The 57,671-nt window shown below is 40.9% G+C and carries 60 protein-coding genes and 1 pseudogene (2 of these 61 cut by a window edge); 49 read left to right on the top strand and 12 right to left on the bottom strand.

Going from position 1 to position 57,671, the window contains the following annotated elements:
* The 11 genes from BUB11_RS17830 to BUB11_RS17785 all read left to right on the top strand — a co-directional run.
* Window positions 1–640: the 3' end of a M56 family metallopeptidase gene (locus BUB11_RS17830; protein ID WP_073031107.1), read on the top strand. The gene continues 1,634 nt to the left of window position 1, outside the view; only the last 640 of its 2,274 coding nucleotides appear in the window; its start codon lies beyond the left edge, outside the window; it ends in the stop codon at window positions 638–640.
* Between the two features lie 254 nt (window positions 641–894).
* Window positions 895–1,131, top strand: coding sequence for a hypothetical protein (locus BUB11_RS17825; RefSeq protein ID WP_143187648.1), 237 nt, complete (start codon window positions 895–897; stop codon window positions 1,129–1,131).
* A 146-nt stretch (window positions 1,132–1,277) separates the two neighbouring features.
* Window positions 1,278–2,108: a hypothetical protein gene (locus BUB11_RS17820; RefSeq protein ID WP_073031105.1), complete on the top strand. Its 831-nt coding sequence runs from the start codon at window positions 1,278–1,280 to the stop codon at window positions 2,106–2,108.
* Window positions 2,109–2,303: 195 nt separating this feature from the next.
* Window positions 2,304–3,830, top strand: a complete 1,527-nt coding sequence (locus BUB11_RS17815; protein WP_073031104.1) for a YcdB/YcdC domain-containing protein — start codon at window positions 2,304–2,306, stop codon at window positions 3,828–3,830.
* Between the two features lie 98 nt (window positions 3,831–3,928).
* The gene (locus BUB11_RS17810; protein WP_073031146.1) at window positions 3,929–4,636 is read left to right on the top strand and encodes an ABC transporter ATP-binding protein; all 708 of its coding nucleotides are present in this window, start codon (window positions 3,929–3,931) and stop codon (window positions 4,634–4,636) included.
* Window positions 4,637–5,863: an ABC transporter permease gene (locus tag BUB11_RS17805; RefSeq protein ID WP_073031103.1), complete on the top strand. Its 1,227-nt coding sequence runs from the start codon at window positions 4,637–4,639 to the stop codon at window positions 5,861–5,863. It begins immediately after the preceding gene.
* 603 nt (window positions 5,864–6,466) lie between these two features.
* Entirely contained in the window at window positions 6,467–9,049 is a 2,583-nt protein-coding gene (locus tag BUB11_RS17800) for a RyR domain-containing protein (protein ID WP_073031102.1), read from the top strand.
* Between the two features lie 120 nt (window positions 9,050–9,169).
* On the top strand, window positions 9,170–9,565 hold the full coding sequence (locus BUB11_RS17795; RefSeq protein WP_084110379.1) for a BlaI/MecI/CopY family transcriptional regulator: 396 nt from the start codon (window positions 9,170–9,172) through the stop codon (window positions 9,563–9,565).
* Window positions 9,558–11,450 (top strand): M56 family metallopeptidase, encoded by a 1,893-nt coding sequence (locus BUB11_RS17790; RefSeq protein WP_073031101.1) that lies wholly within the window; start codon window positions 9,558–9,560, stop codon window positions 11,448–11,450. The genes BUB11_RS17795 and BUB11_RS17790 overlap by 8 nt, the downstream gene beginning before the upstream one ends.
* 112 nt (window positions 11,451–11,562) lie before the next feature.
* Window positions 11,563–11,694 carry a hypothetical protein gene (locus BUB11_RS28835; protein WP_282434021.1) on the top strand — a complete coding sequence of 44 codons (132 nt, stop codon included), beginning with the start codon at window positions 11,563–11,565 and terminating at the stop codon, window positions 11,692–11,694.
* A gap of 397 nt (window positions 11,695–12,091) precedes the next feature.
* Window positions 12,092–12,532: a hypothetical protein gene (locus BUB11_RS17785; RefSeq protein WP_073031100.1), complete on the top strand. Its 441-nt coding sequence runs from the start codon at window positions 12,092–12,094 to the stop codon at window positions 12,530–12,532.
* Between the two features lie 82 nt (window positions 12,533–12,614).
* Here the strand turns inward: BUB11_RS17785 and BUB11_RS17780 are convergent, their stop codons facing one another.
* Complete coding sequence (locus tag BUB11_RS17780; protein WP_073031099.1) at window positions 12,615–13,001, bottom strand: DUF4367 domain-containing protein; 387 nt, start codon at window positions 12,999–13,001, stop codon at window positions 12,615–12,617.
* A gap of 317 nt (window positions 13,002–13,318) precedes the next feature.
* Here BUB11_RS17780 and BUB11_RS17775 point away from each other — a divergent pair, with 317 nt between their 5' ends.
* The 7 genes from BUB11_RS17775 to BUB11_RS17745 all read left to right on the top strand — a co-directional run bounded on the left by BUB11_RS17775 (window position 13,319) and on the right by BUB11_RS17745 (window position 19,223).
* Window positions 13,319–13,870: a C39 family peptidase gene (locus tag BUB11_RS17775; protein WP_073031098.1), complete on the top strand. Its 552-nt coding sequence runs from the start codon at window positions 13,319–13,321 to the stop codon at window positions 13,868–13,870.
* A gap of 20 nt (window positions 13,871–13,890) precedes the next feature.
* Complete coding sequence (locus BUB11_RS17770) at window positions 13,891–14,640, top strand: hypothetical protein (RefSeq protein WP_073031097.1); 750 nt, start codon at window positions 13,891–13,893, stop codon at window positions 14,638–14,640.
* 766 nt (window positions 14,641–15,406) lie between these two features.
* Window positions 15,407–15,520 carry a cyclic lactone autoinducer peptide gene (locus BUB11_RS17765; protein WP_073031096.1) on the top strand — a complete coding sequence of 38 codons (114 nt, stop codon included), beginning with the start codon at window positions 15,407–15,409 and terminating at the stop codon, window positions 15,518–15,520.
* 60 nt (window positions 15,521–15,580) lie between these two features.
* On the top strand, window positions 15,581–15,805 hold the full coding sequence (locus tag BUB11_RS17760; RefSeq protein ID WP_242947594.1) for a hypothetical protein: 225 nt from the start codon (window positions 15,581–15,583) through the stop codon (window positions 15,803–15,805).
* Window positions 15,806–15,886: 81 nt separating this feature from the next.
* Window positions 15,887–16,234, top strand: coding sequence for a lactococcin 972 family bacteriocin (locus BUB11_RS17755; protein WP_073031095.1), 348 nt, complete (start codon window positions 15,887–15,889; stop codon window positions 16,232–16,234).
* A gap of 173 nt (window positions 16,235–16,407) precedes the next feature.
* Window positions 16,408–18,585 (top strand): hypothetical protein, encoded by a 2,178-nt coding sequence (locus BUB11_RS17750; protein ID WP_073031094.1) that lies wholly within the window; start codon window positions 16,408–16,410, stop codon window positions 18,583–18,585.
* 2 nt (window positions 18,586–18,587) lie between these two features.
* A complete protein-coding gene (locus tag BUB11_RS17745) occupies window positions 18,588–19,223 on the top strand; it encodes an ABC transporter ATP-binding protein (protein WP_143187646.1) in 636 nt (211 codons plus the stop codon).
* A 252-nt stretch (window positions 19,224–19,475) separates the two neighbouring features.
* Here the strand turns inward: BUB11_RS17745 and BUB11_RS17740 are convergent, their stop codons facing one another.
* Both BUB11_RS17740 and BUB11_RS17735 read right to left on the bottom strand, forming a co-directional pair.
* The gene (locus BUB11_RS17740; RefSeq protein ID WP_073031093.1) at window positions 19,476–20,216 is read right to left on the bottom strand and encodes a DUF4367 domain-containing protein; all 741 of its coding nucleotides are present in this window, start codon (window positions 20,214–20,216) and stop codon (window positions 19,476–19,478) included.
* Window positions 20,213–20,773: an RNA polymerase sigma factor gene (locus BUB11_RS17735; protein WP_242947593.1), complete on the bottom strand. Its 561-nt coding sequence runs from the start codon at window positions 20,771–20,773 to the stop codon at window positions 20,213–20,215. The genes BUB11_RS17740 and BUB11_RS17735 overlap by 4 nt, the downstream gene beginning before the upstream one ends.
* Window positions 20,774–21,360: 587 nt before the next feature.
* On the opposite strand from BUB11_RS17735, the gene BUB11_RS17730 reads away from it, so the two are divergent.
* The 4 genes from BUB11_RS17730 (at window position 21,361) to BUB11_RS17715 (ending at window position 23,172) form a co-directional block, all read left to right on the top strand.
* Window positions 21,361–21,837: a hypothetical protein gene (locus BUB11_RS17730; protein ID WP_073031091.1), complete on the top strand. Its 477-nt coding sequence runs from the start codon at window positions 21,361–21,363 to the stop codon at window positions 21,835–21,837.
* Window positions 21,838–21,842: 5 nt separating this feature from the next.
* Window positions 21,843–22,211 carry a hypothetical protein gene (locus BUB11_RS17725; RefSeq protein ID WP_073031090.1) on the top strand — a complete coding sequence of 123 codons (369 nt, stop codon included), beginning with the start codon at window positions 21,843–21,845 and terminating at the stop codon, window positions 22,209–22,211.
* Window positions 22,212–22,498: 287 nt separating this feature from the next.
* The gene (locus BUB11_RS17720; protein ID WP_073031089.1) at window positions 22,499–22,942 is read left to right on the top strand and encodes a hypothetical protein; all 444 of its coding nucleotides are present in this window, start codon (window positions 22,499–22,501) and stop codon (window positions 22,940–22,942) included.
* A gap of 86 nt (window positions 22,943–23,028) precedes the next feature.
* A complete protein-coding gene (locus tag BUB11_RS17715) occupies window positions 23,029–23,172 on the top strand; it encodes a VanZ family protein (protein WP_084110376.1) in 144 nt (47 codons plus the stop codon).
* A gap of 12 nt (window positions 23,173–23,184) precedes the next feature.
* Here BUB11_RS17715 and BUB11_RS17710 read toward each other — a convergent pair whose 3' ends face one another.
* Entirely contained in the window at window positions 23,185–23,595 is a 411-nt protein-coding gene (locus BUB11_RS17710; protein ID WP_073031088.1) for a YidH family protein, read from the bottom strand.
* A gap of 322 nt (window positions 23,596–23,917) precedes the next feature.
* Here BUB11_RS17710 and BUB11_RS17705 point away from each other — a divergent pair.
* From BUB11_RS17705 to BUB11_RS17690, 4 genes and pseudogenes are all read left to right on the top strand, one after another.
* A pseudogene (locus BUB11_RS17705) lies at window positions 23,918–24,025 on the top strand (BlaI/MecI/CopY family transcriptional regulator); the annotation flags it as partial.
* Window positions 24,026–24,282: 257 nt separating this feature from the next.
* Window positions 24,283–24,966: a vitamin B12 dependent-methionine synthase activation domain-containing protein gene (locus BUB11_RS17700; RefSeq protein WP_073031087.1), complete on the top strand. Its 684-nt coding sequence runs from the start codon at window positions 24,283–24,285 to the stop codon at window positions 24,964–24,966.
* A gap of 27 nt (window positions 24,967–24,993) precedes the next feature.
* Window positions 24,994–25,353 (top strand): cupin domain-containing protein, encoded by a 360-nt coding sequence (locus BUB11_RS17695; protein ID WP_073031086.1) that lies wholly within the window; start codon window positions 24,994–24,996, stop codon window positions 25,351–25,353.
* A 236-nt stretch (window positions 25,354–25,589) separates the two neighbouring features.
* Window positions 25,590–26,297: a hypothetical protein gene (locus BUB11_RS17690; RefSeq protein ID WP_073031085.1), complete on the top strand. Its 708-nt coding sequence runs from the start codon at window positions 25,590–25,592 to the stop codon at window positions 26,295–26,297.
* 239 nt (window positions 26,298–26,536) lie between these two features.
* Here the strand turns inward: BUB11_RS17690 and katG are convergent, their stop codons facing one another.
* The gene (gene katG / locus BUB11_RS17685) at window positions 26,537–28,732 is read right to left on the bottom strand and encodes a catalase/peroxidase HPI (RefSeq protein ID WP_073031084.1); all 2,196 of its coding nucleotides are present in this window, start codon (window positions 28,730–28,732) and stop codon (window positions 26,537–26,539) included.
* A gap of 797 nt (window positions 28,733–29,529) precedes the next feature.
* On the opposite strand from katG, the gene BUB11_RS17680 reads away from it, so the two are divergent.
* The 6 genes from BUB11_RS17680 (at window position 29,530) to BUB11_RS17655 (ending at window position 33,148) form a co-directional block, all read left to right on the top strand.
* Window positions 29,530–30,033 (top strand): GNAT family N-acetyltransferase, encoded by a 504-nt coding sequence (locus tag BUB11_RS17680; protein WP_073031083.1) that lies wholly within the window; start codon window positions 29,530–29,532, stop codon window positions 30,031–30,033.
* Window positions 30,034–30,232: 199 nt separating this feature from the next.
* Complete coding sequence (locus BUB11_RS17675; RefSeq protein ID WP_073031082.1) at window positions 30,233–30,547, top strand: ArsR/SmtB family transcription factor; 315 nt, start codon at window positions 30,233–30,235, stop codon at window positions 30,545–30,547.
* Window positions 30,548–30,563: 16 nt separating this feature from the next.
* The gene (locus BUB11_RS17670; RefSeq protein ID WP_073031081.1) at window positions 30,564–31,568 is read left to right on the top strand and encodes a permease; all 1,005 of its coding nucleotides are present in this window, start codon (window positions 30,564–30,566) and stop codon (window positions 31,566–31,568) included.
* A 157-nt stretch (window positions 31,569–31,725) separates the two neighbouring features.
* A complete protein-coding gene (locus BUB11_RS17665) occupies window positions 31,726–31,965 on the top strand; it encodes a thioredoxin family protein (protein WP_073031080.1) in 240 nt (79 codons plus the stop codon).
* 176 nt (window positions 31,966–32,141) lie between these two features.
* Window positions 32,142–32,621 carry a permease gene (locus tag BUB11_RS17660; protein ID WP_073031079.1) on the top strand — a complete coding sequence of 160 codons (480 nt, stop codon included), beginning with the start codon at window positions 32,142–32,144 and terminating at the stop codon, window positions 32,619–32,621.
* Window positions 32,618–33,148, top strand: coding sequence for a permease (locus BUB11_RS17655; RefSeq protein WP_073031078.1), 531 nt, complete (start codon window positions 32,618–32,620; stop codon window positions 33,146–33,148). Before BUB11_RS17660 ends, BUB11_RS17655 begins: the two co-directional genes overlap by 4 nt.
* A gap of 188 nt (window positions 33,149–33,336) precedes the next feature.
* Here BUB11_RS17655 and BUB11_RS17650 read toward each other — a convergent pair whose 3' ends face one another.
* From BUB11_RS17650 to BUB11_RS17640, 3 genes are all read right to left on the bottom strand, one after another.
* Entirely contained in the window at window positions 33,337–34,179 is an 843-nt protein-coding gene (locus tag BUB11_RS17650; protein WP_073031143.1) for a DUF3102 domain-containing protein, read from the bottom strand.
* Window positions 34,180–34,351: 172 nt separating this feature from the next.
* A complete protein-coding gene (locus BUB11_RS17645) occupies window positions 34,352–34,591 on the bottom strand; it encodes a DUF2922 domain-containing protein (RefSeq protein WP_073031077.1) in 240 nt (79 codons plus the stop codon).
* A gap of 143 nt (window positions 34,592–34,734) precedes the next feature.
* Complete coding sequence (locus BUB11_RS17640; protein ID WP_073031076.1) at window positions 34,735–34,959, bottom strand: DUF1659 domain-containing protein; 225 nt, start codon at window positions 34,957–34,959, stop codon at window positions 34,735–34,737.
* Window positions 34,960–35,504: 545 nt separating this feature from the next.
* Here BUB11_RS17640 and BUB11_RS17635 point away from each other — a divergent pair.
* From BUB11_RS17635 to BUB11_RS28045, 3 genes are all read left to right on the top strand, one after another.
* Window positions 35,505–35,771 (top strand): putative Se/S carrier protein, encoded by a 267-nt coding sequence (locus tag BUB11_RS17635; protein WP_073031075.1) that lies wholly within the window; start codon window positions 35,505–35,507, stop codon window positions 35,769–35,771.
* A 137-nt stretch (window positions 35,772–35,908) separates the two neighbouring features.
* The gene (locus BUB11_RS17630; RefSeq protein WP_242947592.1) at window positions 35,909–36,538 is read left to right on the top strand and encodes a cytochrome c biogenesis CcdA family protein; all 630 of its coding nucleotides are present in this window, start codon (window positions 35,909–35,911) and stop codon (window positions 36,536–36,538) included.
* Between the two features lie 188 nt (window positions 36,539–36,726).
* Window positions 36,727–36,918, top strand: a complete 192-nt coding sequence (locus BUB11_RS28045; RefSeq protein WP_207650046.1) for a hypothetical protein — start codon at window positions 36,727–36,729, stop codon at window positions 36,916–36,918.
* A 30-nt stretch (window positions 36,919–36,948) separates the two neighbouring features.
* Here the strand turns inward: BUB11_RS28045 and BUB11_RS17625 are convergent, their stop codons facing one another.
* Window positions 36,949–38,256 (bottom strand): thiolase family protein, encoded by a 1,308-nt coding sequence (locus BUB11_RS17625; RefSeq protein ID WP_073031073.1) that lies wholly within the window; start codon window positions 38,254–38,256, stop codon window positions 36,949–36,951.
* Window positions 38,257–38,357: 101 nt separating this feature from the next.
* Here BUB11_RS17625 and BUB11_RS28040 point away from each other — a divergent pair, with 101 nt between their 5' ends.
* A complete protein-coding gene (locus tag BUB11_RS28040; protein ID WP_207650045.1) occupies window positions 38,358–38,537 on the top strand; it encodes a hypothetical protein in 180 nt (59 codons plus the stop codon).
* Between the two features lie 84 nt (window positions 38,538–38,621).
* On the opposite strand, the gene BUB11_RS17620 is transcribed toward BUB11_RS28040, so the two are convergent.
* Entirely contained in the window at window positions 38,622–39,926 is a 1,305-nt protein-coding gene (locus tag BUB11_RS17620; protein WP_073031072.1) for an acetyl-CoA hydrolase/transferase family protein, read from the bottom strand.
* 334 nt (window positions 39,927–40,260) lie between these two features.
* Between BUB11_RS17620 and BUB11_RS17615 the strand changes: the two genes are divergently transcribed.
* From BUB11_RS17615 to fabG, 6 genes are all read left to right on the top strand, one after another.
* On the top strand, window positions 40,261–41,694 hold the full coding sequence (locus tag BUB11_RS17615; RefSeq protein WP_073031071.1) for a sigma-54 interaction domain-containing protein: 1,434 nt from the start codon (window positions 40,261–40,263) through the stop codon (window positions 41,692–41,694).
* A gap of 317 nt (window positions 41,695–42,011) precedes the next feature.
* Window positions 42,012–42,755, top strand: coding sequence for a glucose 1-dehydrogenase (locus BUB11_RS17610; RefSeq protein WP_073031070.1), 744 nt, complete (start codon window positions 42,012–42,014; stop codon window positions 42,753–42,755).
* A 50-nt stretch (window positions 42,756–42,805) separates the two neighbouring features.
* The gene (locus tag BUB11_RS17605) at window positions 42,806–43,984 is read left to right on the top strand and encodes an acetyl-CoA C-acetyltransferase (RefSeq protein WP_073031069.1); all 1,179 of its coding nucleotides are present in this window, start codon (window positions 42,806–42,808) and stop codon (window positions 43,982–43,984) included.
* 91 nt (window positions 43,985–44,075) lie between these two features.
* The gene (locus tag BUB11_RS17600; protein ID WP_073031068.1) at window positions 44,076–44,402 is read left to right on the top strand and encodes a thioredoxin family protein; all 327 of its coding nucleotides are present in this window, start codon (window positions 44,076–44,078) and stop codon (window positions 44,400–44,402) included.
* A gap of 20 nt (window positions 44,403–44,422) precedes the next feature.
* A complete protein-coding gene (locus BUB11_RS17595) occupies window positions 44,423–45,643 on the top strand; it encodes an FAD-dependent oxidoreductase (RefSeq protein WP_073031067.1) in 1,221 nt (406 codons plus the stop codon).
* 110 nt (window positions 45,644–45,753) lie between these two features.
* Entirely contained in the window at window positions 45,754–46,545 is a 792-nt protein-coding gene (fabG, locus tag BUB11_RS17590; RefSeq protein ID WP_242947601.1) for a 3-oxoacyl-ACP reductase FabG, read from the top strand.
* A gap of 156 nt (window positions 46,546–46,701) precedes the next feature.
* On the opposite strand, the gene BUB11_RS17585 is transcribed toward fabG, so the two are convergent.
* A complete protein-coding gene (locus tag BUB11_RS17585; protein ID WP_073031065.1) occupies window positions 46,702–47,598 on the bottom strand; it encodes a LysR family transcriptional regulator in 897 nt (298 codons plus the stop codon).
* Window positions 47,599–47,807: 209 nt separating this feature from the next.
* Between BUB11_RS17585 and BUB11_RS17580 the strand changes: the two genes are divergently transcribed.
* The 7 genes from BUB11_RS17580 (at window position 47,808) to BUB11_RS17550 (ending at window position 57,408) form a co-directional block, all read left to right on the top strand.
* Window positions 47,808–48,581 (top strand): N-acyl homoserine lactonase family protein, encoded by a 774-nt coding sequence (locus BUB11_RS17580; protein WP_084110374.1) that lies wholly within the window; start codon window positions 47,808–47,810, stop codon window positions 48,579–48,581.
* A 275-nt stretch (window positions 48,582–48,856) separates the two neighbouring features.
* Complete coding sequence (locus tag BUB11_RS17575) at window positions 48,857–50,206, top strand: MFS transporter (protein ID WP_073031063.1); 1,350 nt, start codon at window positions 48,857–48,859, stop codon at window positions 50,204–50,206.
* Between the two features lie 54 nt (window positions 50,207–50,260).
* Entirely contained in the window at window positions 50,261–52,300 is a 2,040-nt protein-coding gene (locus BUB11_RS17570) for an alkaline phosphatase family protein (protein ID WP_073031062.1), read from the top strand.
* 180 nt (window positions 52,301–52,480) lie between these two features.
* The gene (locus BUB11_RS17565; protein ID WP_073031061.1) at window positions 52,481–52,948 is read left to right on the top strand and encodes a tripartite tricarboxylate transporter TctB family protein; all 468 of its coding nucleotides are present in this window, start codon (window positions 52,481–52,483) and stop codon (window positions 52,946–52,948) included.
* Between the two features lie 17 nt (window positions 52,949–52,965).
* Complete coding sequence (locus tag BUB11_RS17560) at window positions 52,966–54,474, top strand: tripartite tricarboxylate transporter permease (protein ID WP_073031060.1); 1,509 nt, start codon at window positions 52,966–52,968, stop codon at window positions 54,472–54,474.
* A gap of 22 nt (window positions 54,475–54,496) precedes the next feature.
* Window positions 54,497–55,507 carry a tripartite tricarboxylate transporter substrate binding protein gene (locus tag BUB11_RS17555; protein ID WP_242947591.1) on the top strand — a complete coding sequence of 337 codons (1,011 nt, stop codon included), beginning with the start codon at window positions 54,497–54,499 and terminating at the stop codon, window positions 55,505–55,507.
* Window positions 55,508–55,674: 167 nt separating this feature from the next.
* Window positions 55,675–57,408, top strand: a complete 1,734-nt coding sequence (locus tag BUB11_RS17550) for a methyl-accepting chemotaxis protein (RefSeq protein ID WP_073031059.1) — start codon at window positions 55,675–55,677, stop codon at window positions 57,406–57,408.
* A 114-nt stretch (window positions 57,409–57,522) separates the two neighbouring features.
* Here BUB11_RS17550 and sfsA read toward each other — a convergent pair whose 3' ends face one another.
* Window positions 57,523–57,671, bottom strand: partial view of a DNA/RNA nuclease SfsA gene (gene sfsA, locus BUB11_RS17545; protein WP_073031058.1) — the 3' portion only. 541 nt of this gene lie beyond the right edge of the window; 149 of the gene's 690 nt are visible here — the last part of the coding sequence; its start codon lies beyond the right edge, outside the window; it ends in the stop codon at window positions 57,523–57,525.

Here is a 57,671-nt window from a genome sequence, read left to right as displayed (position 1 = left end):
GAAATTACCAGTCAGTGTGCTTAAGCCAGAATCATGGCTTGAGTTCATGGCTGAGGAGGTTGCGGGCTTAGATAAGCCAACCTATCAGGTTAGGTTAGTAGATAGCAATAAACAATTGAAGTTGTATCCAATAAGCCAAAACTTAATCCTTCTCCCCAAAGCGGAAGGTGAATATTTATTTCAACTTCAGGTTAATTGGGGCAACGAAAATCACGTAATTTATTATTGGTTTCAGATAGAAACACAGTCAGCAACAGCAGTAGATTATTCAAGTGCTGCTCGAGATTTCTTAAGCCAGAAGAATCTCAAGATAGCTGTAAACAGTGTTGGCGCTGAAGATGTTCAACTGCCAAGTGATTTTACAGCCATTAAGGAGGGTGTTAGAGTTGGCGACCTATTAAGGAGAAGCAACGAATTATCGAAACTGAATAATTTAGACTTTTCTAAGTATATGGGTCAACGAGTTAAGATGTATACGGCTCAAATTGAAACTGGTGTCAGTGAATCAAATTATGACGTAGTCCTATTCCTAACCGAAAATAAAGTGGTCGGTTATTGGATTGATGCTGGAATGAAAGACCCTAAGCAAAACAGACCTGATTTTAATGTTTTAGTAAATCTTCTGATAGATCGAGCCTAAAATCATTTCTGTCAAAGCAGCCCAAGCCCATATCCTAGGCGTTCTGACTGACGGAGACATCGTATTTTGGTATAGCCTTAATCCCAGCGAAAACGGGGTATGCATCACAAAGTAAGCAAAATACTGCGGATCATCAAATGAAGAAGGTGAAGGTGAGGTGAGGTGAGGTGAGGTGAGGTGATTAGCTTGACCCATTCTATTTCCAAACGGATTGTCTTGATGCGTATCGTACTTATGCCGTAGCAACTGCGGGAATGCTATACTCCCATTCCCGTTCCATTCCGGAGGAAGAGATGTTTTTGGCTATGAACTTCACTATCGATGCCAATACGGATACCGGTGCTTTTGTCACACCCGACGGCAAGGAGAAAATTGAAGTATACGAAGGGCAGTTTGATGGCCGATTTAAAGACGTCCGACGCCGAGCAAAATGCCATCACAGCATTCCTGGCTTTACAGGGAATACGCCGGTGACGTTCCGGAGCAGCTGATGAACCAAATCAGGTATTATCTCACGAAGATGCTGCCATTCCATGCTGGTCTGGCTTGCCTCGCCTCGCAAGCAAGGGTATTATCAGTGCTCCCAGCTTCGAGAGTTGCCGCCAAGCGGCGGACAGAAAAGAGGAATATATAGAAGATGAAACACACAAGGATAATGGCGCTTGTCATGGCGCTTTCGGTTTTGACATTATCAGCTTGCTCAAGCGGAACGCCAGACGACGATATGACTGCGAACGCGATCCCGTCGCCCTTGTCGTCGGCAACTGTCGACCCGATAACGCCGCCGACTTCGACCGCACCGCCGACCACCGAGCCAACAGCAAAACCCTCGACCGAGCCGGTCCCTGCCCCGCCCACGGCAGATCCGGTTAGCGAGGAGAATACCGCCGTCCAGGAGACGCCGGTTTCCCTCGCTGAAAGGCCGGAGTTCAGTCCCGAGGATCGGGTGCGGGAGGAGGAGCTGATTTCGCTGCACGGCTATTCGATCGGCATGACCTTCGCTGAAACGCAGCAAGTATGGAAAATCCCGAAAAATATGATAGACTACGCGATTGGCAGATGGACGCCGGAGGCACCGAACCTCTATATCTATATAGGAAACATGGGTTATGAGTTCAAGCCTGGACCGGATGCCGTCGCCGATCATTTCGACAACTATATTCTTCAACACATATACTATGGGGAGACGATCTTCTGTGCGAATCGCGAGCCGCTCAGCGTGCTCCGGGATATCGAGCTTGGCGATAGGATAGAGGACACTCTTAAGTCCCTGCCCGGGAACCGGACGCCGCGGAGATGGACGATGGACCAGCTCTACGGCGAGTACGGCAAGCCGAATAGCGCGAGCTTGGAGTATATCACAAACTTGGGGTTTTATGAGCTGCGGATATACTGTGAAAGCAGCTGGATACGGTTGTCGTATGGCAGCAGCGGGAAGCTCTGGATCGCTGAAGTGTTTTCCATATAGGGATTATTTTGCCTTGCCAGCAAATAGGGCGGTCGGTTGATAAGGATAATTTGCCGGACAGCCTTGTGACGGTAGATAAGATAGTTTTTTCGCCGATTGATACGACAATCTATAAAGAACGGCGAATTATATTGATGCCCAAACGGTGTAAGGCAACTTTGTTTAATTTATAGGATTAAATTGCGGAGGTAAATTATGTCATTTGACTATGGGGAGCTCAGAACAAAAGCAAAGGCAATTGTTCGGATTCCGGAGCATTACCGACTGGCAATGGAAGACAATACTCGCCATGAGCAAGAACGGTCCTTCATTTGGGAGGATCCAGGCAACGATGACTGTCAAATCGAAATTTCGCAGGATATTGAAACTGGACAGTTAATCAGCCTGGATATCGATATGAAAGCCAAATATTCCGCCGATCAAGCTAGCTCGGCAGAGGAAGTGAGGGCTGTCACTGACGCTTTTTTAGCGAAACATACCTCTGATTATGACGCATTTACTTGGGTAAATAGCGAAGAAAAAGGAAACTTACGATTTATCACCTATAGGGAGGAAGTGGGAGGACTACCCCTTCCCGATACGGGCTGCAGAATGACACTGGACAGTGGGTTGAACGTCATCCGCTATCAATTGGAAAAATCCAGACGAAAAGCTGCTCCTAAACCAGAATGGCCCAGCATCATCGTTGATGTGGAGACTGTGAGGCAGCAAGTGTTGAAAACTATGCGAATGGAGCTAACGATTGTTGCATTATATCCGTCCATGTATGAAATGGAGGGAACAGAGCCTGAATACCGGCTTGTCTATGAACCGATCCCTGGCCATCACTTAATAGACGCTATTACAGGTATTGATCTGTTTGGAATGAATCATTATGTGATGCCCTCCTGTCTCCCAATCACTAAAATGGAGTCTGATAAAAGTAATGAGTCAACGCTTAAGGACATTGCGACCTTGGAGATAGAGCTTGGTATCGACCCAGAGTTATACCTGCTTGAGAATTCGAAGGATGACGGTGAGAGAATCAAAAGGTTGTATAAGTTCAGAGCGGAAGTAGTCGAAGATCCGGAAGCAGAAGCACTTTCTGTGGATGCTTATATGAAACGAAAATGGGGCGATTCACTACGGAATCTGGAAGCCTCGTTTATGATTCAAGTCGAGAAGTCCACGGGACGTCTGGTGGGGTTCCACCGGAGTGAACGGAAGAAAGATGCTGCACCGTCACTAACTCGGAAGCAGTGTTGGGAGAAGGCGGAACAGTTCTTGCAACAGGTATTCCCGGACTACACTTCTTACCTTCAAATCGAAGTCGATCAGGAGGATATGGACGTGCAGCTACGTGAGCGTGAGTTTTTCTACCTGCCTGTCTACATCGGCAATATCCCTGTTAACCATGAACGGGTCATGGTTAGTGTCAGCACTTCAACCGGGAAAATCTGCGTCTATATGGGAGTCTCTTATGAAATGATTCGTGAGCTGGAAGAGTGTAATTTCCTCTATCCGACTCTGACAGCGGAAAAGGCGTTTGGCCTATACAGTGAGTATGTCAGATTCCGACTTAGATGGTTTAAAGACTTGGAGGACGAGGATCTGCCGGTTTATCGGTTGATCTATGAGCCTATAACGACTCGTCGAAACGAATTTTCCTTGGCTGCTGGCTGTAATCCAGGATTAAAATATATCGATGCCTGCAATGGTGAGCTTATTTGGGAGAGGAGATAAGTGACTATTTCCAGAGTCAACCGGTAATTATCTGGTCTGTTTCAAAAATATTGTCTTTAACAAGTGGATGAAATTCGATGACAAATGAGGATGAATCGATGGACTTACTAACCGTAGATATTAAACACGCAGGTTATTCTGACAACACGGAGGTCATCAAAAATGTGACCTTATCTCTGAAACCGGGGGAACTCGTAGGCCTGATTGGTCCTAACGGAGCGGGGAAAAGCACTACAATTAAGGGGATCATGGGCTTGCTGCCGGTGATGGACGGTAAGGTGGAATTCGCCGGGGCGAGGAAAAACTTTGCCTATATCCCAGAACAGCCCGTACTATATGAAGGGTTAACACTTTGGGAACATTTAGAACTAGCTGCCGCTGCCTATGAAATCGAGCGAAAAGTATTTGTACCAAAAGCTGAGGAACTTCTCAAACTCTTCCGCCTTACGGAAGTCAAGCACCATCTGCCGGGCAGCTTTTCTAAGGGCATGCAGCAAAAGGTCATGCTTATTGTGAGTTTTTTACTTGAGCCCTCAGTTTTTGTGGTGGATGAGCCTTTTGTGGGGCTGGATCCCAGGGGTACGAAGGACTTCCTGGCTTATTTAAACCAGGCTAGAGCTAAGGGAGCAGGAGTATTGATGTGTACACATATCTTGGATACTGCGGAACGAATCTGTAGTTCTTTTGTATTAATGAACGCTGGGGGAGTTATAGCTCGGGGAGATCTTGCAGAAATCAGGGAACAATGCCAGTTACCTAAGGGCTCTCTATTGGAATGTTTTGATAAACTCCTGGAGAATAGCTAAATGATTACCGTGACTAGGCTGTTTTTTCAGCGAATTATTTCAGACTGGAACTATCAGTATCAAGTATGGAGAACCGCCGTAGATTGGATTGTAGCTCTTTATATTGTCATCCCTTTTTCGGCTGGTTTCATTTATTATTATCTTTCCTGGTGGAGGGCGGTCCCTGGGTGGCTGGACTATATTCCCCTCAATGCTCTGTCAGCAATTATTGTCATCTTCGCTTGGTCAGGTACAATACGTATTTTCGTGGAGGGTGCGGATCAGCTCTTCCTCTTACAGCGCAAAGTGTGGATGAGCCGGATTATTAAGTATAGTTTAGTGTATGCTGTTGTCTATAACCTTGTGGTAACCTTATTGTTGCTGACTATTCTGGCGCCACTTTTATTATTGCATTACGGTTTTTCTTTGATAAGTGTCGTATGGCTAACCGTTTTAGTCCTTCTCCTTAAGAACTGTATAGGTCTTGGTAAACAACTTATCGAACTTCGTTTCAAGGGTTGGGCCAAGCGCATGGTGAAACTGATCATTTTTTTAGTAATAGGTGTGTATGTGAGGCAAAGTGTGGCTCTTTTGTTGAGTCGCAGCGGTCTGTTTTATCTGTCTATGTTAGTACTCTTGATCATCTTAAGTAAGCTCTTATATCAACGGGCTAAATTAAAGGGGATTTTCTTTGAAGATGTTGCCAGGGAGCAAACTGCTAGGCTCAGACTAGCTAAGTACATGCTGCAGAATGCCGGAACCTACGTAAAAAGGCCAAGATTCTCCAGAAAACGCCCCTTATTATTCAGAAACTCTAATTTGCTCTTTAAAAAACGCAACCCTGTGAACGGTTTGGTGGAAATGTGTCTTAAATATGAGTTGCGTAATGAGAAAGATGTTGAGTTTTATCTTAAAATGGTTGGGGTAAGTATTTTAGCTATATTAGTCTTTCCCCCGGATTATGGATGGCTTCTCTGGTTTGTTTTTTCAATTATGATATCCAACGTCGTTTGGTTGTTTTGGCAAGAGGTTATTAAGGACCCCTTTGTCTGTTTATTCCACTGGCTCCCAGAATCGAAGATTGCGGCGATGAGCAAAGCCATATTTCTTATGGCTTTGCCGGGGCAACTTATTCTCGGTGTTGTGGTGGCAGCTAAGACGCACTCATGGTTGGGGGGGCTGGTGATGGTGCCTGTCATAGTTCTTACAGGCTATTATATTGCCAGAAAGATTTCATTAAAGTCTTAAAAGCGCCCTAAAATGCGGAGTAGAACCCATTGGTTAACCTTTTATCTCATAAATTAGTCCTAGGCTTTAACAGCCTGGGATTTTGTTTTGTTAGGATTAGGTCTAGGTAGAATTCAGAGGATGTGGCATCTCCTGACTGGCGGTAGAGGTACAGAGATAACATCCATTTTGATCGAATCAATAACGGGGCATTTTTTGAGGAAATGGTATCTTTAAAGGCACTGGATTATAAAGTGCTGGACATTGATGAAAACTAAGCTATGGCTCAGAAGATGGCTATCACCTTAAAGCGCCTCTCTGCAACCCCGATCAATACAATTCTGTACTATGCGGATGCGTCGGAATACAAAGGTACTGCTTTAAGTCCAATTTCAAATTTTATCCACTTCATTTGAATGGCAATCAACACTGATGAAGGAAAAAGTAAATACCGGATATTGATGATAGTTGATTTTTCTAAACTCCAGTAGGTTGCTGAAATTTAATAAAAATACCTTAAATAACCAACATTGATAGGTAACGGTAGTGTAAATGAGCGCATAGATAGTATATAATTATGATGCAAACTAGAATTATTCTAATGTTATACGAGGAGTTAGAACAATGGAAAACAAATGCTTTAAAATTGTCGTATCAGGAGATATATGTGTAAATTTATTACAGTGGAGAACTGATCAACAGTGTACTAAGGGTTTGAATTGGCAGTCTTATCCACATGTTCACAATAGTTTTAAAAATGGTGAGGCACTGCTTTTGTCAAAGTTTGTAACTCTTGCAACTCAGGCTTCAATAAGTTCACCGCAAATTCAAGACCTAGAAGCTGCGTTGCCCAAAGAACTTCTTCGTTCTACTGTAGAGTTAGAGCTTTTTCCTGAAACCCTCAATAAAAATGATAATCATAAAGTATACCGCATCAGCCGCTATCTTGGATTTACAGGACTGACCTCTTGTAGGCCTATGTTACTACCGATCATAGATGATGACCAAAATGCAGATATGGTCATATTAGATGATGAGAATAACGGTTTTAATGCTAACGAAGAATTCTGGCCTTTAGCAATAAAAACACCTGGAAAATCACCTATTGTAATCTATAAGGTGAATCATCCTACCAGTTCAAGTAAGCTTTGGCATAATATAAGAGATTTTCATATTCAAAATACCATTGTCGTTATCAATAGTGATGATTTACGAGCAAAAGGAGTAAATATTAGTAAAAGCCTTTCTTGGGAAAAGACGGCCCAGGATTTTGTGTGGCAAATGAATCATAACCCCGACCTGGCCTTCCTTGCTCACTGTCATCACCTTATAGTGCCTTTTGGCCTTGAAGGTGCGATATATTATCAAAATAAAGGAGTAGCGGAATCTCAATTGTATTTCTTAACTTATGAAGTTGAAGGAGGTTTTATCAAAGACAATCAAGGCAAAATGTTTGGATTAACCTCTTGCTTTGTTGCTGCGCTGTCCCGTAATATAGCTACAGGAATTTGTAATAATGAAGAACTTAGTAAATCAATAGGGGAAGGTATACGCGAAGGCATTGTTGCTGCTCAAAAATATTTTGTTTATGGTTTTGGTGAAACTATTGAGGAAAGTGCTTTTCCCAATCCTTTAATCTTTAAGGAAGCCGAAAATGATTTTGTCTGTAAAGAGCATATTCAAGATGTACTGATACGTGATACAAATAATTCTTCAATCTGTGAGACTGACTGGTATATTATTAAAGACAAAAGTTCCAGTAGTTTAGCAGACATAGCTTATAATATCGTCAAAAGTGGAGAAAAAAGTGCCCTCAAGTATATCCCCATAGCCCAATTTGGCAAATTAAAAACAGTGGACAGGGCGGAAATTGAGGGTTATAGAAGCATCAAAAACCTAATGACGGAGTATATTTCTACCAAAAATACGGTTCGTCCGCTGTGCATTGCTGTATTTGGAACACCAGGGTCCGGGAAATCCTTTGGGGTAGCAGAAGTGGCTTCAAGTATTGCCCCAGATTTAATGGATCAATTAAATTTTAATTTATCTCAATTTCAATCATTGGTAGACTTATTTGCTGCCTTCCATAAAGTCCGAGACCTTTGCCTGAAGGGAAAGGTTCCGTTAGTTTTTTTTGACGAATTTGATTCGGCTTTTGAAGGAAATCTAGGTTGGTTAAAATATTTTCTAGCACCTATGCAGGATGGGGAATTTAAAGAAGGAGATTCTATTCATCCTATCGGAAAAGCTATTTTTGTCTTTGCCGGTGGTACCAGTAGTACATTCCAAGAATTTGGCGGAGAGGATATTGCGGATGAATTGGAACATAAACAATTTCTAAAAAAATTTCAAAGTGCTAAAGGTCCAGACTTTGTAAGTCGTCTAAGAGGGTACGTAAATATTCTCGGACCTAATCAAACAGATGAACAGAAGGATCAATTATTCATTGTTCGTAGAGCAATGCTATTGCGATCACTACTGGAACGCAAAGTACCTCATCTATTAAATGAGCGAGGGCAAGCTCAAATAGATAATGGTATTTTACGAGCAATGCTCAAAGTTACACGATATAAACATGAATCCAGATCAATGGAAGCCATTTTAGAGATGAGTATGCTAACCGACAGTAAAAAATGGGAGCAATCACATTTGCCCTCTAAAGAACAGTTGAAATTACATGTTGATGAAGAACAATTTTTACGTCGTTTAATGCATGATGCTTTCTATAGTGAGAAATTTGAAAGTTTGGCAATGGATCTTTATAGGCATACTTTGCTCAACAAAGATAAGAATGAATCAGAATTAAATTGCCTAAAATCCTGGGAAACTCTTTGTAATGAACAGAAAGAGTCTATCTACGAACAAATAAAGCATATTCCTGATGCTTTGCATAGGATCGATTACGATATTATCTCTGTTAAGGAAAAACTCGAAGCTGTAACCTTTACAGAACGTGAATTAATTGCTTTAGCTGAATATGAGCATGAACGCTGGTTACTTCAAAAAAAGGAAGCTGGCTGGAAACTAGATGCTATTATAGATGAAGAGAAAAAATTACACCCTTTACTAGTACCTTGGAAAAAATTATCCGACAATGACAGAAATGAATTAATTGTAACGATTAAATTTTGGCCAGAAATCCTGGCAAATTCAAATTTTAAGATAGAACGACTCAAGTTTCTTTCTTATTGTGAGACTGCACTTTAATTTTCCCCAAAAAGAGCCTTTGGGGAGGCGATATAGCGTTCTGTAAAGCCTATTGACATTTCTTATTCTACAGAGTTAGAATGATATTGCATACTAATGCTGTAGAATGGAGGGGGATAAATGCAACAGGAAATTCCAAAGGTCACAGAACGCGAGCTTGAAATTATGGAGATTATCTGGCAGAACAGGGAAATGTCAGCTGTGGATATTGCAGCTCATTTCCTAAGGCCGGAAAACGGTGCTCATTTTAAGAATACTACTTACACCTTTATCAAACGCCTTGTTGAGAAAGGTGTGATTGAGCGGAGGGAGCCGGGCTTTAGATGTCTTCCTCTTTTTGGACGCGATCAAATACTACTCAGCGAAACAAAGTCCTTTATCGACAGAGTTTATCAAGGCTCGTTCAATCAGTTATTTGCTCAATTTATTGAAAATCGGGTTCTGTCCGATGGGGAGTTAAAAAAGCTCCGAGATTTGATCGACAAAACGGTCAAAGGAGGGGATGACAATGCTTGAGAGCGTTTTCAAAGGGGTACTGAACATCAGCTTGTATGCAACCGTTGTGGCTGTGGCAATTATGCTCATAAAAGTAGTATGCGGCAAACGGCTGTCTCCTTCCTTTCATTACGGAATATGGTTTGTATTTTTGCTCAAATTGGTGATTCCTTTTGATATCAAGAGTATGTTTAGCCTGTTTACATTGTTTAATCAAGTTGCTCCTGTCCCTGTAATTGATAAGGTCAATACGGTTTTGCCGCCAATGACAACCGGTGTATTGATCAATCCTGCAAATCAGCAGCCTCCAATCTTAACTCCAGAACTAGCTGTCCCTGCTCACGGGCTTGACCTCTGGAATGTCGCAGCGCTGATTTGGGTTCTCGGTATCCTGGTGATGTTCGCCGTGTTGTTATTCTCCTACATCAAAACGTCCAGAATCCTTAAGGTAACAGTGGAAGAACCTGATGACAGACGGTTGGCTCTGCTGGAAAAGTGCAAATCTGACCTTAAGATGCGCAGCAAAGCCTCGGTTTGCATCACGAGGTCCTTTGAGATACCGTTTATTTTTGGCTTTCTCAAGCCTGTGATTATCCTGCCTGAGCGCATTTATAAGAACCTTACAGATGAAAGGATCATAGCAATCCTCTCCCACGAACTGATGCATATCAAACGCAGGGATTACGTGGTCAATCTTATTTTGTTCCTGCTTAAATCGGTTTACTGGTTTAATCCGGTGGTCTGGTTGTCCTTCGCCTGGCTGAAAAACGACGGGGAACGGGCGTGTGACAGTGCGGTTGTCAAAAACTATTCAAGCGAAAGGCGCAGGGAATACGCCAGAGCATTACTCGATGTTGCTTCTTGTGTGGGGGAACGCAGGCCTGTTGTAGCCGTATCGTCGTTTGCGGAGGGAAATTTAAAGGCTAGAGTGAAAAACGTCTTAACCGGACGGAAATATTCTTATATAGCTTCCTTCGCTGCGGGTGCTGTAGTGATCATTGCCGGAACTGTTTTGCTTACAGGGGCACCTACCAAGAGCGAAGATATCCGTCCCGGTGCAAGTATAACCGAAACTCAGGATGAAGGTGCTGAAGCAGAAGTTATCAGTCTGGTCGAGAATTTCGGTAAAAAACTTCAGATGGTTTCCCTTACAGCGCCTAGAGATTACGTAAACAAAAGTATCCAAGAGAACTACGGAGATCTAGTATCCCCCGAGCTTTTGTCGGCATGGCAAAAAGATCTTCAGGATGTTCCGGGCAGGGTGGTTTCGAGTCCATGGCCGGATCGAATAGAGATTCTAAGCATTCAGAAATCATCATCAGAGTATGACGTGAAGGGCGAAATCTTAGAGATAACGAGTGTGGAGATGCAAAATGGTGGTGTTGCCGCCAAGCGGCCAATTGATCTTAGGGTAAGGAAAGTCGAGAATCGCTGGCTGATTACTGAGGTCAAACTTGGTGCCTACGAGGAAGCTAACCCTAGGGAGTACCAAAATCCCCAATATGGTTTTAATTTTTCTTTGCCGGAGAGTTGGCAAGGCAATTCGATAATCACCGCTACTTGGGAAGGTTTAAGCTTGGAAGGTTCACAAGGAGAAATTGTAGAAACCGGACCGCTGCTTTCCATCCGGCATCCTCAATGGACCGCACAAAACCAACGACAGGATATTCCGATTATGATATTTACACGTGCCCAATGGAATTCCCTTCTACGGGAAGACTTTCATATTGGAGCGGCACCTATCGGACCAAGCGAACTTGCTCATAACAGCAAATACGTTTTCGCCCTACCTGCACGTTACAACTTTGCTTTTCCGACAGGCTTTGAAGAAGTGGAAAATATTTTAAAGAATAGTCCTCTCCAGGTTTACGAACCAATTTCCTCGGCAATAACGCCGGAACCGTAAGCAAACAAACCGACACTGCAGCAGGAGCATCATTTTTAGATGTAGAGATAGGTAAAGGAGACCACACGTTCGGAGAACAGACTCCGGTGTTAACGCTGACTCTGATTTTGATATGAAACAAATTGACGGAACTGAAGTTAAACTGCGTAAAACCCACAATGATAATTTGCCAGCTGGTAAGTTTACAATCCCTGAGAATGGTTTGGAATGTATGATTTATTCGACTGTGCAGGAATCTAAGTAGAGAAAGCGGCAGCATCAATTTTACAAGCTTATTCAAAGCTGTAATAATGAGACATGAATTGGGAGCAACTGTGAATTACCTGCTACGGTCCGTTGTCAATTACATACAGGATGTATAGTTTTCATTATAGAGGGAAGAACCAACTACATTAGCTATAGGGCCTTTTAGATAATTTGTTACTTTAACCTCAATCATTACAAATATAGGGGAAGGGGGCAATATGCACTGAAAAGGAACGAAAAAGCAAACGATACAACTGTAGCGCAGAGTTGATTTTGAACGACTGACTATTTTACAATAATTTATTTGGAATTTTTCTGGATTTAATGAAGAAAATCCTCCTCCTTAATTGTCTAAGTAATAAGGATAAAAAATTATTACTAGGAGGATGAAAATCATGAAAAAACTAGCTCTAACATTTCTATTCGTTGCCGTAATGTTGTTTGGATCCAGCCCCGTACTTGCGTCCCCAGAATCATCTGTATCAAACCCCATCGATGGAGGAAGTGGCATTGAAGCATTACAGCTTATTCAGGGCGGGTACAGCAGTATTCAAAATGCCGGGAACAATCAGGTTAGCATCTACGGTGAAACATTGACTTATAAGGTCACTGACATTGTTGGTGTGAAATTTCATCTTCAATACAACAATAATGGCTCGTGGGTTACTCTAGACACTGTGAGTCGAGAAGGTTATGATACAAATTTATTTACTACAATGGTCGGCTACACAGTATCTCCGGGATATACTTACAGGGTTGCGACTGAACACTATGCTTATGATGGGTCTTTTAAGGAGACTGCCTGGACTTATACATCGGGAGTATACATGCCATAGCCATTGCCGTTATTTTGAAATCACGAAAACACAAGAGAGCATTCTGACCAAATGCTCTCTTGTGTTTTTTTCTCTAACTATCCTATGCCACTGACCTCGCGACCTTAATCAGTTCCTCTTTTTCGATTTTCCCAATCAACGCTATCCCAAGTCCTCTCATTGCCCATCGAAGAATTAATGTTCCATCTTTAGTCTTGATCAAATGTCCCTCATTTCCATTGATTTCGATTTTTCTAACCTGCGCATCATCCGAGTCATTTATGGCTATGCTCATGACCCATGCACAAAACTTAGTTTGTTCTCTTAGCTGGCTAATATTGCAGAATGCTTTATAAAAACCTTCTTGAACCGCGTCTTCGGCAAGATCTGGGTCCCTTGCGATGAGGTTAACAGCAGTAAATACTCTATAATAACAGCGTTCATATAATTCTTCATCGAGGTGGCTCTTCTTATCCTTAGAGAAAAACAACTGCCGCACCCCCTGTCTTCAAATGCATTAGTCATCTATTCCAAGATTGTTGCCGTCAAATCCTTTTTTAGGGAATGCAATTCAAACCATACTAATCTAAAGTCCCTCTTTACATAGGGGTTTTATCCTATTTTAAATTTATTTCGAAATTTATGAAGCTTTTTCCATGGCTCAATTGTCTAATAAGTATAGCGGGTAAATTGGTTTAAATAAACCAGTTGTTAAGAGGTCAATAATAATTAATTATTAGGGAGGTGGAGAGGAAGTTAATGAGGGACTAGATATTTATCTAAAAAATTATTATTGGAGGAGATAGTATGAAGAAAAAAGTTAGTATTATATTGTTTACTTCACTATTATTAGTGTTTACATTAACAACTTCGGCGTTTGCTGGATCACTTTACCTAAATGTACCTGGTACAATACAAGAAGAAGATAATTGGTGCTGGGCAGCTAGTAGTGTATGTGCTTTAAATTATCAAAGCCTTGGAGTTACACAAAATCAGTTTGTGACTTATGTCAAAGGCTCACCTGTTGACGAAGCCGGATGGCCTTGGGAAGTTCAGTCTGGCCTAGAGCACTGGGATGTGGACAATGATTGGACGGTAGGAAATATTAGTTGGACTAATGTCAAAGATGATATAAATAATTATGCCCCCATTATAGCATCAATTGCATGGTCCCCCTTGTGGGAATTCCAAGGTCACATGATGACGATTTATGGATATTACGAAGACGCCTATGTTAATAATGTGAGCTATATGGACCCTTGGGAGAGTAATCCAAGATGGAATTCTAGAACATATAGTAGTTTCGTTAGCAATGATGATTGGACATGGACCGCAACAAATTATAATTTGGTATATTAATAAAAAGAGGGGGTTTAGTAATGAAAACTAAAATATTTCTCTTAACCCTAATGTTCATGTTTCTTTTAAGTACAAACGTGTTCGCCGTGGAAAAATTGCCGGCAGATGTTTTGGAAGCTTTCCGATCTGATGTTAAAAGTTTTCAAAATCAAATGTTGGAAGAAAGAGATCAGACACACAATCTTACGGATGTGGACATTTATGAAATACAAGATGCGGGATACAAAGTTTATAGACTTGATGCAAAAAAGGTACTTAATGAGGCAAATACTGATTTATACGATGCTTTAATTTCCACTGATAAGTGGTATATACCTGTTACAGAACGAGTAAGATATGTTGTAGATAAAGTTGATGGTGTTTATAAATTAGTTGGCTATGGCGTATATGACGAGAAAAATGCTATTCCATATGAAACTTTGGAAAAGAAAGCTATGGAAATAGGGTTAAAAGATCTTGTTTATATTGATGAACCAGCTTTACATATTAATGGTTTTATTGGTAAAACAGCTAAAGGCAGTCAGCTATTATCCTTTAACAAAAACGATGACCTCAAACTTCAAAAGAATGAAATAAAGGATGGCAGAGAATTAATCGATGAAATTAAAATCAAAGTAAATGAAGCAAAAATGAACGGAAACCAAGGATATGGAGGTTCCGGTGGATTTAATTCCAACAACAATCAAGTACAAATATTATTCTTTCTTTTATCAATTTGTACAGTAATAGGGATATTTATGTACAAGAAATTAAAGCTCCAAAAAGAATAGAGTTCGCATTATTGAAGTTCTATTTAAAGAAGCCACTCCATTGTCTGGAGTGGCTTCTTATTAGGGTGTGCTACCTAATTATGATGATTAATTATTGTTTGTTTTTATGATTCGGAGAAATTGGGTTCGTTACTATAAGTCGAGAAGGTTATAATATAGATTTATTTACTACAATGGTCAGCTACACAGTATCTCTGGGATATACTTACAGAGTTGCGACTGAACACTATGCTTATGACGGGTCTTTAAGGAGACTGCCTGGACTTATACATCGGGAGTATATATGCCATAGCCATTGCCATTATTTTGAAATCACGAAAACGCATGTGAGCATTCTAACCAATGACTCACATGCGTTTATTTCTTTATTGTTGCCGTCAAATCCTTTTTTAGGGAATGCAATTCACCATACGAACCCAAAGTCCCTCTTTACATAGGCCTTTTATCCTATTTTAAATTTATTTCCAAAATTTATGAAGCTTTTTCCACGGCTCAATTGTCTAATAAGTATGAGAGGGTAAACTGGTATATCAACCATATATTTAAAAAACATTGGTAGTAGAATGCTAAAAGAGATCCGTTAAAAAGATTAATATCGAAAACCATTGACTGTTTACAGGTTCCCGTTGTAGTAGAAGAAAAAGAATATCCAGGTTTCTATGAGAAAGTTAAACGAGTAAACCCATTGATTAAATTTACTGAAAGTACTCGATGTATTTTGAAAGGGGGTGATGGTCTTGAAAGCTCTTTTTCTTAATTCGGCACAATTGCCGCAAGTTTTGGACTATTGGTAACAACAATAAACGCTAACACAAACTGCATTTGTATCATTCATCAGCCTAAAATGCCACAAAATGCAGAGAAGCTCCGTAAATTTTAATGCAGATACACTCTTATCAATTATGTAAGAGGCAATGAATAAATTGCTGGCTCCAAATAATTGAATAAAGTAGAAGTTACTGCGAGTATTCAGCAGTATATCAATGGAAACTGGCAGACAATTAAAAGCTGGACAAGCATTTTCAACAGCAACAGCATTGATTTATTTAAAGAAAGGTATGTCGTGAGCGGTTATTATTACTGTTTGGGTTCAACCGGAGCAGTCTATCAGAATGGTGTCCTGATGGAACAGACTTCTTACACTGGGCCGAGCTATTGGTATTAGGCTTAAAAAGCAAAGTTTGAATCGGATGCTTTGGAGGAAATATGTTAATTGAAAAAAATAAAATCACAAGGAGGGATAAATATGAAAAAGTTTGGTAAAATTCTTACAATATCGTTATGCCTTATTGCGTTGTTTTCAACCATAGCTATGGGTGTAACAACACCAAGTGGAGGAAACTGGAATTACGGTCAAGAATGGGACGACATGTATGAGATGGCGTATTCTTATTACTATCATGGCAGCTTAGATCATGGTTCATATGCTGCAGTAGACGGAGAGTCCGCAGATGGATGGGATTTTAAAGCGGCTGGATTAACTTCAGTCTCAAATTCTGAAACACTATATTATCCATATCACGTTATCGTTCAATGCACCGATGATGAAATATCTCCTTCAGTTTATGAGCACGATTGGTACAACACGAAGTAATTTCGGCCCAATTGTTCCGTCAGGAGCGAATGATTAATGGATATCTTGTGACCCATACAGTTTTAAACTTATCCATCTCTTCCGAAGCTGCGGCTTCGGAAGAGGCCTTTCCGCAGCAAACGCTTCAGTTTCAATGTAAACACAATTAATTCTAGTAAAAGGGGAGAATATGTTTGAAAAAATGGATAGCTATTATTTTAATAATAATTTCTTTCTTTACGACCTATATCTTCTTTGATGACAATAATAAAGAACAATTAGGCCGTATGATTAATGCTGAATATTTTGAAAAGAATACTTATAGACTACTTATGCCAGCCGAAGTTACAAGTCAATCGCAAGAAGATGTTTATAAAAAAATTAAAATAGTATTAACAAAATATCAAGGCAATATGTTTTTTAAAAGGTTGGACAATAATACAAGAATTAATTATGTATATCTCTCAACCCCCGATTATCTTGCTAAATATTATACGCTTAACCAGGGAAGATTCCTCAATGAAGCTGATTTCAGCAATAACACCGACTATTTTTTATCAACAAAGAACACAGGCAGTACCAAGCAAATTGGGCAGATTGCCGATTTCGGAGGAAACGATGATTTAAGAATAGAAACATTAAAAAGTATGATTGATAATAACCAATTATATAATGGTTATTGTACCGTTCAATTTAACCCAAATGTTAATATTGATTCATTTACGCGCGACCTTTCTGAAGCAACTAATGGCAGTGTGACCTATGCGGCGTTAAATATTATTGAATCAAATAGAAATCATTTTAGTAATTACTTAGCGATTCTTGTCTTATATCTGGTGATTATCTTATTGATTTTATACGATATATTAAAATCATATAAAGAAATCGGCATAAAAAAGATGTTGGGATATTCAACAAAGGAAATATGGCTAAACAAAGTATTAACCTTATTATCATTACAGCTCGTAATTGCAATTATTTCCTATGCTATTTTCAGTATTATAAAAATACAGGAATTCAATGTTTTATACTGGCAGTTTACTTTTAAGATAATAGGAATATATGCTATAGGTATTTTTATTTCCTTTTTGATTTTTTCCATACCATTTTTACATATTAATAAAATCAAAGTTTCTGATATGGTGAAAAATAAAAAACCGGTCAGCGCAATCGTTTTCTTCAATTATTGTATAAAAATCTCAACGGTTGCTGTTTTTCTAATTTTAATAAGTCATATAACGAATAATTTTACTGCAATAAAAAATGAATTTACCAACTCTTACAGTCAATGGGAAGACACCAAAAACTATGTCTATATAAAGGGTTATAAAATTCAATTTAATAATGGTCCGTCAGAAGAATACATTTCAAAACTAAAAACAATATATGAATATTTTAATAAAAGAGAAGCTATCCTAGCTGATTTTTCAGATTTCACCCCGGATTCGCTTAAAATGCTTAGGCAGGAAACCTCATATTCATGGGAAAGGGATTGGGTAACTATAAACCCCAACTATTTAAAGGAAAATCCGATATACGATGTTGACGGGAACAGAGTGTTTATTGAGGAAACCGATAATAATTATGTTACATTGATTCCGGATAAATATCGTTCTTCCGAGTCTGATATTCTAAAGAAAATAGCTTTCTGGAAAAACGGTTCTCGTGAACCTGTTAAATCTCAGCAAATTAAAGTAATATGGATCAAATCGGGCCAGAAGTTATTTTCTTATAATATAAATGTCAATCCGAATCAGGGAAATTATGTGACAGATGCTTTTCTGAATGTAAAAACCGAATCCAATATGAACACTTTTGATTATATGTACGTTGCTAATTATAAAGGTAATCCTTTTAAAATTAAAATTGATAACGCTTTGGAACCAGCGGAATCTGTTGAGAATGTATTATCTCAATTAGATTTAAATATTTATCAACCGATAATAATCTCTGTCTATGACACCATTGCGGCCGAGAGCAAATCCGTACGCGATATGGTTCAAAAATTCGGCATGGCAATTGCCTTGCTTGTTATGATTATCGTTATTGTGTTAATGCAAAATATTTATAATTACTTTGATTTATATAAACAACGTCTAGTCATTCAAAGTTTTCATGGTTATAAAAAATACCACAAATATTTTGATTTCTATTTTTTAATGCTATTAAGCTGGATAATAATCTTTAACTTGGCAGTATTTCTCGGAAATATTCAGTTCTTATCGGTTATAGGGTTTACTTTATCCTTTAGTATAAAAGAAATATTTGCTCTAACTATATGTTTATATATCATTGAAGCCGTCTTCACACTAATTTATTTGCCCTTTGTTGAAAAAAAGAAAATCGTCGAATATCTTAAAAGGAGCGCTTAGCAATGAATATTATCGAACTGAATAACGTCAGTAAAACTTATGGAAATAAAATCGTATTGGACAAATTTTCTTTGCAGATAAATGAAGGTGATTTTATCGCTATAATGGGTCCCAGCGGCAGCGGGAAAAGTACGCTTTTAAATATTATCGGATTACTGGAGAAAGTAGATGCTGGGAATGTAATTATCGATGGAGCAATAAATATTCATACAAATAGCTCAAAATCGACAAGAATTCTAAGAGAAAAGATTGCTTACCTGTTTCAAAACTTTGCGCTCATTGACGAAGAAACAGTTCAATATAATTTAAATTTAGCCTTAAAATATTTTCATGGAACAAAAAAGGATCGGCTTGTCCAACTGAAAAAAACTTTGAATTTCGTTGGGCTGGAAGGGTATGAAAAACGGAAAATATATGAGTTAAGCGGCGGAGAACAACAACGCGTTTCAATTGCGCGGCTAATGTTAAAACCATCAAAAATTATTTTAGCGGATGAACCAACCGGTTCACTGGATGAACAAAACCGGGATCTCATTTTAGACTATTTGGAAAAATTAAATAGTGAAGGTAAAACTATCGTGCTTGTTACACACGATTACTATGTGGCAAGTAAATGTTGCAAAGTAATAAATTTATAAGTATTTGGCGGAACTTGTCGTTCCGCAAAAGTACCTCCCTCTATAAATTAGAGCAACCTTGCAAATGCTCCTTTTTTCATAATTTTTCGTGTTAGTTTGAATGACCTTAATAAGGACTGAACCGAAGAAACCGTTGTGTAGTAGTAAAAGGGGCATACTTTTACCGATAACATTAAAATCATACGAAAAAAGCGAAAAACGCATGTGAGCATTCTAACCAATGGCTCACATGCGTTTATTTCTTTAATTATCCTAGGTCACTGACCTCGCGACCTTAATCAGTTCCTCTTCTTCGATTTTACCAATCAATTCTATCCCAAGCCCTCTCATTGCCCAGCGAAGAATTAATGTTCCATCTTTAGTCTTGATCAAATGTCCCTCATTTCCGTTGATATCGATTTTTTTAACCTGCGCATCATCCGAGTCATATAAGAAGCTCCCGTTATGACCTGCAACTAAATTATTCTGGATTATCCTCAATGGCTGGTTATTTAAAGAGTACTCCATTTTAATGGAATACGAATCTCCCGTCACTTGGGTTAGAAGGACTTTCTTCAACTCGGTACCCTGAGGCAGATAATGCGGTTTGGCAACGCTAAAGTAAACAATTTTCTCAACTTCATCTAACGTAACTTCCTTCTCGGACGAAAGCTCATTTCTCTCAATCGCGGGAGGAGCCGGATTACCCTTCTGCACAGTATTTACGTTATAGAGACTTCCTCCTAGAAAAACCTTAAGGGAGTTGATTAGCCTCTCCCCAAGAGCGGATGCCGTTGATGGGCTTAGAAAAGAAACTGAAATGACTATCAGTAATACAGCAGCTGCCGTAAGTGTGGCTTTTCTAAACCGGTTTTTTCGTTTTTTCGTAACACCATAACGCTTAACATAATCTTCCCACTGCGCTTGAACCGGGGGCCCATCTAGTTCACTTGCTTCCCGTAAAAGGTCTTTCCTGATTTGTTGTCCTAACTTATCTTCAAACTCATCTCTCATAATCCACACTCCTCCAGACCCGCTGATGATTTATTGAGCGCAGTTATTCTGTATTTTTCTCGGGCACGACGAAGTCTTTGATTTACATTTTGAGTTGAAGTCGCAAGGACAACTGCAATTTCTTCAGTAGAGTAGTCTAAAAAATACTTTAGTACAAGAATCTCCCGATCCGCAATATTAAGTTCGACTAGGACATTTTCTACTTCATTTTTAAGTAATACAAAATCGCTAACCGGATCAGATGGGGTGTTTCCGCTGGAGTTAATCTGGCTAAATAATTCCATTTCGTTCGTCAACACCTGACGAGAATTTTTCTGCAGCATATTTTTAGCTTGATTTATGGCTATGCTCATGACCCATGCACAAAACTTAGTTTGTTCTCTTAGCTGGTTAATATTGCAGAATGCTTTATAAAAACCTTCTTGAACCGCGTCTTTGGCAAGATCTGGGTCCCTTACGATTAAGTTAACAGCAGTAAATACTCTATGATAACAGCGTTCATATAATTCTTCATCGAGGTGGTTCTTCTTATCCTTAGAGAAAAACAACTGCCGCACCTCCTGTCTTCAAATGCATTAGCCTCTATTTCAAGATTGTTGCCGTCAAATCCTTTTTTAGGGAATGCAATTCAAACCATACGAACCCAAAGTCCTTCTTTACATAGGACTTTTATCCTATTTTAAATTTTTCCCAAAATTCATGAAGCTTTTTCCATGGCTCAATTGTCTAATAAGTATAAGAGGGTAAAATGGTTTAAATAAACCAGTTGTTAAGAGGTTAGTAATTATTTAGGGAGGTGGAAAGGAACGAAGCATGGAAGCTGGATCACGAGGTTCAGGTCCTTTGGCAGAATAGCCATCCTGAAGCAGAGTGGTAATGCAGGATAAATCGGTCATCCAAAGTCAAGTGCTTTTTGGACATTTCCGGGTCGTTTAGAAACCTTTTATTACTCGTGAATTTCCAGTTTGACTCAATGAAAAAGCAAAATTCCTCCCACTAAAGTAGGAGGAATGCTATAAAGTTGGTTCGAGGAAACCCTTGCCCCAACTGCCTCGGCGAATGCCGAGAGTCTATTAATAAGTTAGGAGGGTAGATTGCTTATTTAATTTGTTATATAAAAAAAGGAAAGGTGTGTAATGATAAATTGGATAAAAAGAAAATAAAGATATTTAAACGGCTTACAATAAGTGCGGGCGTATTATCATTATTAACTGTGCTATTGGTTGGAAACATTGTTTATGCAAAAACTGAACAATCAAAATTGGAAATAGAAAAAGAAGGTAAAGCTTTTCAGTTCAAGGTAGAAAAAATGGTTAGTGATTCAGCTATTAAAACTTTCGATATAGACACTAAAAAATATGAACCTCTTTTTTCAGATGATTTAGAAAAAGAAAGTACTAGCGTAACCGAAGATATAAGAACTAAAGTAAGCGCTGCTGAGTTTACATTAGGTACGAGTAGAATGCTTAAAATAGGTGATAGATTCCCAACTTATTTCTTTGGAGGAAATGAAGTTTTAATAGCAATTGAGCATGCCGATGGAACTATGTCTCTCGTTAAATATGATGTATCAAAACAAGACCCACTTCAAACTGATCATATAGTTAAGGAGGTCAAATAAAATACATGAAAGGTAATAAATATAAAATTATTGTATCGACATTAATCCTATTGTTTTTATGTGCAGTTCCCGCGTACGCATTATCTTTAACTTGTAAATCCCAGTTCACTAGTACTGGAATTTCAAATCCATATATAGGTGGTTTGTCATATACTACGGGCTCAGGTTACGACTCTTATGAAATAGATAGTTATCTTTTTCAAGATGGCTCTATAGTAGACGAAGACCATGATTCTGATTCTTCTTGGGCACAGGGAGATATAGGTTGTAATAACCCAACTGGGTATCAGAATTGGACCATTCGTGGATATCACATAGGCTGGATTCAAGAGAATGATATTACCAATACAACTCGTGAAATATATAATGAATAATGTTATTTGCCTCCCAAAAGTGTACTCAGCGGTTTGAAAACAAAGAAAAAACGAGTGATGAAGAAGGCTTCACCCACGGCAAAATGGTCAACTGCCTTTTCCACACAAAAATACGCTTTCCTCCGGCTCAACAAGCCATGGCAAGCGTATTTTTTTCACTGTTATCGGAGCGAATCTTTACCCCTAACCGGATTTACAGCCCTGCCAGTTTTTGCTATAAACACCTACGCCTAACGACAAAAAATGTCAGCTCGAAAGAAACTCATAGAAAGGTGTGGTAATGACAAATGAATAAAAAGAAAATATTCAAATGGTTTACAATGAGTGTGGGAGTATTAACTTTGGCGGTACTATTGCTTGGAAATGTCAGTAGTGTTTTTTCTACTGAAAAAGTTAAACATTTAGATGTAGAAGACACAATCAAAGCTTCAGCTATCAAAACTTTCGATATAGATACTAATAAAGTTAAACCTCATTTTTCGAGTGAATTAAATGAGAAAAGTACCAGCTTACCCGAAGATATAAAAAGTAAAGCAATACGTACTTTTCTTAAGCTAACCGATGAAGGGGGGTTCAAAATAGGTGATTATATCCCGATTTATTTCATCGGAGAAAACGAAGTTTCAATAGCAATTAAGCACTCCGATGGAACTATATCTCTTCACAAATTTGATATATCAAAAGAAAAACCGATTAAAACTGATCATATAGTTAAGGAGGCAAAAAAATAATGAAAGATAATTAATATAAAATAATTGCGTTGACATTAATCCTATTATGTTTATGTGCAGTTCCCGCGTACGCATTTGACTTGTTGATGATGTATACTTCTAAGTTTCAATTATTTAAGGGCAGATCTACGGATATTGATGACCTTATCCTCAATACTTTAGGTGGGCTGCTGGGGTTTCTGATTTATGCTGCAATTAAGAAAACTAATAGGTTTGAATCCTGCCATTGAAATTTTCCAAGATCATGTACTTTGAAATATATAAATAATAAGGAAGATTCCGACTGCGAGGACTAAACCGGTGAGCAATGTATTAAGTATTGACGATGATCGATAGGTATTCTCAGTTATTTGTTTCTCAGTTTTCTTATACTTGATATAGGCGAATACGCTCATTATTGCGCCTAGACCCACAAGGAGGATTCCAACGATTGACGAATATCCATGGGAAGAAGGTAATACATTTTCAAAACCAGCTTGGCTCAAAATATATGACATTTGTTTTATGAACAAAGAGAATCGCTCCACTACGAAACCGAATCCCATTATCCCTATGGCTGTTCTTATCCATGCAAGAAAGGTCCTTTCATTGGCCATGTAAAAACGGGGGTCACCAACTTTTACAGGCTTCGTTTCTTCAATTATTTTTGACATACAACAACCTCCATAATTCCAAGGCATTTTTCAATCTTTTTTAAATAATAAGTATCCTCTCTCATGCATGCTCAATATACCTTTGCTCTCCATTCCTATCGTCATTACTCTCAGCTGGCTTTTGGTTTATATTCTATCATGATAATACAAATAAAACCCACACCTTGCTAATAGCCCTATTGGCAGTAATTGATGGAAGCAGAAATGTAGAAGATATATTATTTACAGATTTATTTTGCAGTTCAGTTGAAGCCTGAAGGAAACTTGTTTCCTTCAGGCTTTCACATTTTCTCAAGTTTATCCAAAAAAATTAGTTAAAAATATGCCCAATATATCCGCTGCAGAATGGGAAGTTATGAAGATCTGTTGGTTCAAGTCGTCTCCATGTACTGCCAATGAAATCGTTAAGGCTTTAGAACAGTCGACGGATTAGTGGTAGCCTATGGTTGTAAGTAATGAGGAAGTAGGTCGACTCTGGATAAACAAGCAAAGATTATCTCTTGACGAGGTAGTCTTTTGCTTTTAATTATATGGTATTATTATCCTTGGGAGTAAAAACTTGAATATTTCAAAACATTGGTGAGACATACGGATAAGCAAAGCAAAATGAACCAATCAACAAAATAAAGGATTGAAGTGTAATCTGGAGTAGTTATGGAAAAAAGCAAAAAATAGGGGGGCTGTTACTTGAACTGTATTGTAATAAAAAATATTCCATTTGACTTAGACTTTGAAGATTTACTTAACAGATTGCGTATCAAAAAAGGGACTGAATATGAAAAACGGATAGAAGAACTTGTCCAAGAGGCCGAAAAAAATGCAAATCTTAAGGTTCTATATAAGTTATCATACATAGAAGATAAAAAGGATGATACGGTTGTTATTGATGGTGTAAAGTTCTCCAGTCGTATCTTACGAGTCAATTTGGATAACGTTAACAGGGTGTTCCCATATGTTGCTACCTGTGGGCATGAATTAGAGAATTGGTCAAAAGGCTTCTCAGATATGCTGGAAATGTTTTGGTTGGATACAATTAAGGAATTAGCGTTGAGATCGGCAAGGACTGCTCTTACAAAGGAGTTAAAGGATAAATTTGAACTGGATAAAATGGCCAATATGAATCCAGGTTCTTTAGAAGACTGGCCCATTAGTCAACAAAAGGAACTTTTTCAACTCTTTGACAGTCATGAGAAATTAATTGGGGTGGAACTTAAGTCTAGTTTTCTGATGACACCTATTAAATCAGTATCAGGCATATTTTTTCCAACAGAAACTAACTATGAGAATTGTATGCTATGTCCTAGAGGAGCCTGTCCTGGAAGAAAGGCTCCCTATGATGAAAAACTATATACTAAGAAGTATGCATTATAATAACGTCTATTCGAGGGGGATATGAAAATGGATAAAATTAATATTTGTGAGAAATTAGATCTTTTTAATGATTATTGGAGTCCCAAAATATTAGGCGAGGTCAACGAATCCTATGTAAAAATTGCCAAACTCAAGGGTGAATTTTTATGGCATATTCATGAAAAAGAAGATGAAATGTTTTATGTTCTAAAAGGATTGTTGATTATTAAGTTTAGGGATAAGGATGTTATATTAAATGAAGGAGAATTTCTTATTATTCCAAAAGGAATCGAACATATGCCTGTTGCTGAAGAAGAAGTACAGGTCATGTTAATTGAAGCAAAAACAACATTGAACACTGGAGGTATAAGAAATGAAAGAACCGTTGAGAAACTTGAAAGAATTTAGTGAGGGTTGTTCTTAATCAATAAAAATCCAGTCTATAAAAAGATGAGGCCAAGTTTAACTGACACCATAGCAACCGCGTCTGGTGAGGAAGATTTGACCGGTCCGTTGAAAGAATTGAGTTGGATTTAATGAATATCTTTGATAAGATGAAGGCAAGAAATTAACTTTAATGCACAATAGTGTAATCACATAATGGAGGGTGAAAGATTAATAATTATAAAAAGGAATGAAAGAAGATGGAAGAGCAAAGAGTTTTAAAAATGTTGAATGAACTAATGGGCGAAATCAAGAAAACGCGAGATGATCTATCAAGCGAAATATCACAAACAAGAGCGGATCTATCGGGTGAAATATCACAAACAAGAGCGGATTTATCGGGTGAAATATCACAAACGAGAGCGGATTTATCGGGCGAAATATTACAAACGAGAGCGGATTTATCGGGCGAAATATTACAAACGAGAGCGGATCTATCAAGCGAAATGTCACAAACAAGAGCGGATTTATCGGGCGAAATATTACAAACGAGAACTGATCTATCAAGCGAAATCTCACAAACGAGAGCAGATCTATCAAACGAAGTATTACAAACGCGATCTGATCTATCAGGCGAAATATCACAAACACGATCTGATCTATCAGGCGAAATATCACAAACACGATCTGACCTATCAGGCGAAATAAGTACGATAAAATCCGAAGTTGGTAGAAACCGTATGCTATTGGAGGAGGTACAAAAGCAGATTAATACGGTTGCTGAGGGAGTAACGTCATTGAGGGAACAAACTGCACAGCAATTCGAAACACTTACACACTATGTAAACGAAAAAACGAGTTTACTAGAGAAGGTTATCCGAAACGAAATTGATGAAGGTAAACACATAAAAGGTATATTGGGCGAACATGAGGTTTCTATAAGGCACTTGAAAAGCAAAAGTTTATAAGGGCAAAATGAGCCACAACAAATTCCAAATGCAGATTTAACCGTTCCAGTTGTAATTAATTAAATAGATGAAAAACAAAGGCATCGGAACTTATAAATTCTGATGCCTTTGTTTTCATATAAGCTTAAATCCATAAGCATAAAAAATCCCCCGGTGATCGGGGGAAGGATCCTTGAAAATATATACAACTTAAGTTGGCAGATCCATTCAAAAGACCTCAAAGTCGTTTACGCCAGGATTCAGGCCATGTCGAAACGATCTGCGTTCATCACTTTGTTCCAGGCAGACACGAAGTCATGCAAGAACTTATCCTGAGAGTCGTCACAGGCATAGACTTCCGCGATGGCCCGGAGTTGGGAGTTTGAACCGAAGAGGAGATCAACCCGGGTGCCGGTCCATTTGAGTTCGCCAGTCGCGCGATCACGGCCCTCGAACAGGTTTTCATCTTCAGATGTCGGCTTCCAGGTTGTGTTCATGTCGAGGAGGTTCACGAAGAAGTCATTTGTAAGCGTCTCTGGTTTCTTGGTGAAGACACCGTGCTGAGACTGTCCGTAATTGGCATTCATGACGCGCATGCCGCCAACCAGAACCGTCATTTCCGGAGCGGTTAATGTCAGCAATTGTGCACGATCAAGCAGAAGTTCTTCTGCTGAAACGGAAAATTTGGTTTTTAAGTAGTTGCGGAAGCCATCTGCAGCCGGCTCGAGCACTGAGAATGAGGTAACGTCGGTCTGCTCCTGCAAGGCATCTGTGCGTCCCGGCATAAAAGGAACGAACACATTATGACCGGCATTCTTCGTAGCTTGCTCTATACCCGCACATCCGCCAAGGACGATTAAGTCGGCGAGAGAAACTCTCTTTTGGCCTGACTGTGCATTGTTGAACTCCCTTTGGATTTTTTTAAGGACTTCTAAAGTAGCATTCAGCTGATTTGGCTGGTTGACTTCCCAATCCTTCTGTGGTGCAAGACGGATGCGTGCTCCGTTTGCCCCGCCGCGTTTATCGGAGCCACGGAAGGTAGATGCCGATGCCCAGGCTGTTAAGACAAGCTGGGAGACGGAGAGGCCGGAAGCCAAGATTTTACTCTTGAGATCCGCGATATCCTGTTCGTTAATCAATTCATACTCGACTGCCGGCACCGGGTCCTGCCAGATCAGTTCCTCTGCAGGAACTTCAGGACCGAGATAACGTGAACGCGGACCCATATCGCGGTGGGTCAGCTTGAACCATCCACGGGCGAAAGCGTCCGCAAATTCCTCGGGGTTTTGCTGGTAGCGCCGTGCGATTGGTTCGTAGATCGGGTCGTAGCGAAGGGAGAGGTCCGCCGTGGTCATCATCGGCCGGTTTTTCTTCGATGGGTCGTGTGCGTCAACCACCATGTCTTCTTCGGCCACGTCCTTGGCCAGCCACTGATGCGCGCCGGCCGGGCTTTTGACCAGTTCCCACTCGTATTTGAACAGCACGTTGAGATAGCCCATGTCCCATTTAGTCGGGTTCGGCTTCCAGGCCCCTTCAATGCCGCTGCCAATGGTATCTCCGCCTTTGCCGCTGCCGAAGCTGCTCTTCCAGCCGAGGCCCTGTTCCTCCATACCGGCAGCCTCAGGTTCCGGACCGACATGGGCCGGATCCCCCGCACCGTGACACTTGCCGAAGGTATGTCCGCCGGCGACGAGGGCGACAGTCTCTTCATCGTTCATGGCCATCCGGGCGAAGGTCTCCCGAACGTCATGGCCGGAAGCGACGGGATCCGGGTTACCGTTCGGCCCTTCCGGGTTTACGTAGATCAGACCCATTTGTACGGCGGCGAGGGGATTCTCGAGCTCCCGGTCGCCGGTGTAGCGCTTGTCGCCAAGCCACTCGGCCTCAGAGCCCCAATAAATGTCCTCTTGCGGCTCCCATACATCTTTGCGTCCGCCGGCGAAGCCGAAGGGTTTGAGTCCCATTGACTCGATGGCGCAATTGCCTGCGAGGATCATCAGGTCGGCCCATGAAATTTTCCTGCCGTATTTCTGCTTGATGGGCCAGAGCAGACGGCGCGCCTTGTCGAGGTTCACGTTATCGGGCCAGCTGTTGAGGGGTGCTAAGCGTTGGGTGCCGGATCCCGCGCCGCCGCGGCCGTCGTTTGTGCGGTACGTGCCTGCGCTGTGCCAGGCCATCCGGATGAAGAGAGGCCCATAGTGACCATAATCCGCAGGCCACCAATCCTGCGAATTGGTCATTAATGCAAATAGGTCCTTCTTCAGCTCTTCCAGATCGAGCTTCTTGAATTCTTCTGCATAGTTGAATTCTGAAGCCATGGGATTGCTCAAGTTTGAATTCTGATGAAGAATCTTGAGGTTCAACTGATTCGGCCACCAGTCTCTGTTAGAAGTACCACCGCCTGAAGTGGCATTTTTCGTTCTGCCTGTTACTGGGCATTTGCCTTTTTCATCCATAAAGTCCCCTCCTCGGATAATAAAATTATTGAATAAGTTTGCATATCTGGATTATCAAGGGAAGGATAGAGATTTTCCCCGAAAGAAGAAAAATACTTCCAGCCTTGGCCTTGACAACGATGCCATAAACATGATGGTGTAGCTTGCATGTGTGAAAAAAATGATTTGCTTCTTTTTTATAGTTTGCTTTTAAGTACATCAACTAAGAAACCATAGGTTTGTTTCGTTTTGAATTATGCTATCTAAGATATTTTAATTATAATAAACGGTCTAAAATTGTAATTATTATAATATAATTCATTATATAATATGATGACACGGATGACAATAAAAAATAATGAAAATTCAAAACAAGTATGTAACAAAACATTCAGGTGGAGAAGAAAAAAACAGCAAAATCGGGTTAAAAAAAAACGAAGTTATCAACTTCGAACTTCCAAATGTAGCGGATATAACAATTAGGGCCTTCCTGATCAGGATGTAAGAATCGATGTCAATAACCATGAAATTAATCAACTTGGAATTTCCGGGACACAGGTTGCCAGGGATGTAAAAATCATGGGCAAAATTAGAGCCTTTATTCCCAGAATGAACGAAATGAAGAGCTCTTTTGGTACAACATGAAGGGGGGCTCGGTAATTAATGCTTGGGTACAAGAGATGGTAGATTTGAGACCTTTGGAGCTTGATCTTAGTTACAGGTGGAAATATATTTGAAGTCAGGAGGATATGGCGATATAGTGAAGAATAAATTTTGGTAGGAATATTGTACCCGAGGGAACATTGGAGGAATATTGAATGGCTGATAATAAAGTCAGTATTAAGCAATTCATGAAAGATGAATGTTTGCAAGAGAGTTTAATGGTAATTAAGGATTCATTTATTACTGTCGCAAAAGAATTTAACTTTACTGAGGAAAATTGTCCCTCTAATCCTGCCTTTACAAATCTGGAAAAGCTTCATATTATGAGAGATAATGGGATAAGTATGTTTGGCTTGTTTGAAGATGACAGGCAAATTGGATTTGCGGCACTTGAAAAGGCTAATGATAATATTTTCTACATAGAAAGACTTTCTGTGTTACCAGGATTTAGGCATAAAGGGTATGGTAAAACTATATTGGATTTTGTTTTTAAATATCTAAAAGCTCAAGGAGCAAAGAAAGTTTCCATTGGTATTGTTAATGAGAATTTGCTTTTGAAAGATTGGTATATATTGTATGGTTTCAAGGAGACGGGTTTAACAAAATATAAGCATTTACCATTCACAGTTTGTTTTATGGAAAAGATTGTTGATGAATGATGATTAAGGGTGAATATCATTGTGTACAAAATGCCATTAACTATTGACATTCACATAGGTTGAAGGTTTTATGATTTTTTTAACTCTCAGAATAAATCTGGGAGTTTTTTGTTAGTTCTATTCATTGACAAGAATGGAATCACCTCATATAATTATTATATTAGAAATTCCTAATATAATAATTATATGAGGTGATAAAATGTCAAATATGGGGAACCAACTTATATCAAATGTATTCAAAGCTTTGGCTCATCCTACGAGAATTCAAATAGTGAAGTTATTAAGAAATGGTGAACTGTGTGTATGTGATATACTACCTAATCTTGATTCTGAACAATCCAATACCTCTCAGCATCTTACAGTGTTAAAAAATCAAGGTATTGTTGAAAGCAGAAAAGATGGATCTAAGGTTATATACTCAATTAAAAACAAGGAAGTTTACGAAATGATTGACCTTGTTGAAGCAATTATTCTTCGTCAAATAGAAGAAACAAAGACTTCATTATTAAAATAAATCAGGAGATGATCATTTGTTTATTTTTGAGTGGTTAAATAATCAATTACTTAGAATGGAGTGGCTTTATAATTTAGTAAAGCTTTTGGTAGAAAATGTTTTTGGGTTAAGCATTCAGGATCGCTTAGGTGGAAGCATTCATTTCTATATTTATGATGTCATAAAAATCTTCATCTTGCTTTCAGTTTTAATCTTTACAATTTCCTATATCCAAAGTTTTTTCCCACCGGAGAGAACCAGAAAAATACTAGGTAGATATAAGGGAGTATCTGCAAATATATTAGGTGCTTTACTTGGGACGGTTACACCATTTTGTTCTTGCTCTTCTATTCCATTGTTTATAGGCTTTACCAGTGCAGGTCTGCCGATTGGGGTGACATTTTCGTTTTTAATATCGTCTCCTCTTGTCGATTTAGCCTCGGTTATTTTACTGGCCAGTATCTTTAACTGGAAAATTGCCATAGCCTATGTGGCTGTTGGGATTGTCCTGGCAGTCATTGGAGGGACAATCATTAGTAAAGCGAAGCTTGAAAAGTATGTAGAACCCTTTGTTTTTGGCAATAAGATACTTGAGGTGGATCAAGAAGAGCTGACGACTGGTGAAAGAATGGAATATGCCAGAGATCAGGTCTTAGATATCATTAAAAAAGTTTGGCTCTATATTCTCATCGGTGTTGGAATAGGGGCAGCCATCCATAATTGGATTCCAGAAAACATCATATCAGCAGTTCTTGGCCAGGATAAATGGTATTCGGTTTTGTTAGCCACCCTTGTGGGTGTGCCGATGTATGCAGATATCTTTGGTACCTTGCCTATAGCTGAAGCCTTAGTATTAAAAGGGGTAGGTATTGGAACTGCCTTGTCCTTTATGATGGCTGTAACAGCACTTTCGCTGCCCTCCATGATCTTGCTGAAGAAAGTTGTGAAGATGAGACTTTTAGCGATCTTTGCCGGGATTGTTACTCTGGGAATTCTAATCATTGGATACTTCTTCAATGCCTTTGGCTATTTATTGATGTAGTCTAAGTTTGATATCTCCGAAAAATAGCATTGACGGATGTCATGGATGGGTTGTAAGTTAAAGTTCTTAGAGTTTATAATGGCATATTTATTGGGGTTAATTGGCTTTTCATTCTTGTATTTTATATTCTAATAAAAAAGTTAGGGAGTGGATTAGTATGATTATTAAAATTTTAGGTTCTGGATGTAAAAACTGTGAGACTCTAAAAGAGAATACGGAGAAAACGCTAAAAGAGACAGGCATAGAAGCAGAAATAATTAAAGTCAACGACCTTAAAGAGGTTATGGCCTATGGGGTAATGTCGACCCCGGCCTTAGTGATTGATGAGAAGGTTGTTTCCGTTGGTAAGGTTTTAAAGCCGAAGGAAATAGCTAAGATTCTCGAAAATCATAAGTGAAATCGGTTTAGCCTCAGGCCCTATTGCTGTTACGGTAATGTCATATTTAATATAAAATAGAGTGGCTCAACAATGTGCGAGCCACTCTATTTTATAGCCCGTTTTTAAATTTCCTTGACGATTGTATTTAAGTCATAAAAAACATTATAATATAAATTGAGGGGGAAATTGGGAATATGTTTACAATTCTGATGTACATTGTAGCTTTCGGCTTTCTTATCCTTTCTTTTATAAAGGATAAGTCAAAGACGTCCGCAGCCTTGAAGAAGGCCTGGAAGTCATTTGAAAATATCCTGCCTCAGTTCCTGGCTATTTTAGTAATTATCGGGATTATGCTGGCGGTTTTGAGCCCGGAAGTGATTTCCGGATTAATCGGTGAGAAATCTGGGTGGTTAGGAATGCTAATGGCCTCAGTAGTCGGTTCAGTTACTTTAATACCTGGATTTGTAGCCTTTCCCTTAGCTTCGGCTTTATTGGAAAGCGGTGCTGGTTTTAGACAAATAGCCGTTTTCATCTCAACGTTAATGATGGTCGGAATCGTGACAATCCCTCTGGAGATTCAGTATTTCGGTAAAAAAGCAGCAATACTGAGGAATAGCTTTGCCTTTGTATTTTCATTTTTGGTAGCTATAGCAATTGGGGTGGTGTTGAGATGAAAATGCTGGTGAAACGATACAAGTTCTTCTTGGTGCTGATTGTGATTAATATTGTCATTTATGCTTTGTATCCAACAATCGGTCAAAGGTCAATTAACATCACTTGGAGCAATACTGTGGAAATGCTTTCGGTTATACCACCAATATTTATTCTATTGGGGCTATTGGATGTATGGGTACAACGGGAAACGATGATCAAGTTGATGGGTGAGAAATCGGGAATCCTTGGTATTCTGATCGCGTTTTTCTTGGGTTCGGCTGCTGCCGGACCGTTATACGCAGCATTTCCCATGGCAGGAGTGCTCTTGAAGAAAGGGAGCAAGTTTTCTAATGTCTTAATTTTTATTGGCGCCTGGTCAACAACCAAAATACCGATGCTCTTATTTGAAGCTTCTGCGCTGGGCTGGATGTTCATGATAACTCGGTTTGTCATCAACATACCTGGAATTATCTTGATTGCTTATATCACTGAAAAGCTATTGAACCCCAATGAAAAACAGTATATTTTTGATAGTGCCGGTAGATAAGTTCACTGTCTGGTCAAGGTAGGTTGCGTTGGAGACTGAAGCCCCAGGGCTGCAATAGGGGAAAGGTTGGCAGCCAGCATCTGAAATGGGGTAAAGGCCTCTAATATGAAATAAGGTTTGAAATGCGCATTTCAAACCCGGGTTGGGAAGGGGATAGCCGGCGGATCTTAACTTTGCGGCGAAGCCAATCACTGCTGGGTTCTTTCCTTTAAACCTTTCGTTAAAAAATTAAGCACCTTTTTTCTATAGGCTTCATAGGTTGCGGGATCTTTGGCAGACAGGTTTTTCAGCTCAGCGGTCAATTCCTTGAGGGTTCTGTCCAGGCTATCGTATAAAAAGGCGACTCGATTGGCGCAGGCTTTGTTTTGAGCTTCATTAAGCTTCTTATTCATCATGCGGATATCCTCGTAAGAGGTACTTTTCTTAATGGAGTTTAACTCCGACTGCAGCTGCACCTCTTTGGTTTCCATCTCCCTTTGGGACTGGTTTAACTCCACAGCCTTGGTCTTCAGCTTGTCGCGCTCAGTGGTCAGCTGGGTTATTTGGTTCACCTGGTCATCCAGGGTTTTCTGGAGATCTCCTTTTTCCTTGAGGGCCTGATCCCGTTCCTTGAGGGCCTGGTTCCGGTCCTTGACCGCCTTTTCCAGTTCCCGGGTGGACATGTTTTCCACATCCAGCTCGGCAATGAATTCCGCCCGTTCTTCCGCAGGGATTCCTAAGAGGATAAGAGCTTGGGTATAATTCAGATTCGGCAGCTCTTGGACCTGGATGCCGGCGTCGAGGGAGACGGTCTGCGGGGTTCCATAGGCCTCGAAGATGCGCATCAGTTTAGAGGCGGTTTGCTGGGAGTAGCTGAAGGACTCCTCCAGCCACTTGCCCCATTCCCCATAGGGAAGCAGCCCTTTGGCCTCTTTCAGGCGGAGGCCGATCTCGATAGCAGCTGTCAGGAGAAACTTTCCGGTCTGATATTTAATTGTGTTTATTTCAGAGGCAATCACAGGCGGAGTGCGATTCGTTGTCAAATCGTTCATAATAATTGCTGATCCTTTCAGTGCTTTTTTCATAGAATATGAGCTTAAACCTGCTAGTGTGAAAAATTTACGATCAAACGTCTCTGCCAAATTCCTCCCCGCGGTCCAATTAGGCAGAAACAAGACAGAAGGCTGACCCATAATGGTCAGCCTTCTGTCTGCTTATTTCCGCCTAAACCTGGGGCGGATCGTAGAGGTCCTCGGTTGAAGTGTTGATCACCTTGATATCGCGTTTTCTGGTCAGCTCGCCGCTGGTGGTAATATATACATTCTTCTCAATAATCATGTCCATAACGGTTTCGGCATCCGCCTGCTGTAGGTTTACCTTAGGATCCGGGATGGTTATAGAGAAGGTTTTTCCCCCGGCAGTCTCAAAGGTTAATCTTAAGATCTTAGTCGTTGTCACGGCCATCTGGCCACCTCATTTCCTATTAATCAATTTCGAGACACCCACTTCTTTAAGTGGGTGTTCCGATTTCTACTTCGGTGGGGGTAGAATCCCCTACCGAAGCCCCAATGTTCAGCTTTAGCTGAACGAGTTCACTTTTCGCAGAGCTACTCTTCAAGCAGCTCATAGCTTTTTCTAAGGAGGACGCTTGTCACGGGATTCTGCCCCAGACTGAATAAAGCGGCCGCCACATCATAGGCATCTTGTTCCGTGGTGTCGGCCTTCAGATCATTCAAGCTTTTTTGTTTGATCACCGGGCTGCCTTCAGGGGTAAATCCATTTTGGTATTTGACAATTAGCGTTGAATTTAAGGACATGGCATTAACAGCCATTATCTTCACTCCTCTTGTTCCTATTGACGGCTTTTCGATCAGCCTATCTGTATATTCTATGAGTTGGTTCGGACAAAGGTTACAGCCTGGTCATCATTTCTTAAGCCGAGTTTGATCTTTGGGTAATTAGAAACATCTGACTTAAGACCCATTAAATGAGTATCTGTACTTTTGGGAATTAGTTGAATCTTTAGGGATTGGTGGTTACCTAGATGTCTGCCCTGTCCCAAATTGAAAGGTGCCTTTCAATTTGGGACAGGCAAATCGGTGACAAAGCCGCTTCAACCTGTGTAACGGTTATTGCCGAATTGAAAAAGTAGAGACCACTCGTCGAATTCGAGTGGTCTCTATTATAAAATGCTATTATTGCATGACTTATCTGTTTTTCATGGCAGCATAGAATTTTGGATAGAAAGGGGATCCTCTATATAATTTAGTTTACTGTACCTTGCGAAGCTAAAGTGTCTATATGTATCATTTTTCCAACGAGTCTTCCAATTTAGCAAATAATAAAATCCGAGAAGCGTCAAAAGAGGAGGGGTGCAATGTTATATGGAAAGTTGAAAGAATATAGGGCCCTGATCACCTTCCCTTCATTGACTGAAGCTTTAGGCGCGGAGAAGGTACTCTCTCGTTATAATTGTCCTTTTGCCAGTATTCCGACGCCCCGTAGCTTACGGTCCGGTTGCAATACGGCTTTGTGTTTTCCGCTGGAGCGAAAATCCCTCGTGGACGATCTCATCGATGACGGGGTAGTGCTTACAGGGATGTATGAAGCACGTGAGGATGGATTTATCTCTTTAGTATGGTAAATAGGAGTAAGTGAGTTAAATATACTAAGGTTTGACTGGTGGTCCAAGGAGACCGCAGTTAGACTTTTAAGTTTGGGTGTTGTCGGATTCTTGATATTCTTTCGACACTTATCTCGCAAAGCATATGGATAGCTCCCTTGCTTGCGTTGCTTGCCGGGGTGTTAACTTCTCTAACGCCTTGCTCCTTATCAAGTGTTCCACTTGTAATAGGCTATGTAGGCGGCACGGGAAACAACGATCCTAAAAAGGCCTTTCGGCTTTCCCTTACCTTTTCGGCAGGCTCAGCAGTCACCTTTACCATATTGGGAACAGTATCTTCACTTGTGGGCAAACTAATGGGAACATCTGCTTCCTGGTGGTATCTTTTGTTGGGGGTACTGATGGCTTTAATGGCCTTGCAAACCTGGGAGATTTACAATTTCATTCCATCAACTACTCTTATTGCCAAGAACACCAGAAGAGGGTATATCGGAGCCTTTATTGCAGGAATATTGGGCGGACTTTTTTCATCCCCCTGTGCAACCCCTGTTCTGATTACCCTTCTTGCGATTGTGGCGGATAAAGGCAGCTTAATCTGGGGGATTGTGTTGTTATTGCTCTATTCTATAGGTCATAGTGCCTTAGTAATTGTAGCAGGAACATCTATCGGGTTTGTAAGAAATATGACATCTAACAATAGGTACGGTACATTCAGCAAAGGGTTGAAGTTCGTTATGGGCAGTGTAATTCTGCTCATTGCCTTTTATATGTTCTATTTAGGATTTTAGAAGATTTGACTTTGAGTATGGAGATTACAGAAACTAGCACTTGTTATTCGTAACAAAAAGAGACCAATTGGTCTCTTCTTGAATGGCAACTAAGCTCCTTTGTTTTTGACTGTTAAAGAAAACCCTTGCAAAGACTTTTCATAGGGTAATCAGACTTCTTGTTTAACGTTATTGGCCAGCTTTGCTCCATGCCGTGTAAGCTCTATTACATTGCCAATTTCGGCCACGAAAATATTTTCCCCAACCAACCACTCAGACTTCGGGATTATGTGATTCAAATTCCGATGGCAGCTTTAGTTGCCGTAATGATTATGTTGATATTACCCACCAAAGCTCTAAAACGTACTAATCTTAATGATTCGGAAAGCATAGAGAACTGACCCTACTAAAAATTGCTTCGTAAGCAGTGTTTATTCGACCCAAATTATTGCTCCGGCACCCTGAGTTAAGCCGCCACAAATAGCACAAGCCGCATAGCCGCCGCCATTTTCTTGGAGATTATAGGCAGCAGTCATCATTATACGTGCACCGCTTGCCGTGTTTGGGTGACCGACAGCGATGGCACTTCCGTTAGGATTGAGCTTTTCCTTAAGCTTTCGATATTGAGTATTATCATTATCCAAGATCGGTTGAGTTGAGGCTTCGTTAACCATCGCCTTGTAGTCACTCTTAAGGAATCGTTCATTGGATAAGAGTTTAAGTGAAACCAAGGGAACGCAGGCAAAGGCCTCATTGATTTCGATCAATTTGATGTCATCCATGGTCATTTTTGCGTCATCCAGACATTTCTTAATGGCAAAAGCAGGGGAGACAGGCATAATTCTTGGTTGCAGGGCAATGGCAGAAATTGCAACCAAGGTATAAAGAATAGGTAACCCCAATTGCTCGGCATTTTCTCTGGTTGTAATTATTTGAGCTGTAGCACCGTCATTCATTCCTGGGGCATTGCCTGCGGTACAGGTTGGGTTGCCGAAAATCGGTTTTAATTTCGCCAGTTTATCCATAGTGATATCAGGACGGTATTGTTCATCAATATCTAAGACTTTAGAGGAGATGACATTTCCTTTTTTGTCCTTTTGAGTTATTTCAAGGGGCTGCATTTCATTTTTAAAAAATCCGCCTTCCCTGGCTTTACCGTATTTTAGATGGCTGTCTAGAGCTAACTCATCTTGTTCTTCGCGGGATACACCATACTCAATGGCTACAAAACCCGAATCGACAGCTACAGGTGCATAATCCTTATAGCCTAGGGGAATAATCGGATCTTCGATCATAAAGGAAGAATGCTTTTTTCCTTCCCAGCGAATGTCTCGGAGTAAAAAAGGAACAGTGCTGAAACTCGTTGACCCTCCGGTCATGACAATCTTCGCTTCCCCCAATTTGATGCTTCGGGCTCCATATTTAACGGTACTCAGGGCAGAGGTGCAAGCTTGGTCATAGGAGAGCGAAGGGGTCTCGGGGGAAATCCCTGCTTTCAGCATTGTTTGACGTGCGACAACGGGTGTAAAGGGATCCTTTGTGCTGCTGGTATCCCCATTACCCCACCATACTTCATCAATTAAAGCCGGATCCAGGTTGATCCTTTCCATTGAGTTTCTCATGGCAATGGCCCCGAGATCGTAAATATCAATATCTTTCATTGAACCACCGAATTTGCCAAAGGGAGTTCTCACGGCACTCACACAAACGATATCATCCTTGCTTTTTTGAAAGCTCATAATAATTCCACCTCGTTATTTTCTTTATTCTAAATTCTAACCGCAAAAATATAATTCGTAGACCCGAAAGGCAGCTTCTCGTACAGGAGTGAACGAATTTCATGGAGAGGCGGAACGGTCCACAAAGCTTGCGTGGGAAGCGGAGCCACTGGTCCCCTCTCGCCATCCATGGCTACGGGGACACTCGGCCATCCATGGCCAGAGGTTCACCTCAGGTATTACCCGGAGGTTTGGCGAAGCTCCCGCGCAAGCGCGTGGGCGAGCCTCGGAATGCTGAGTGACGAAGACACTGTCTTCGCACGAATTAGCTGGTCTTGCAGGATGTACGGGAAGCTGCCCGACCCGAGCGCCCTTTTTGATTCTCTTTATAAAACCCGACCGTAAATTTCAGCATATTGGCCTTTCAATTCAGCTCTAAAGTTGGGATGGGCGATGCTGATAAGTGCTGCGGCTCGTTCTCTTTCAGATTTGCAAAATAAATTAACGGCTCCATATTCAGTAACAACCCAACGAACATCATTACGAGTTGTCGTTACAGGGGTTCCTGGTTTTAGTTGACAGGAAATTCTTGAGATTGTGGCGTTTTTAGCAGTGGATTGGAGGACAATAATGGGTCGACCATTCTTGGAAGCTGCTGCGCCCCGGATAAAGTCTAATTGTCCGCCGATGCCACTGTACTGTTTGGACCCCAGGGCTTCAGCACAAACTTGACCGCTCAAGTCAATTTCTAAGGCAGAATTGATGGCCACCATATTATCATTTTGAGCGATGACACAAGGGTTGTTGACGTAATCAACGGGATGAAATTGAAACATAGGATTTAAATTGATATATTCGTAAACCTTCTTACTCCCTTGAGCAAAGGTTAGAATAATTTTTCCTGGATTTAAGGTTTTTTTAGAGCCATTAACGATTCCGGACTCAATAAGATCAATAAGACCATCGGAAATCATTTCCGTGTGAATGCCCAGGTCACGTTTATCCTTGAGGTAATAAAGTATGGCATCCGGTATAGTTCCGGCGCCCATTTGGAGAGTATCGCCATTTTTAATAAGTTTAGCTACATTTCGACCAATGGCTTGAGTAACTTCATCCATGGTTGCAAAACGAGTGAGTTCCAAAATAGGGCCATGGTTTTCTACAATGTAATCAAGATCACTGACATGAACAAAGGTATCTCCATAGGTACGTGGGACATTTGGATTGACTTCAGCGATGACTGTCTTCGCACATTTTACTAACTCTTTCGAGTGATCAACTGACATTCCCAGACTGCAGTAGCCATGTTCATCAGGCGGGCTAACCATCGTGATAAAGACATCAGATCCTAAATAACCTTCGCGAAAAGCCCGAGGGAACTCATGGAACATCAGCGGGAAGAAGGTCCCACGGTTTTCCCAGATTGATTTTCGGGTATTTGCACCGACAAACATGGATTTCAAGATAAAATGACCTGCCATTTCAGGTTTGCAGTAAGGTGAACTACCAAGGGCAACCCCTTGGATTATGGTGACATTTTCCAACTCAAGGTAACGTTTGGCTAGAGCATTGACAAGTAGTTCTGATTCGCTTGCTGCATGACCGGGTATAACGAAATCACCTGACTTAACGACTTTTACTGCTTCATCAGCAGTTGTTAAGCGGCTCTTATACGTTTCTCTCCAATCCATTGGGAAGACACTCCTTTCAAAATATAAGAATTTGGGCTAAACTATCTATAAGCAAAAATCATGCCAAATACATGTGTAAGATACAAATAGAAGTTAGAAGTCTAATCTGCCGTTTGAATGGATAATCATAATCTTACTCAGAGAGAATATATAGTAAAATTACGACGCTTTATGTTGTGTTTTTACTATATATGTAATAAATGCAACACATTTAACAATGACAGTAAATCAATATCACATGTGTTGTTCAATTCTTTATTATAATTTATAATTATTTATACTTTATAATTTTTTCTGTCCGTGAATTATTTTAATTAATAGAAGGGTGAAATTAATGATTGAGACAAAAAGTTCTATTAAAAGTAACTCATATTCCCTTCAAGAAGTCATGGATAATTCTTATGATTCAATTTTTGTTACCGATGCCACGGGGAATATTTTAATGGTAAATCCGACAGCCGAACGACTTCTGAACTTACCAACGACGAAAATGGTCGGTAAAAATATCAGAGAACTTGTTGAAGAAGGTTATTGGGATAAATCAATTGCTCTGGAAGCCATTGAGAAGAGGACAACAGTGACTGGAGTAATCAAAACCCGGGATGGTTTAAATCTGATGTGCACCAGCCGGCCGTTACTTGATACTCATGGAAACATTACGATGGTTATCAGTAATAGCCGGGATCAGGATACGCTTGTGAAATTAGCTCAGACTCTGGACAAAGAGCGGGAACTTGTTCAACGCTATAAAGATGAAGTTCAATATTTAAGGGATCAAGGTTTTAAGAACCGGCATTTAGTTGCTGAGAGTCTGGCAATGAAAAACTTACTGCTTGAAGCGAATTCGGTAGGACCAACAGAAACATCTGTCCTCTTATACGGCCAATCTGGTACAGGTAAAGAAATACTGGCAAAGTATCTATATAGTATCAGTGGCCGATCGAAAGAAGCCTTTATCACGGTGAATTGTTCAGCGATTCCCGAAAACTTAATTGAAGCTGAATTGTTCGGTTATGAAAAGGGATCCTTTACGGGTGCGGATGCCAAGGGAAAACCGGGATTATTTGAACTGGCCGATAAGGGGACGATCTTCCTTGATGAGATTGGTGAGATGCCGCTTATCCTTCAGGCAAAATTATTGCGTGTCTTAGAGGACGGCGAAGTGAGAAGAATAGGGGGAACTACTTCAAAAAAAGTAAACTTTCGCTTAATTTCTGCGACAAATCGTGATTTGAAAGTGATGGTTGCGGGTAAAACCTTTCGGGAAGATCTCTTTTACCGGATTAATGTCGTTCCTCTTCATTTAACTCCTCTGCGCGAACGTCCCGAGGACATTATGACTATGAGTAATATCTTCTTAGAAGAATTAAATAAAAAGTATGGGTACGACAAGGTGTTTTCAGCTGAAACCCTCCAAGGATTTCTGAACTATAGTTGGCCTGGAAATGTCCGCGAACTTCGCAATTTGATTGAACGCTTAGCGATAACAACCAGGGGCCGGGTGATCGATTATCAGGTTGAAGAAATGACAAATTTAGCGCGAAATATTGTGACTAACCTAAATCATCAAGAAAACGGGAGCTTTCGTATTACTGTAAGTTCAAAAGCCCCACTCAAGAAGACGATGGATCAAGTCGAGAAGGAATATATCAAAAATATTTTACATGAATGTAATGGATGCGTAAGTGAAGCAGCGAGGATACTATGCGTTGACCGCTCAGCAATCTACAGAAAGGTTCAAGTGGTCAATCTAAGGAATCAGGAATAAAAAGTTGAATATGAATATGAATCAAAGCCTCTTCAGCAGTTCAGTTTGAAGAGGCTTTGATTTTGTCTTTCATCCTTTTAGTTGTAAAAATAATATATATAGTAAATCTACAATATAAATTATAGCGAATTTGCTATATACGAAGAGTTTATGCCATGAAGACTTACTTCAAGATTCCTAAAAACTCTTTACAAATCGAACATAAATACTCGTTTATCATCTGGCATGTTTTTTGCGTGTGTTAAAAATATGACCCATAAGATGTTGGAGAGGTAGCTCTGAACAAAAAAGTATGTAGAGAAAGGTGTTGTTTGTTTATGGCAAGATTTGATGGAAGAATTGCCTTAATTACCGGTGGAGCCAAAGGGATCGGGGAGTCGATTGTGAGGAAGTTTTATGCTGAGGGAGCAAAGGTTGTGATTATTGATGTCGATGCGGCCGGAGCTCAACAATTGGCGCTCGAACTTGACCCCAGCGGCGAAAAGGCTATTGGTCTGGGATGTAATATTGTCAATCGACCTGAGGTGAAAGCTGCTTTCGAAGTGATTGCAGATAAGTTTGGTACGGTGGATATCCTTGTGAATAATGCCGGAATTACGCGAGATGCCATATTTCATAAAATGACAGAGCAACAATGGGATGATGTGATCGCCGTGAATGGTAAAGGTTTATTTAACTGCACACAAGAAGCTTGGCTGATTATGAAAGATAAGAAATACGGAAAAATTTGCAATTTGTCTTCGACGAATTCCAGCGGCGAAGCCGGACAGGCTAATTATTCTTTTACCAAAGCGGGTATTATTGCTGTGACGAAGAGTCTGGCCAGAGAAGGCGGAAGATATAATATCAACGTTAACTGTGTACGACCCGGTGTGATTGATACTGAGATGATGCGTGCTGTGCCGAAGAATGTGCTTGAGGATTTGGTCAACAAGACCGCATTTAAGAGAATGGGGAAACCGTCGGAAGTAGCTGACGCCGTCGCTTATTTGTGCAGTGATGAAGCCTCCTGGGTTACAGGTGAGGAACTTTTGGTGGCCGGCGGCTACATGTACAGATAGCTCGGGGTACTAACGGCAAGCCGACAGTATAGCGGCGAGGAGGAATAGTGTTGCAAGAGGTTGTTATAGTCAGTGGGGTTCGTACTCCCATCGCCTCATTCGGTGGTGCCCTGAAAGGGTATGGAGCCACAAATTTAGGGGCGCTGGTTATTAAAGAAGCGGTTCGCAGGGCAGGGATTCAAGGAGAGCAAGTGGATGAAGTCATCATGGGAAATGTTTTGCAAGCCGGGCTGGGTCAGAATCCCGCCCGCCAGGCAGCCTTAAAAGCAGGGCTGCCTGTGGAAACGACTGCGCAAACCATTAATGTGGTTTGCGGTTCGGGACTTAAATCGGTTGTTTCTGCGGCTCAGGCCATTATGGCCGGAGATGCAGATATTGTTGTAGCAGGCGGGATGGAAATCATGTCGGATGCCCCCTTTGTCTTAGATCAAGCCAGATGGGGCCAACGCATGGGCAACGGCACAATTGTAGACAGCATGATCAAGGATGGTCTGTGGTGTGCCTTTAATGATTACCATATGGGTATTACTGCGGAGAATGTCGCTGAAAGATTTGGCATTGGCCGCGTGGAGCAGGATGAGTTTGCAGCTGGGAGCCAGGAAAAGGCTGTGGCTGCAATTGAAAAAGGACGGTTTGCGGAAGAGATCGTACCGGTGGTTATTCCGAAAAGGAAAGGGGAACCGATTATTTTCGACACCGATGAACACCCCCGGACGGGAACAACGGTGGAAACTTTAGCGAAGTTAAGACCCGCTTTCAAAACAGACGGTACGGTAACCGCCGGCAATGCTTCCGGCATTAATGATGCGGCGGCGGCCTGTGTCATGATGAGTAAAGAGAAAGCTGATTCCTTAGGGCTCGCTTATCTTGCGGTATTGAAAGGATATGGAATGGCAGGGGTGGATCCGGCTATTATGGGAGTTGGACCGGTCAACGCCGTGAAAAAGGCTTTGCAGAAAGCAGACATCAGGATGGAAGAGCTTGATCTTATTGAAGCCAATGAAGCCTTTGCCTCCCAGACCTTAGCAGTAGCCAAGGAATTAGGATTTCCACCAAAGAAAGTGAATGTCAATGGAGGCGCCATTGCATTAGGGCATCCGATTGGTGCCAGCGGCACCCGGATTCTCGTTACTTTACTGTATGAGATGAAGAAAAGAAACGATAAACTCGGCCTGGCGACCCTTTGTATCGGCGGCGGGCAGGGGATTGCCGTTGTGGTTGAGCGCTAGCGGATAAAATCAAAACAGGATTTGCGTCAACTAAAAGGCGCAAATCCTGATAGAAAGCATAATACGTTTGATATACGAAGGAGTGGGGAATATGCCATTACAACAATTAGATGCAATTACTTTTGATGAGATAGTTTATGATAAGGGGAAGCCTTGTTTGGTTATTTTTTCAAGAAAAACCTGTCACGTTTGCAAACAAGTTGTGCCGCTATTGGAAGAATTACAACCGAAATATGAAGGTGTATTTGGTTTCTATTATGTCGATATAGAAGAAAATGCCGGTTTATTTCAGCGGTTCTCCTTAAAAGGTGTGCCGCAAATTCTCTATTTTAATGAAGGGGAATTCCAGGGAAAACAAGCCGGACTCGTGGATGAGGAAAAAGTGGAAGAAAAAATTGCAGCAGTCCAAGAAGTTTAATGAAAAAGGAGTAGAGTGAAATGGAAGACGCCAATAATTCTTATGACTTGATCATCATTGGCGGCGGACCTGCCGGCCTTTCTGCAGCGATTTACGGCGGCAGAGCGAAACTCAAGACCCTTCTCATTAATAAGGGGACGCTGGGGGGAATGGCTGATACGACCCGGGAAATTGTGAATTATCCGGGAACTATCAAGGTCAGCGGCCCGGATCTCATGGGTGATTTTGCCAAGCATGCTGAAAGCTTTGGCGTTGAGTTTTTAAAAGATGAGGTTGTCGGTACGGATTTTGCCGGGGAACGAAAAAAGGTGACCACGAAAAAGAAGAAAGAATTCTTTGCTAAGGCAGTAATTATTGCTGTCGGTAATGAACCGAGACTTCTGGACATCCCGGGGGAAAAGGAACTTCAAGGCAGCGGGGTTGCCTATTGCGCAACTTGTGATGCGGAGTTTTTCGAAGGAGAAGATGTCGTTGTCATCGGAAGCGGAGACCAGGCCATCGAAGAAGGCATGTATATTGCTAAGTTTGCGCGAAAAGTAACCGTTATTGTACTTCACGATGAAGGGATTTTAGATTGCAATAAAGTCAGTGCCGAAGGCGCGTTGAGGCACAAAAAGATGGAATTTGTCTGGAATTCTACGATTGAAGAAGTCTTGGGAGAAGAGAGCGTCAAAGGGGTAAAAATCAGAAATATCAAAACAGGGGAATTAACTGAACTTCCTTGTCAGGGTGTATTCTTCTTTGTGGGCATGATTCCTTCCACGCAGTTTTTAAAAGCAAGTGGACTGGAAATGGACGAAAGAGGATATATTCCTGTCAGCGAACAGATGGAAACGAACTTGGAAGGTGTTTATGCCGTAGGAGATAATCGCAGGAAATATTTGAGACAAGTGGTTACGGCAGCAAGCGACGGCGCAACAGCGGCAGTAGCGGCCGAACGATATATCGAAGAGCAGGATTCCTTTCAACTGAACGTTTTGCAAAGTGAGAAAAAAGTATTACTCCTCTTCTTTGACGCTTTCAATCAGGAGAGCCTGGAATTCAGCACCTCATTGGAAGAAGTCAACCTGGAACTCCAGGAAAGCTACAAGATCGTCAAAATAGATATGGCTACCAAGAAGAATTTGGCACTTAAATATCAGATTGACAAGGTGCCGTCCGTGGTGTTGCTGGAGAAAGGGCGGGAAATTAAGCGCCTGAATTGTTGCACAGGTAAAGACAAGCTAAAATCTCAATTATAAAATATCGATGGGGATAACGGTATTAATAGTCCGCCCTGTCCATCGGGGCTATACAATGGTATTCTACATGACGGATTATCATAATATTTGGATATACCTAAAGTTTGGAAGTGCGTTTGAGTTATAGAGTAAACAGCAGAATAGGGAAGGAGATACTTGAAATGCGGACATTGAAAGGAAAATACGCAGTAGTAACCGGAGCCGGTAAAGGGATCGGTGCGGCTATCGCCAAACGCTTCATTGAAGACGAAGCTGCGGGTGTCGCCATATTGGAATACGATTACGAGCTTGCCAAAAGAACTGCGGCAGAAATAGACCCCTCCGGAGAAAGAGTGCTGGCTGTAAAATGCGACGTGGGAAGCGAGGCGCAGGTCGCAGAAGCGATCAAAACGGTAGTGGAAAAATTCGGGACCATCGATATCCTGGTCAATAACGCCGGGATCACAAGGGACGCAATCTTCCACAAGATGACAGACGAAGCATGGCATGCGGTGTTAAACGTAAACTTGAACGGTACCTACTATACCTGCAAATATGTTTTTCCGATAATGCGTGAGAAGTGCTACGGCAGGATTGTGAATATTTCCTCAACTTCCGCCTTTGGGAACCCGGGGCAGGCGAACTATGCAGCGTCGAAAGGAGCGGTAATCAGTTTTACGAAGACGCTGGCCAAAGAAGGCGGGCCCAAAAATGTTACGGTCAATTGCATCGCACCGGGGTTTGTCAATACGGATATGGCCAACGAAGTGCCGCCGGAGATCTTAGCTGAACAGATCAGGCAGATCCCGTTAAAGAGGCTGGGAGAACCGGAAGATATCGCCTCAGTTGCGGCATTTCTCGGGAGTGACGACGCGAGCTACGTGTCTGGACAGTGCATTGTGGTCAGCGGCGGATCGAGATAAAGAATAAGATGGGATGAACATCAACAAAAAACAAGCGTCCTCACGCACTTTGATAGTGTAATGAGGACGCTTTTTGATGGTTGTAACCACTTAGTATTTTGGAGACTGAGTTTTCACATGCCCCTTTTATCTTAAGCGTTAGTCCAACATTAATCATTAATTATCCGAAAATATCCGCATGAAATTTGTAAGAAACTTTGGACGATATTGGTTCTTTTTATAAATTAAGCATATATCCAAATTAATTTGAAAATCATCCAATAATAGTATTTTTATTTGAGGATTTTCATTTAACTTCCATGTACTAATGTAAGGTTCAGGAATAATTGTAATTCCAAGGCCTAATTCTACTAATTTAAGGGCAATATCCTGAGTGTCTACAGAGTAAATACTATCCCTTTTTATAGCATCTCCTAATAAGCTGAAAATCTCTTCCCGATAAACCCCTTGACGCCGCAAAATTATTCGTTCATCCAATAGCTGGTTGAGTGAAATTTTATCTTGTTTTGCAAAGGGATGATTATATGAAACAATTGCTACAGAGCTTACGTTCGATAATACTTTGCATTGCATATCGGATAATTCAATGACTGATTTTATTCTACTGTTCACAGAAATTAAAGCTACATCAACACTACCATTAAGAAGGCATTCAATAAGTTCTAATGTTCCGCTTTCAACCATTTCAACTCGAATGTCGGGACAAATTTTTGCAAATTCCATCAATTTATTAGGCACTATATCAAGCGTTGTAACAGAAACAAAACCGAGTTTGATAAATCCGACTTCCGGATTAACTATTTCAGAAATAGCATTTTCCATGCTGCTAACAGCTTCAAGGACTGCTTTGACTAAGGGTAAAAGTTGTTTACCTTCCGAAGTTAAGGCGATTTTTCTTCCTTGCTTCTCAAATAATGGTAACCCAATTTCTTTTTGAAATTCATTAATTTGCTGGCTTATTGAAGGTTCACTTATAAAAAGCTTGGCTGCCGCTTCTCTCATTGTTCCATACTTAACGATAGATTCAAAATAGCGAAGCTGCCGCATTTCCATCCAATCACCTCGTTTAATTGATAGCTAAAGCTTATCAATCATTCTAAATCGTTAATTATCACCTCAGATTAACTATAGTATAATTCATTTAAAGAAAATTGGAAATACAATTCAAAAATAAGGGTTTTCACTAAAATCATGATTATGTTTGCTCTTTACTATAAAAGTTTACCGGTGAAGGATAAAGGATCTAAAAGGAGAGGGATACAATGTCGTGGAGGATAATTCCTTTGGAACTTGGCCGTCTTAGTGTGTTTGCCAAGGTTTTGGCATGGGATGAAAATTTGAACAATGAAGGGGATACAAGGAGAACACAAGTGCCCCTGATTGGTTGGTTACTCATCAATGACCAAACCGGAGAGAAGCTATTGGTTGATAGTGGGGGAGGCGAGGATGAGGAATTTGGGAGAAAATATCATAACCCGCTAATCTGTAAAACAGAGAATCATCTAGATGTAGCTTTAAAGAAGTTCAACACAACCGTAGATGAAATAAAAACAGTGATTTTGACCCATCTGCATTGGGATCATGCCTGGGGTGTCTTCAAATTGCCTCAAGCTAAAGTAATCGTACAGAAAGCCGAATTACAATATGCTGTGGCGCCGGATGCCAAATTTATTAGAGTATATGAGTTGGATCTTTCGCACCAGATCCCATATTTCATGAGATATTTCAATCATATTCAAACGGTTTCCGGTGATGTGGATTTTGCAGACGGAATTAAGTTATTGTTTTTGCCCGGACATTCAGCAGGTTCACAGGGTGTGATGGTTGATACAAGTAATGGTAAATATATAATTCCCGGTGACTTAGTCAATATAAAGAAGAATTGGGAAGAAAATCTTCCGCCGGGAATTCACACTGATCTGGAGACTTGCTATGCGAGTATGAAAAAGTTACGGGAGATTGCTGCTGAAAATAAGGCAACCGTACTGTACGATCATGATATTGCTGCGTTTGAACAATTAAAACATATGCTTTAAAGACAAATGAAGAGTGGTTTGATGCTGAGTATCTTCGTTGATAGGAACCTAGGATTACTATTGATGAATTTATTATAGATAAAACAAGTTTGCTTTTAAAAACAGAAAGGTGGTGTATGGTGAGATAAATTTAGTTCTCTTAATTGGGCGGCCGACCTATAGGAGAGCGCTTATCAATGTTAAACAAACTAAACAGATAAAGTGCGTATCTGTACTTTGAAAATTTAAAATTAAGTAGTGAGTGCTCATTCTTCTAATGTAGAGGGAGGAAATTTATGAACACACAACTTGAAGGTAAAACCGTATCCGGAATTTCCCAGAACCTAAAACTGTCTAATACTCATTACTTTATTATTATTTGTGCAGCGCTGGGTTTTTTTGTTGACTCGCTTGATTTGTATATCGTAGCTTATGCAATGCCTTTTATGGTAACTGAGTGGAAGATTGACGCCATTACTAATGGTGTTTTAGCTTCAGCCGGTATCTGGGGTGCGCTTATCGGATCTTTAGCATGGGGACCTATTTCAGACAAAATAGGACGAAAATGGTCCCTCGTTCTAACAATAGCTGGATTCTCAGTACTTACCGGAGCAATTTATTTCACAACAAATACAACCCAATTTATGGTTATTCGCTTTGCATCCGGCTTTTTCTTGGGTGGCGCAATACCCATCGCAGGTGTTTTCACCTCGGAAATTGCACCTTTTGCAATTCGGGGAAAATTAACATCTGTCTTAGGTTGTTTTTTCCCAGCCGGTTTATTGGGCGCTTCGCTGATATCTCTTTTTATTGCCCCGGTTTTTGGTTGGAGAGCGATGTTTATCGTTGGAGCGGTACCAATTATCTTAGCATTTGCATGTATCAAATTACCTGAATCACCACTTTGGCTGGCTGCTAAAGGGCGTCAAGAAGAGGCGGTTGCAGTATTAAGGCGCTTAGGCGCAAGTGAAGAAGATTTAAATCAGGTAATTATAGAAAAAGCCAAGGATGAGCAAGAGAAAAAAACAAAGAAAGTTTCCCCAGCAGTACTTTTTGGACCTAAATATAGAAAACGCTTTGCTTTTACGACTTCTTTCTATTTCTTTACGAATCTGGCCTATTTTGGCTTTGCAATGTGGCTGCCCTCCCTCTTGAATACCGTATATGGAATACCTAAAACCGAAACATTTAAGCTTACCCTGGCAGTAGCCTGTGTGGCCATATTAGGCAGAGCATATTCAGCTTGGGCGATTGAAAAGTTCGGACGAAAGACCATGGCTTATGTGGGTTACGGTGTTGCCGGAGCGGCTTCCATAGCCGTTATGTTCGTTAACAATGTAACTCTCTTAGTAGCTATACTTATTATTATGCCTTTCTTTTATGAGCAAGGTGCAGGACTCACCGTATCATGGGTTCCGGAACTCTACCCGCCTGAAATAAGGGCTACGGCTAATGCCTGGTCAAACTCGGCTGGAAGAATTAGTTCAGCCTGCGCTCCGATCCTCTTTGGATATATTATATCAACAGGTGCAGTTTTTGGAATTTATTTAGTGATGGCGGGATGTTTCTGGTTGTTATGCTTGTTGTCTAAAACCATAGGTATTGAAACAAAAGGCAAAACATTGGAAGAAATTGAAGCAGCGTAGAGTTTTGTAAAGCAATGTCTTTAAAATATTTGTGACGAAAGGATGATTATGAAAATGAAGAGGACAGCCTTAACAGAGAAGATTGCGGTTATAGGAGTAGATGGTTTTGAGCCAAGGCTGGCAAAAAAGTTCTTGGACCAAGGCAAAATGCCTAATTTACAAAAGTTCATAGACAAAGGTTCTTGCCGGGATGATCTGGTTTTATTGGGGGCGATGCCTACCGTTACACCGACGCTCTGGACAACATTATCTACCGGTGCCTATCCGGGAACCCACGGCATTACTTGTTTCTTTGGGCACAATCATGGTCAGCTGGATAGTTTGGTCTATAATTTGGACTCCAGACGTTGCAAAGCTGAACCGTTGTGGAATATTTTGGCTGAAGAGGCTGACAAAAAAACCTTAGTATGGCATTGGCCGGGCAGCTCATGGCCTGTCACTTCAGATAGTCCCAATCTTCATGTTGTTGAAGGCACTCAGCCCCAGACCATTAATACCGGAATTGCCGGTGTAGATATTTCCAAAATAGTCGTTGCTTCAGACAAATTTGAAGAGGCGCAATTCTTGCCAAATACTTCCACTATTACGCCTGGTGCCGGTTGTATTATTGAGAATGTGGAAGAATTACTTGAAGATGATGGAGAGTCTAGTTATTTAAGAGCAGCCATATCAAGCGGAGCAAAAGTCATAAAAAATATTGTTACTTGTGAAGAAGAAAACGAAATACATGTCTTGGCCAAAATGATTGCTGATACAGTAAAGTCACCGATTAAGGAAGCTGTAGGTTGGGCTAAAGCACCTGCGGTTGCTAAGGAATTTACTCTTACCTTGGGAAAAGGCTTGGAACGCCGCCCGGCATTGCTTTTACAAAACGAACAAGGTGTTTATGATACGGTTGAAGTGTATAAATCAAAGAAAGACTTAGAGCCTCTTGTGACCATTGAAGGAGGAAAATCGGCTTATGACGTGGTTGATACCATCAAGAATGATGAAGGGGAAACTATTTTATGTAATAGAAATTACCATGTCTTAACGATTAAGCCTGACGGTTCTGAAGTCACGATGCTGATAGGCATGGCCATGGATGTGAGCCGGGATGATTTATTTCACCCAAAAAGTTTGTACAAGGAAGTTATCGATCATATCGGGTATGTTCCTAACAGACCGGTCATTAATGGCGCTAACGAAATACTTGTCGATCAGGTATTTATTCCAACCTGGGACCACTATTGTGAGTGGCAGGCAGATTGTTTGACTTATTTTATGAAAAACAATAAGTATGATGTCATTTATTCTCATTTGCATAATGTTGATAATGGCGGGCATCTGTTCTGGCATTTTGCTAAGCACCAGGAGAAGTGGAACAATAATGAAGAAGCATACCAGGGATTTATAGAGAGAATGTATATTCAAACAGATAACTATCTGGGTAGATTTCTCCCTTATTTAGATGAGGGTTGGACCATAATTGTCACTTCGGATCATGGCTTGAGTTGTCAGGAAAATCTCGGCGTGGAATTAGGCGAGGCAGGCGGAATCACGACACCGGTAATGGAAGAACTTGGTTATGCCAAAATAATTACGGATGAAAACGGCAATCACGAATTTGACTGGGCGAATACCAAAGCGGTGGCCAGCCGTGGTAATTATATTTATCTCAACTTAATTGGACGAGATGAGCACGGAATCGTTGATCCTAAAGACCAATACGATTTGGAAACACAAATTATCTCTGATTTATATTCTTACCGCGATCCCAAAACCGGTAAACGGGTTGTGGCACTGGCCATGCGTAATAAGGATGCTGTAATTATTGGTCTGAGTGGTCCGGAGTGTGGCGATATCATCTATTTCACTGAAGAGTCTTACAATGTTATTCACGCAGACTCTTTATCAACCCAAGATGGCTATGCAGACACATCTCTTTCACCGATATTTGTGGCAGCCGGGCCGGGGATTAAACAAGGTTATAAAACTGAACGGGTTATTCGTCAGGTTGATCTTGCGCCTACTATGGCTTTTCTCAGTGGTGTTCGTTTACCGGCTCAGTCCGAGGGATCTCCTGTGCATCAAATTCTTACGGAAGAAATTTAACCCATTCAATTGCAGATTCATCTCCCGCTTTGACAAGCGGGAGATGTTTAGAATGACGGCAGTTTCAATCCAATTATCAGACTAATTTCAAAACCTAGGAGGTAAGTTTTTGAACACACAACGTCGTGGTAAAACTGTTGCTGGAATTTCCCCGGCACTTTGTAGAGGAGGTGTGAAGCTGTGAAAACTTTGCTGGCGGACCGGATAGCCGGTGTAATTCTCTTTGTTATTGGTGGTTTGGCTGTTTTTGAGGCGATACGGTTGTATCCTCTGCATATTGGAAGATCCATAGTTGGCGACGAAACATTTATCGGATTTTTAGGTGTGGCACTGATGATTCTCGGGGGGCTATTTATCTTTGTATTCAAGCCGCAGGGGGATAAGCAGGCAGAGTTTCCTACCGGTGAGTTGCGTAAAAGGATGCTTTTAGTTACAGGTTTATTGTTTGCTTATTGGGTATTATTGCAGGTAATAGGCTACACGGCTAGTACGTTTATTATCGGATTGGGCTTGTTCCGAACCATGGGTGCTTATGGGTGGTTACGTTGTAGTGTGTTTGCGGCAATGCTCACCGTTGTATATTACGTATTATTTGTGGTGTGGCTGCAGTCCCCATTTCCGGAACCTAGTATTGGTATTTTATTATAGTTAGGTAGGTAATTAGAATGGAAATATTACACTTGCTGCTCTCTGGATTTGCAACGGCTCTGCAACCAGACAATTTACTGATGGCTGCAATAGGCGCTTTTGTCGGTACGCTGGTCGGCGCATTGCCAGGCTTAGGGCCAACGTCTGCAATTGCCATTTTGTTACCACTTACTGCCGTCTTATCCCCTACAAAGGCTATTATTATGCTGGCAGGAATCTACTATGGAGCTATGTATGGCGGATCCTCTTCGGCAATCCTTCTGGGAATTCCTGGGGATGCTGCTGCTGTGGCTACATGTCTCGACGGTCATCCCATGGCTAAGCAGGGTCGGGGGGGGCCGGCGCTAGGGATAGCAGCGGTTAGTTCGTTTTTTGCCGGGACAATGGGGGTAGTTGCTCTGGTTTTTTTTGGCCCTATGTTTGCTGATCAAGCACTTAAGTTTGGGCCGCCAGAGTATTTTGCCCTGATGCTCTTGGCTTTAACTGTAGTAATAGGTTTAGGGGGAGCATCTATAAGTAAAGCCTTAGCAATGGGCTTTTTGGGATACCTTCTATCCTTAATCGGACTGGGAACGATGACGAATATGCCGCGGCTTGCCTTTGGCTATGCGCCCTTATGGGGTGGTCTTGATGTTATCAGCGTAGTCATCGGGTTGTTTGCAATAAGTGAAGTATTAAATGGAATTGAAGAGAAGAAAGTTGCTATCTCTATGGGTAATATCGGCTCGGTTTTTCCAACACGTAATGATTTACGAAAAAGTGCCATACCGACAGTTCGTGGAGGTCTTCTCGGGTTCTTTATGGGATTATTACCTGGGGTCTCCGCTGCCATAACAACGTTTCTTGCCTATGATTTAGAAAAAAAATGTTCGAAAACACCGGAACGATTTGGTCAGGGAGCAATAGAAGGTGTAGCTGCCCCTGAGTCTGCTAATAATGCGACAAGTTCAGCAGGTTTTATTACCTTGTTTGCTCTTGGTATTCCAGCTTCGCCGCCTTTAGCCGTTCTTTTAGGGGGACTTATGATTTACGGCCTTACACCCGGACCGATGCTATTCCAGCAGAATCCAGACTTTGTCTGGGCAGTCATAGCCAGCATGTTTATCGGGAATATTGTGTGTTTGGTTCTCAATCTTCCTCTTGTTGGACTTTGGGCTAAGTTAACTCAAGTACCCTTTGGTATATTAGCTCCGATTATTTTACTGATATCTATTGTTGGAACCTATACTATCCGTAACGATATGTTAGATGTTCTGGTTGCTCTGATATTCGGGATTTTAGGATACTTTCTGAAAAAATTTCATTGGCCATTAGTCCCTTTAATCATTTGTTTTATCCTTGGCCCAATGTTGGAGAAGTCACTTTTACAGTCTTTTGCGATGGCGTTTGAAAACCCTTTCATTTTCTTTCAACGCCCAATCTCATTATCTCTCATTGTTGCGACCGGTGTCTTTTTGATTATTTCCATTATACTTAGGCGGCGGACTAACAGCAGAATAGCCAGCTCCGGTCTTGAAGAAATATAAATAAAAATGGGGGGATCTATTAATGAAAATGAAGAAGAAAATGATTTGGATTATCAGCATCTTACTTTTGTCAGTTATAGTTGCCGGGTGTTCATCACAAGGGTCATCACAACCTGCTAAACAGGAAGCGCCATATCCAACAAAACAAATAGAATTAGTGGTTCCGGCTGGTCCTGGGGGTCTCACTGATCTAACAGCCCGTCTTGTTGCCGATTTTGTCAGCAAAAAATGGAAACAACCTGTTCTGGTAATTAACAAACCCGGTGCGGGTAACGTTACCGGATTACAATATGGTTTAATGCAAGGCAGACCGGACGGATATACTGCAGTGGCAGATAATATTGCCGCTTCCGTATTGATGGTTGCCGGAATGAAAAATCCACCTATAAAGCTTGAGGATAGAATTTTCGTCTCTAAATTTGTGGATAATCCAATGTGTTTTTCTGTTGCAGCCGATTCTCCTTTTAAGGATATGAAAGAGCTTGTCGAATGGATTAAGCAGAATCCGGAAAAATTAACGCATTCCAGTTTAAGTACTATAAGTATGAATGCACTTACTGCCGCCGAATTGTGTAAAGCCATTGGTGTTGATTACAAAAAAACCCAACCGATTCTTGTACAGAGTGGCAGTGCGGGTATTACAATGATAGCTGGAGGGCATGCAATTTTGGGTGATCAGTCAGTGCAGGAAACATATCCTCTTGCTGCAGGCGGTAAATTAAGAGTTCTTGCTGTTGCATCAAAAGAGAGGAGCCCTTTATTTCCGGATGTGCCTACTTGTCAAGAGCTCGGCATAAATATTGACGTTACCTGGTATGGGGGTATAAGTCTACCGAAAGGAACCCCTGATTATATTGTGAAGAAATGGGATCAAACTATTGCTGAAATTGAACAAGATCCGGAATTTATTAACAAGATGAAAGAAATGCACGGCAATGCCAGCTATTTGAATACTGCAGATTATAATAATTCAATTAAAGAACAGGTTGAACAGTATACTGAATTGTTTGATTCGATGGGCGTTCGTCAGTAACCCTTAATATAGAATGAATTGTTAATGAGAATGGATTTTTATCCAAAAGTCCATTCTCATTCCTGTTGAACATTTACCCTAGTATTTTTATCGGTTGAAATCCCTGGACAGGCAAGTACGAGATTTGATCACAGGCCATGTTCTAAAAGAAAGTGGGATTAGTAGAAATGGAATGGTTTATTAATTTAAAAACCAGCAGAAAACTTTTCATATGCTTTTTACTGATGGCCATATTAATCCTGACTGTTGGCATAACAGGGTTGCTTAACCTAGGCAGAGTCAACAATAATATTAAAAGAATTGCCCAAGATGGAATCGATCCTATTCTAATTCTGGAACACTTGAATCAGAACTTTGAAAAAGGGGCTACGGAGATGGTCAGTGTAGTCTGGAAGAGCCAGGTTTCAGAAGATCCCACAGTGATCAGCGATTCCAGAATGGTTATTGCGCAGTCTATAGAGGACAACGACCTGTTGATACAGCAGTATCAATTGCTTAACTTAACCGAGGAAGAAAAAGGACTGTTAATGGAATTCAAAAGTGAGGTTGCCGTTTACCGCGACTTGAGAGAAAAGGCTATTACAACAGTTGAACTGAAAAACTACGCCTTAGCCAGTGACTTTAATCAGCAGGCCGGTATGCATCAGGCTAAGGTAGAAGGAATCATCGAAAGACTGATAAGTTGTTCTTTGAAATATAATGAAGATCTTCAGCGTGCTTCGGAACAGGACTTTGTTAAAGCCCGAATGATTATTATGATACTGACGGCTTGCGGTTTTGCTTTGGCCTTGTTACTCAGCCTGATCATAGGCAGAATTATCAGCCGTCCGATTTTAGCTGCAGTTAAGCAAGCCGAATTATTTGCCAAAGGTGATTTTTCTACGGATCAACAAAATAACTTTATCAAGAGGAAGGACGAAATTGGCGAATTAGCCCGAGCCTATGATGATATCGACAATAACATGAGCTGCCTCTTGAAAAATGTAATGCTTGCCGCTGAAGATTTAAAGACAGCCGGAGAGGAATTATCAATTTCGGCTGGGGAACTTAACGATCAGGGACAAAATATTAATGCCGGGACTGAACAGATAGCGGCGGGAATGGAGGAGACTGCTGCTTCCACGGAAGAAATGCTGGCCTCGGGAACGGAGATCAGCAAAGGGGCCAGTATGCTTGCCGAGAAAGCGTATGAGGGCAAGATAATCGTTAGGGAAATCGAGAAGAAAGCCCAGATGATGCGTGAAAATGCTGAAACTTCAAGGGGAGTGACCCGAAGCGTTTATCTGCAGAAGCAAGGGGAAATCATCGAAGCGATTAAAAACGGTGAAGTCGTTCAGGAAATCGGTATAATGGCTGAAACCATTGCCGGTATTGCAGAGCAGACTAATCTATTGGCTTTGAACGCCGCTATCGAAGCAGCCCGGGCAGGAGAGCAGGGGAGAGGCTTTGCGGTTGTCGCGGAGGAGGTACGAAAACTGGCTGAACAATCAGCACAGACGGTGGCTGGAATTCATAAGGTTATCAGCAAAGTCACAGAAGTATTTGGCAATCTTTCTCAAAATTCTTCAGAAATTTTAAAATTTATTGATGAAAAAGTAATTCCTGATTATGAGATGCTTGTGGAGGCAGAAGAACAATATGCCAAGGATGCCAATATGATAGGAACGTTGGTGGAAGACTTCGCTGCGACTTCAGGACAAATGCTTACCTCCATCGAACAAGTGAATAACGCAATTCAAACCGTTTCAGCTTCAGTTCAAGAAACGACGAGCAGTTCCCAGGAAATTGCCAAAAATATGGGCGAAATGGCCAAGGCGATGGATCAAGTGACCAAGGTTGCCCAGATCCAGGCCGAACACACTCTGAACTTGAATACAATGGTGGAGAAGTTCAAAATTTAACCAATAGGATGGGTCTCCCGCTTCTGCAAGTGGGAGACCCATTGACCGCTCAGCAATCTACAGAAAAGGCTCAGGTCGTTAATCTGAGAGATCAGGAATAAAGAAGCTGAAACATTAAAAAAGACGAACTTCGATGGGAGTTCCTAAGGTTATCCCGTCTTCATCGACGATAGAATCATAAGCCAAAATCGTCACTCCTTTTGCACTGGCAAGCTTCAAAGCCTGTGCAAATTCCGGATCTCTTATCTCATGGGGCTTAAAGT

Origin of the sequence: Desulfosporosinus lacus DSM 15449 (assembly GCF_900129935.1) — a bacterium.
In the GTDB taxonomy this organism is placed as follows: domain Bacteria; phylum Bacillota; class Desulfitobacteriia; order Desulfitobacteriales; family Desulfitobacteriaceae; genus Desulfosporosinus; species Desulfosporosinus lacus.
Note: the sequence above shows the minus strand (reverse complement) of the source record. Positions and strands in the feature narration are given on the sequence as shown.

Excerpts from the sequence above, each read along its gene's own strand:
- BUB11_RS17825 (WP_143187648.1), top strand. The coding sequence starts at position 895 with ATGCTATACTCCCATTCCCGTTCCATTCCGGAGGAAGAGATGTTTTTG.
- BUB11_RS17820 (WP_073031105.1), top strand. The coding sequence starts at position 1,278 with ATGAAACACACAAGGATAATGGCGCTTGTCATGGCGCTTTCGGTTTTG.
- BUB11_RS17815 (WP_073031104.1), top strand. The coding sequence starts at position 2,304 with ATGTCATTTGACTATGGGGAGCTCAGAACAAAAGCAAAGGCAATTGTT.
- BUB11_RS17810 (WP_073031146.1), top strand. The coding sequence starts at position 3,929 with ATGGACTTACTAACCGTAGATATTAAACACGCAGGTTATTCTGACAAC.
- BUB11_RS17805 (WP_073031103.1), top strand. The coding sequence starts at position 4,637 with ATGATTACCGTGACTAGGCTGTTTTTTCAGCGAATTATTTCAGACTGG.
- BUB11_RS17800 (WP_073031102.1), top strand. The coding sequence starts at position 6,467 with ATGGAAAACAAATGCTTTAAAATTGTCGTATCAGGAGATATATGTGTA.
- BUB11_RS17795 (WP_084110379.1), top strand. The coding sequence starts at position 9,170 with ATGCAACAGGAAATTCCAAAGGTCACAGAACGCGAGCTTGAAATTATG.
- BUB11_RS17790 (WP_073031101.1), top strand. The coding sequence starts at position 9,558 with ATGCTTGAGAGCGTTTTCAAAGGGGTACTGAACATCAGCTTGTATGCA.
- BUB11_RS28835 (WP_282434021.1), top strand. The coding sequence starts at position 11,563 with ATGAAACAAATTGACGGAACTGAAGTTAAACTGCGTAAAACCCACAAT.
- BUB11_RS17785 (WP_073031100.1), top strand. The coding sequence starts at position 12,092 with ATGAAAAAACTAGCTCTAACATTTCTATTCGTTGCCGTAATGTTGTTT.
- BUB11_RS17775 (WP_073031098.1), top strand. The coding sequence starts at position 13,319 with ATGAAGAAAAAAGTTAGTATTATATTGTTTACTTCACTATTATTAGTG.
- BUB11_RS17770 (WP_073031097.1), top strand. The coding sequence starts at position 13,891 with ATGAAAACTAAAATATTTCTCTTAACCCTAATGTTCATGTTTCTTTTA.
- BUB11_RS17755 (WP_073031095.1), top strand. The coding sequence starts at position 15,887 with ATGAAAAAGTTTGGTAAAATTCTTACAATATCGTTATGCCTTATTGCG.
- BUB11_RS17745 (WP_143187646.1), top strand. The coding sequence starts at position 18,588 with ATGAATATTATCGAACTGAATAACGTCAGTAAAACTTATGGAAATAAA.
- BUB11_RS17740 (WP_073031093.1), bottom strand. The coding sequence starts at position 20,216 with ATGAGAGATGAGTTTGAAGATAAGTTAGGACAACAAATCAGGAAAGAC.
- BUB11_RS17725 (WP_073031090.1), top strand. The coding sequence starts at position 21,843 with ATGAAAGGTAATAAATATAAAATTATTGTATCGACATTAATCCTATTG.
- BUB11_RS17720 (WP_073031089.1), top strand. The coding sequence starts at position 22,499 with ATGAATAAAAAGAAAATATTCAAATGGTTTACAATGAGTGTGGGAGTA.
- BUB11_RS17715 (WP_084110376.1), top strand. The coding sequence starts at position 23,029 with ATGATGTATACTTCTAAGTTTCAATTATTTAAGGGCAGATCTACGGAT.
- BUB11_RS17710 (WP_073031088.1), bottom strand. The coding sequence starts at position 23,595 with ATGTCAAAAATAATTGAAGAAACGAAGCCTGTAAAAGTTGGTGACCCC.
- BUB11_RS17695 (WP_073031086.1), top strand. The coding sequence starts at position 24,994 with ATGGATAAAATTAATATTTGTGAGAAATTAGATCTTTTTAATGATTAT.
- BUB11_RS17690 (WP_073031085.1), top strand. The coding sequence starts at position 25,590 with ATGGAAGAGCAAAGAGTTTTAAAAATGTTGAATGAACTAATGGGCGAA.
- katG (WP_073031084.1), bottom strand. The coding sequence starts at position 28,732 with ATGGATGAAAAAGGCAAATGCCCAGTAACAGGCAGAACGAAAAATGCC.
- BUB11_RS17680 (WP_073031083.1), top strand. The coding sequence starts at position 29,530 with ATGGCTGATAATAAAGTCAGTATTAAGCAATTCATGAAAGATGAATGT.
- BUB11_RS17675 (WP_073031082.1), top strand. The coding sequence starts at position 30,233 with ATGTCAAATATGGGGAACCAACTTATATCAAATGTATTCAAAGCTTTG.
- BUB11_RS17665 (WP_073031080.1), top strand. The coding sequence starts at position 31,726 with ATGATTATTAAAATTTTAGGTTCTGGATGTAAAAACTGTGAGACTCTA.
- BUB11_RS17660 (WP_073031079.1), top strand. The coding sequence starts at position 32,142 with ATGTTTACAATTCTGATGTACATTGTAGCTTTCGGCTTTCTTATCCTT.
- BUB11_RS17655 (WP_073031078.1), top strand. The coding sequence starts at position 32,618 with ATGAAAATGCTGGTGAAACGATACAAGTTCTTCTTGGTGCTGATTGTG.
- BUB11_RS17650 (WP_073031143.1), bottom strand. The coding sequence starts at position 34,179 with ATGAACGATTTGACAACGAATCGCACTCCGCCTGTGATTGCCTCTGAA.
- BUB11_RS17645 (WP_073031077.1), bottom strand. The coding sequence starts at position 34,591 with ATGGCCGTGACAACGACTAAGATCTTAAGATTAACCTTTGAGACTGCC.
- BUB11_RS17640 (WP_073031076.1), bottom strand. The coding sequence starts at position 34,959 with ATGGCTGTTAATGCCATGTCCTTAAATTCAACGCTAATTGTCAAATAC.
- BUB11_RS17635 (WP_073031075.1), top strand. The coding sequence starts at position 35,505 with ATGTTATATGGAAAGTTGAAAGAATATAGGGCCCTGATCACCTTCCCT.
- BUB11_RS28045 (WP_207650046.1), top strand. The coding sequence starts at position 36,727 with ATGCCGTGTAAGCTCTATTACATTGCCAATTTCGGCCACGAAAATATT.
- BUB11_RS17625 (WP_073031073.1), bottom strand. The coding sequence starts at position 38,256 with ATGAGCTTTCAAAAAAGCAAGGATGATATCGTTTGTGTGAGTGCCGTG.
- BUB11_RS28040 (WP_207650045.1), top strand. The coding sequence starts at position 38,358 with ATGGAGAGGCGGAACGGTCCACAAAGCTTGCGTGGGAAGCGGAGCCAC.
- BUB11_RS17620 (WP_073031072.1), bottom strand. The coding sequence starts at position 39,926 with ATGGATTGGAGAGAAACGTATAAGAGCCGCTTAACAACTGCTGATGAA.
- BUB11_RS17615 (WP_073031071.1), top strand. The coding sequence starts at position 40,261 with ATGATTGAGACAAAAAGTTCTATTAAAAGTAACTCATATTCCCTTCAA.
- BUB11_RS17610 (WP_073031070.1), top strand. The coding sequence starts at position 42,012 with ATGGCAAGATTTGATGGAAGAATTGCCTTAATTACCGGTGGAGCCAAA.
- BUB11_RS17600 (WP_073031068.1), top strand. The coding sequence starts at position 44,076 with ATGCCATTACAACAATTAGATGCAATTACTTTTGATGAGATAGTTTAT.
- BUB11_RS17595 (WP_073031067.1), top strand. The coding sequence starts at position 44,423 with ATGGAAGACGCCAATAATTCTTATGACTTGATCATCATTGGCGGCGGA.
- BUB11_RS17585 (WP_073031065.1), bottom strand. The coding sequence starts at position 47,598 with ATGGAAATGCGGCAGCTTCGCTATTTTGAATCTATCGTTAAGTATGGA.
- BUB11_RS17580 (WP_084110374.1), top strand. The coding sequence starts at position 47,808 with ATGTCGTGGAGGATAATTCCTTTGGAACTTGGCCGTCTTAGTGTGTTT.
- BUB11_RS17575 (WP_073031063.1), top strand. The coding sequence starts at position 48,857 with ATGAACACACAACTTGAAGGTAAAACCGTATCCGGAATTTCCCAGAAC.
- BUB11_RS17570 (WP_073031062.1), top strand. The coding sequence starts at position 50,261 with ATGAAGAGGACAGCCTTAACAGAGAAGATTGCGGTTATAGGAGTAGAT.
- BUB11_RS17560 (WP_073031060.1), top strand. The coding sequence starts at position 52,966 with ATGGAAATATTACACTTGCTGCTCTCTGGATTTGCAACGGCTCTGCAA.
- BUB11_RS17555 (WP_242947591.1), top strand. The coding sequence starts at position 54,497 with ATGAAAATGAAGAAGAAAATGATTTGGATTATCAGCATCTTACTTTTG.
- BUB11_RS17550 (WP_073031059.1), top strand. The coding sequence starts at position 55,675 with ATGGAATGGTTTATTAATTTAAAAACCAGCAGAAAACTTTTCATATGC.